Annotated in this window: 43 protein-coding genes (2 of these 43 cut by a window edge); 26 read left to right on the top strand and 17 right to left on the bottom strand. The window is 55.6% G+C overall.

Going from position 1 to position 57,671, the window contains the following annotated elements; all coding sequences use genetic code 11:
* A protein-coding gene (locus FD744_RS13050) for a Na+/H+ antiporter (RefSeq protein WP_160868425.1) crosses the window boundary here: on the top strand, positions 1–945 show its 3' portion. Its footprint begins 705 nt before the window's first position; only the last 945 of its 1,650 coding nucleotides appear in the window; its start codon lies beyond the left edge, outside the window; it ends in the stop codon at positions 943–945.
* Positions 946–975: 30 nt separating this feature from the next.
* Here FD744_RS13050 and FD744_RS13055 read toward each other — a convergent pair whose 3' ends face one another.
* On the bottom strand, positions 976–1,878 hold the full coding sequence (locus tag FD744_RS13055; protein WP_058960088.1) for a LysR family transcriptional regulator: 903 nt from the start codon (positions 1,876–1,878) through the stop codon (positions 976–978).
* Between the two features lie 104 nt (positions 1,879–1,982).
* On the opposite strand from FD744_RS13055, the gene FD744_RS13060 reads away from it, so the two are divergent.
* From FD744_RS13060 to FD744_RS13070, 3 genes are all read left to right on the top strand, one after another.
* Entirely contained in the window at positions 1,983–2,408 is a 426-nt protein-coding gene (locus FD744_RS13060) for a CidA/LrgA family protein (protein ID WP_034826883.1), read from the top strand.
* Positions 2,401–3,096 (top strand): LrgB family protein, encoded by a 696-nt coding sequence (locus FD744_RS13065; protein WP_034826881.1) that lies wholly within the window; start codon positions 2,401–2,403, stop codon positions 3,094–3,096. Before FD744_RS13060 ends, FD744_RS13065 begins: the two co-directional genes overlap by 8 nt.
* Before the next feature lie 120 nt (positions 3,097–3,216).
* The gene (locus FD744_RS13070) at positions 3,217–3,762 is read left to right on the top strand and encodes a YfaZ family outer membrane protein (protein ID WP_100704310.1); all 546 of its coding nucleotides are present in this window, start codon (positions 3,217–3,219) and stop codon (positions 3,760–3,762) included.
* Positions 3,763–3,845: 83 nt separating this feature from the next.
* Here FD744_RS13070 and FD744_RS13075 read toward each other — a convergent pair whose 3' ends face one another.
* From FD744_RS13075 to acs, 3 genes are all read right to left on the bottom strand, one after another.
* On the bottom strand, positions 3,846–5,498 hold the full coding sequence (locus FD744_RS13075) for a cation acetate symporter (RefSeq protein ID WP_160868426.1): 1,653 nt from the start codon (positions 5,496–5,498) through the stop codon (positions 3,846–3,848).
* Positions 5,495–5,824, bottom strand: a complete 330-nt coding sequence (locus FD744_RS13080) for a DUF485 domain-containing protein (RefSeq protein ID WP_058960089.1) — start codon at positions 5,822–5,824, stop codon at positions 5,495–5,497. The genes FD744_RS13075 and FD744_RS13080 overlap by 4 nt, the downstream gene beginning before the upstream one ends.
* Positions 5,825–5,997: 173 nt before the next feature.
* Positions 5,998–7,953, bottom strand: a complete 1,956-nt coding sequence (acs, locus tag FD744_RS13085) for an acetate--CoA ligase (RefSeq protein WP_097118965.1) — start codon at positions 7,951–7,953, stop codon at positions 5,998–6,000.
* Positions 7,954–8,534: 581 nt separating this feature from the next.
* On the opposite strand from acs, the gene gltP reads away from it, so the two are divergent.
* The 5 genes from gltP to FD744_RS13110 all read left to right on the top strand — a co-directional run bounded on the left by gltP (position 8,535) and on the right by FD744_RS13110 (position 20,955).
* Positions 8,535–9,836, top strand: coding sequence for a glutamate/aspartate:proton symporter GltP (gene gltP, locus FD744_RS13090; RefSeq protein WP_058960091.1), 1,302 nt, complete (start codon positions 8,535–8,537; stop codon positions 9,834–9,836).
* A gap of 196 nt (positions 9,837–10,032) precedes the next feature.
* Positions 10,033–10,944 (top strand): N-acetylmuramic acid 6-phosphate etherase, encoded by a 912-nt coding sequence (gene murQ / locus FD744_RS13095; RefSeq protein WP_160868427.1) that lies wholly within the window; start codon positions 10,033–10,035, stop codon positions 10,942–10,944.
* Positions 10,944–12,383: a PTS N-acetylmuramic acid transporter subunit IIBC gene (murP, locus tag FD744_RS13100; RefSeq protein ID WP_160868428.1), complete on the top strand. Its 1,440-nt coding sequence runs from the start codon at positions 10,944–10,946 to the stop codon at positions 12,381–12,383. The genes murQ and murP overlap by 1 nt, the downstream gene beginning before the upstream one ends.
* A 567-nt stretch (positions 12,384–12,950) precedes the next feature.
* The gene (locus tag FD744_RS13105; protein ID WP_160868429.1) at positions 12,951–19,040 is read left to right on the top strand and encodes an autotransporter outer membrane beta-barrel domain-containing protein; all 6,090 of its coding nucleotides are present in this window, start codon (positions 12,951–12,953) and stop codon (positions 19,038–19,040) included.
* A 370-nt stretch (positions 19,041–19,410) separates the two neighbouring features.
* The gene (locus tag FD744_RS13110; protein ID WP_160868430.1) at positions 19,411–20,955 is read left to right on the top strand and encodes a PAS domain-containing methyl-accepting chemotaxis protein; all 1,545 of its coding nucleotides are present in this window, start codon (positions 19,411–19,413) and stop codon (positions 20,953–20,955) included.
* 74 nt (positions 20,956–21,029) lie between these two features.
* On the opposite strand, the gene FD744_RS13115 is transcribed toward FD744_RS13110, so the two are convergent.
* Complete coding sequence (locus FD744_RS13115; protein ID WP_097118970.1) at positions 21,030–21,980, bottom strand: AraC family transcriptional regulator; 951 nt, start codon at positions 21,978–21,980, stop codon at positions 21,030–21,032.
* Between the two features lie 103 nt (positions 21,981–22,083).
* Here FD744_RS13115 and FD744_RS13120 point away from each other — a divergent pair, with 103 nt between their 5' ends.
* The 4 genes from FD744_RS13120 (at position 22,084) to FD744_RS13135 (ending at position 26,816) form a co-directional block, all read left to right on the top strand.
* Entirely contained in the window at positions 22,084–23,271 is a 1,188-nt protein-coding gene (locus FD744_RS13120; RefSeq protein ID WP_160868431.1) for an MFS transporter, read from the top strand.
* 306 nt (positions 23,272–23,577) lie between these two features.
* On the top strand, positions 23,578–23,787 hold the full coding sequence (locus FD744_RS13125; RefSeq protein ID WP_034826853.1) for a DUF1471 domain-containing protein: 210 nt from the start codon (positions 23,578–23,580) through the stop codon (positions 23,785–23,787).
* A 215-nt stretch (positions 23,788–24,002) separates the two neighbouring features.
* Positions 24,003–25,052 carry a YncE family protein gene (locus tag FD744_RS13130; protein ID WP_160868432.1) on the top strand — a complete coding sequence of 350 codons (1,050 nt, stop codon included), beginning with the start codon at positions 24,003–24,005 and terminating at the stop codon, positions 25,050–25,052.
* 123 nt (positions 25,053–25,175) lie between these two features.
* The gene (locus tag FD744_RS13135; protein ID WP_160868433.1) at positions 25,176–26,816 is read left to right on the top strand and encodes a dihydroxyacetone kinase subunit DhaK; all 1,641 of its coding nucleotides are present in this window, start codon (positions 25,176–25,178) and stop codon (positions 26,814–26,816) included.
* A 103-nt stretch (positions 26,817–26,919) separates the two neighbouring features.
* Here the strand turns inward: FD744_RS13135 and sbmA are convergent, their stop codons facing one another.
* Complete coding sequence (sbmA, locus tag FD744_RS13140) at positions 26,920–28,155, bottom strand: peptide antibiotic transporter SbmA (protein ID WP_034826847.1); 1,236 nt, start codon at positions 28,153–28,155, stop codon at positions 26,920–26,922.
* 295 nt (positions 28,156–28,450) lie between these two features.
* On the opposite strand from sbmA, the gene FD744_RS13145 reads away from it, so the two are divergent.
* The 5 genes from FD744_RS13145 to FD744_RS13165 all read left to right on the top strand — a co-directional run bounded on the left by FD744_RS13145 (position 28,451) and on the right by FD744_RS13165 (position 34,191).
* Positions 28,451–29,185 (top strand): gluconate 2-dehydrogenase subunit 3 family protein, encoded by a 735-nt coding sequence (locus FD744_RS13145; RefSeq protein WP_058962216.1) that lies wholly within the window; start codon positions 28,451–28,453, stop codon positions 29,183–29,185.
* Between the two features lie 2 nt (positions 29,186–29,187).
* Complete coding sequence (locus FD744_RS13150; RefSeq protein ID WP_058962217.1) at positions 29,188–30,972, top strand: GMC family oxidoreductase; 1,785 nt, start codon at positions 29,188–29,190, stop codon at positions 30,970–30,972.
* A gap of 11 nt (positions 30,973–30,983) precedes the next feature.
* Complete coding sequence (locus tag FD744_RS13155; RefSeq protein WP_160868434.1) at positions 30,984–32,303, top strand: cytochrome c; 1,320 nt, start codon at positions 30,984–30,986, stop codon at positions 32,301–32,303.
* A 354-nt stretch (positions 32,304–32,657) separates the two neighbouring features.
* On the top strand, positions 32,658–33,725 hold the full coding sequence (locus FD744_RS13160) for an XRE family transcriptional regulator (RefSeq protein WP_160868435.1): 1,068 nt from the start codon (positions 32,658–32,660) through the stop codon (positions 33,723–33,725).
* Positions 33,706–34,191 (top strand): PIN domain-containing protein, encoded by a 486-nt coding sequence (locus tag FD744_RS13165; protein ID WP_160868436.1) that lies wholly within the window; start codon positions 33,706–33,708, stop codon positions 34,189–34,191. Before FD744_RS13160 ends, FD744_RS13165 begins: the two co-directional genes overlap by 20 nt.
* Positions 34,192–34,228: 37 nt before the next feature.
* Here the strand turns inward: FD744_RS13165 and FD744_RS13170 are convergent, their stop codons facing one another.
* From FD744_RS13170 to FD744_RS13185, 4 genes are all read right to left on the bottom strand, one after another.
* The gene (locus FD744_RS13170; protein ID WP_034826822.1) at positions 34,229–35,638 is read right to left on the bottom strand and encodes an MFS transporter; all 1,410 of its coding nucleotides are present in this window, start codon (positions 35,636–35,638) and stop codon (positions 34,229–34,231) included.
* Between the two features lie 189 nt (positions 35,639–35,827).
* On the bottom strand, positions 35,828–37,348 hold the full coding sequence (gene abgT, locus FD744_RS13175; protein ID WP_160868437.1) for a p-aminobenzoyl-glutamate transporter: 1,521 nt from the start codon (positions 37,346–37,348) through the stop codon (positions 35,828–35,830).
* A 223-nt stretch (positions 37,349–37,571) separates the two neighbouring features.
* A complete protein-coding gene (locus FD744_RS13180; protein WP_160868438.1) occupies positions 37,572–39,011 on the bottom strand; it encodes a M20 family metallopeptidase in 1,440 nt (479 codons plus the stop codon).
* A complete protein-coding gene (locus tag FD744_RS13185; RefSeq protein WP_160868439.1) occupies positions 39,008–40,321 on the bottom strand; it encodes an amidohydrolase in 1,314 nt (437 codons plus the stop codon). The genes FD744_RS13180 and FD744_RS13185 overlap by 4 nt, the downstream gene beginning before the upstream one ends.
* 114 nt (positions 40,322–40,435) lie before the next feature.
* On the opposite strand from FD744_RS13185, the gene FD744_RS13190 reads away from it, so the two are divergent.
* Complete coding sequence (locus FD744_RS13190; protein WP_160868440.1) at positions 40,436–41,338, top strand: LysR family transcriptional regulator; 903 nt, start codon at positions 40,436–40,438, stop codon at positions 41,336–41,338.
* Between the two features lie 108 nt (positions 41,339–41,446).
* Positions 41,447–41,878 (top strand): VOC family metalloprotein YjdN, encoded by a 432-nt coding sequence (gene yjdN, locus FD744_RS13195; RefSeq protein WP_160868441.1) that lies wholly within the window; start codon positions 41,447–41,449, stop codon positions 41,876–41,878.
* An 83-nt stretch (positions 41,879–41,961) separates the two neighbouring features.
* On the opposite strand, the gene FD744_RS13200 is transcribed toward yjdN, so the two are convergent.
* The 3 genes from FD744_RS13200 to FD744_RS13210 all read right to left on the bottom strand — a co-directional run bounded on the left by FD744_RS13200 (position 41,962) and on the right by FD744_RS13210 (position 45,286).
* Positions 41,962–42,828, bottom strand: coding sequence for a nucleoside-specific channel-forming protein Tsx (locus tag FD744_RS13200; protein WP_160868442.1), 867 nt, complete (start codon positions 42,826–42,828; stop codon positions 41,962–41,964).
* A 443-nt stretch (positions 42,829–43,271) separates the two neighbouring features.
* Positions 43,272–44,630 (bottom strand): HAMP domain-containing sensor histidine kinase, encoded by a 1,359-nt coding sequence (locus FD744_RS13205; protein ID WP_097118982.1) that lies wholly within the window; start codon positions 44,628–44,630, stop codon positions 43,272–43,274.
* Complete coding sequence (locus FD744_RS13210; protein ID WP_034826805.1) at positions 44,627–45,286, bottom strand: response regulator; 660 nt, start codon at positions 45,284–45,286, stop codon at positions 44,627–44,629. Before FD744_RS13210 ends, FD744_RS13205 begins: the two co-directional genes overlap by 4 nt.
* Positions 45,287–45,577: 291 nt before the next feature.
* Here FD744_RS13210 and FD744_RS13215 point away from each other — a divergent pair, with 291 nt between their 5' ends.
* From FD744_RS13215 to FD744_RS13225, 3 genes are all read left to right on the top strand, one after another.
* A complete protein-coding gene (locus FD744_RS13215) occupies positions 45,578–45,946 on the top strand; it encodes a helix-turn-helix domain-containing protein (RefSeq protein ID WP_034826803.1) in 369 nt (122 codons plus the stop codon).
* A gap of 179 nt (positions 45,947–46,125) precedes the next feature.
* The gene (locus FD744_RS13220; protein ID WP_034826801.1) at positions 46,126–47,016 is read left to right on the top strand and encodes a LysR family transcriptional regulator; all 891 of its coding nucleotides are present in this window, start codon (positions 46,126–46,128) and stop codon (positions 47,014–47,016) included.
* Between the two features lie 110 nt (positions 47,017–47,126).
* Positions 47,127–48,338, top strand: a complete 1,212-nt coding sequence (locus tag FD744_RS13225; RefSeq protein ID WP_160868443.1) for an MFS transporter — start codon at positions 47,127–47,129, stop codon at positions 48,336–48,338.
* 131 nt (positions 48,339–48,469) lie between these two features.
* On the opposite strand, the gene FD744_RS13230 is transcribed toward FD744_RS13225, so the two are convergent.
* Positions 48,470–50,860 (bottom strand): glucose/quinate/shikimate family membrane-bound PQQ-dependent dehydrogenase, encoded by a 2,391-nt coding sequence (locus FD744_RS13230; RefSeq protein WP_160868444.1) that lies wholly within the window; start codon positions 50,858–50,860, stop codon positions 48,470–48,472.
* Positions 50,861–51,143: 283 nt separating this feature from the next.
* Positions 51,144–51,743, bottom strand: a complete 600-nt coding sequence (locus FD744_RS13235) for a hypothetical protein (RefSeq protein ID WP_160868445.1) — start codon at positions 51,741–51,743, stop codon at positions 51,144–51,146.
* A 417-nt stretch (positions 51,744–52,160) separates the two neighbouring features.
* Between FD744_RS13235 and FD744_RS13240 the strand changes: the two genes are divergently transcribed.
* The gene (locus tag FD744_RS13240; RefSeq protein ID WP_160868446.1) at positions 52,161–53,399 is read left to right on the top strand and encodes an MFS transporter; all 1,239 of its coding nucleotides are present in this window, start codon (positions 52,161–52,163) and stop codon (positions 53,397–53,399) included.
* Positions 53,400–53,500: 101 nt separating this feature from the next.
* Here FD744_RS13240 and FD744_RS13245 read toward each other — a convergent pair whose 3' ends face one another.
* Positions 53,501–54,661: a Gfo/Idh/MocA family protein gene (locus FD744_RS13245; protein WP_160868447.1), complete on the bottom strand. Its 1,161-nt coding sequence runs from the start codon at positions 54,659–54,661 to the stop codon at positions 53,501–53,503.
* 267 nt (positions 54,662–54,928) lie between these two features.
* Between FD744_RS13245 and FD744_RS13250 the strand changes: the two genes are divergently transcribed.
* Positions 54,929–55,804, top strand: a complete 876-nt coding sequence (locus FD744_RS13250; protein WP_373424398.1) for a BadF/BadG/BcrA/BcrD ATPase family protein — start codon at positions 54,929–54,931, stop codon at positions 55,802–55,804.
* A gap of 26 nt (positions 55,805–55,830) precedes the next feature.
* A complete protein-coding gene (locus FD744_RS13255) occupies positions 55,831–56,952 on the top strand; it encodes an ROK family transcriptional regulator (protein ID WP_058961835.1) in 1,122 nt (373 codons plus the stop codon).
* A 99-nt stretch (positions 56,953–57,051) separates the two neighbouring features.
* Here the strand turns inward: FD744_RS13255 and FD744_RS13260 are convergent, their stop codons facing one another.
* Positions 57,052–57,671: the 3' portion of an ABC transporter ATP-binding protein gene (locus FD744_RS13260; RefSeq protein WP_160868449.1), read on the bottom strand. It continues 472 nt past the right edge of the window; 620 of the gene's 1,092 nt are visible here — the last part of the coding sequence; the start codon falls outside the window, past its right edge; its stop codon occupies positions 57,052–57,054.

Below are 57,671 nucleotides of genomic sequence, written 5' to 3' on the forward strand. Positions count from 1 at the left end.
GCTGAGCATCTGGGCGTGTCAGGTATCCTCGCGGCAGTTGCGGCGGGTATGACCATCACGCGCTCTGGCATTATCCGCCAGGCACCGCTGGCGATGCGTTTACGTGCGAATAGCGTATGGCAGATGCTGGAGTTTGTGTTTAACGGCATGGTGTTCCTGATGCTGGGCCTGCAACTGCCGGGCATTCTGGAAACTTCCGTCGCGCAAGCCAATGCCGATCCGAACGTCGAGCTGTGGATGCTGTTCACCGATGTTGCCCTGGTGTATGTCGCCTTGATGATTGTGCGCTTTGGCTGGTTGTGGATGATGCAACGTGCCAGTTTGCGTTTCCTGAAGAAGAAGCCGCTGGAATTCTCTAACTACTCTTTCCGCGAGCTGCTCATCGCCTCTTTTGCCGGTGTGCGTGGTGCCATTACGCTGGCCGGTGTGCTGTCGATTCCGCTGTTCCTTAGCAATGGCGAACCGTTCCCAGCGCGCTATGAGCTGGTGTTCATTGCCACCGGCGTGATTCTGTTCTCGCTGTTTGTCGGGGTGATTCTGCTGCCGATATTGTTACGCGGTATGGAAAGCACCGATAAATCGGGACATCGCCGTGAAATCCAGCATGCGCGTGCGGCAATGGCCAATGTGGCGATTGAGAGCCTGCACAAAATGGAGCAGCGGCTGGAAAACGATGCGGAAGAGAATATCGATCCGGAGCTGTTAAAAGAGGTCAGTTTACGCGTGATTGGCAATTTGCGCCGCCGCGTGGTGGGCAAAGATGAGGTGGATCAGGCGTTGTTTGCCGAAAACCTGGAGCGTCGTTTCCGCCTCAATGCCCTGCGTGCCGAGCGCGCCGAGGTTTACCATCTGCGCGCGACGCAGGAGATCTCCAACGAGACGATGCAGAAACTGTTGCGCGATCTCGACCTGCTGGAAGCGTTGCTGATTGAGAAAGAGGAGTAAGCACAGCTCAACAGCTGGCATATAGCGCCGCTACACCGATAACCGTGGCGGCGCGTCCGGCCAGTGCTCGCGGCAGCAATCGATCCACGCCTGCGCACTGCGCGACAGATAGCTGCCTTCGCGCCAGATCAAACCCAGACTCCACTGCAACTCCGATTCCAGTGGCAACCACAGCAGCGATTGCTTATCCAGCCGCTGGCAAATCGGCTCGGGTAAAATTGCCAGCCCCATTTCGGCTTGTACCATTGCTGCCAGGAAATCCCACTGCGCACTGCGCACCGCAATCTCCGGCGTCAGTCCCTGACGCTGAAATGCCTTCATCAACTGACGATTAAGCGAGAACTCTTCATTCAGGATCAGCAGTGGATGAGCCGCCAGTTCCTTGAGACCCAGGCTGCTGCGATTGAGCCACTGCGCGCTGCGCGGCAGCAGCACGCACAAAGGATGACGCATCAGTTCCAGCGTATTGAGCGGCAAATCCGCATCGACCGGCAGCGCAGTGAGGGCGATATCCAGCCCGCCGTTCAGCACGGCCTGCTGCACCGTTAAGCCGCCGGATTCGACAATCTTCAATTGCACACCCGGATAGCGGCGGCGAAACGCGGAGATCGAACCGGCGATCTGCATCCCGACCATCGGCGGGATGCCCAGCCGCAGTTCACCGGTTTTCAATTCATTGATATCGCCAATCTGCGCTTCCAGTTGATGAAACTCCTGCAGAATCGCCAGCCCGCGTTGATACACCGCCTGACCGCTGTCGGTGAGATGCAGCTTGCGGCCCTCACGCAGTAGCAGCGTGCAGCCGAGTTCTTCCTCTAACTGGCGCAGCATTTTGCTGATGGTCGGCTGCGTGACAAACAGCTTCTCAGCGGCACGGGTGAAACTTTGCTGGCGTACCACCTCGGTGAAATAGCGTAGGGCGCGGACGTCCATAAAGCATTCCTTTTTGGCATAGTTTGAATAATTTTAATTCATTTCTTTCACAGTTTGACGCGGATTTATACTAAGCCCAACGTTTAATTCTGGGGAGAAGGAAAATGGCGCTTGCATTGAGTCCGCGCAGAACGGACATCCTGCAACGTGTTTTTGTGCCATTGCAGTTGGTGCTGTATATCGGCCTGTTTATGGCCAGCGACAAACTGGTGAGCTGGCTGCATTTGCCGCTGCCTGCCAATGTGGTGGGAATGGTACTGCTGTTGCTATTGATCATGACACGCGTGGTGCCGCTGCGTTGGGTGAAAGCCGGGGCCAACTGGCTGCTGGCGGAAATGCTGCTGTTCTTTATTCCTGCGGTGGTGGCGGTGGTCAATTATAGCGATCTGCTGCGCAGCGAGGGCTGGCGTATCTGTGTGGTGATTGCGGTGAGTACTTTGTTAGTGCTGGCGGCGACCTCGCTGGTGGTGGATCGTCTGTACCGTTTTGAACTGGCGCGTGCGGCGCGTAAGCAGGCGCATCATGGCTGATTTCATCATTAGCCTGCTGTGTCTGGCGCTGACGCTGCTGGTCTATTACGTCAACAAACGTCTCTATCGCCGCAAACAGACATTGCTGCTGATGCCGCTGGTAATGACGCCGGTGGTACTGGTGGCGCTGCTACTGCTGACACACGTCAGTTGGAAAGATTACATCGCGGAAAGCCACTGGCTTATCTGGCTGCTGGGCCCGGCAACGCTGGCGTTTGCCGTGCCAGTTTATGAAAACCTGGAGATCATCAAGCGCCACTGGTTATCGCTGAGTGTCGGCGTGTTAACCGCCACGCTAGTGGCGGTGTGCAGTTCGGTATGGCTGGCGCGACTGCTGATGCTGCCGGAAACCATCCAGCGCAGCCTCGCGGTGCGCTCGATTACTACGCCATTTGCACTGGCGGCTGCACTGCCGATTGGCGGCCAGCCGGATTTGGTGGCGCTGTTTGTGGTGATAACCGGGGTGTTTGGCATGGCAGTAGGCGATGTGCTGTTTCTGCGTATTGCCATCAAGCAGGGCGTGGCAAAAGGCGCGGGTTTTGGTGCCGCGTCGCACGGTGCGGGAACGGCTCGCGCTTATCAATTAGGTCAGCAAGAGGGCGTGGTATCGAGCCTGGTAATGATGCTGTCAGGCGTGGTGACGGTGATTCTGGCACCGCTGTTGAGCCACTTGTTATGGGCGGCCTGATGGTCGCTTTTTGCGCACTGTCATCGATTTTTACGTAAAGGTTTCCAAATAAAGTTGTCTCCTACTGCCAGGCTGTTACCCTTTGCGCCGACTTATTTGTCCTTCATGGAGTGGAATCATATGTTTAAGCAACTTGTTACTGGAAGCGTATTGGGTCTGGCACTGCTGAGCAGCGGCGCGCAGGCAATTGAGGGCAGTGTTGACGTGGGTGAGCATAGCACCAACCTGAACCTTGGCCTCGGCACAACTTCTCCTGGCCTGTTCCTGAAAGGCAACTGGCTGCGCAGCGATCACGATGGCAGCACCTACGGTTTAGGCGCGGGTTATAACATCGATCTGGGTGATTTCCGCATTGCTCCTACCGCTAAAGCACTGTTCACCCACCCGGAAGATGGTCGTGATGGCTTCACCGTGGCTGTAGGTGCCGGTGCACAGTACAACTTCAACAGCATGTGGGGCCTGTACGGCGAATACTACTACGCGCCGGAAGCGTTCTCCGATCGTCTGGATAGCTACACCGAAGCGTCTGGTGGTCTGAGCTTCACCCCGATTTCACTGCTGAACCTGCGTGTGGGTTATCAGTACATCGAGCTGAACAACAAAGGCGATCGCAAAGACAACGTGCTGGTCGATGGCCCATACGTGGGCGCGTCACTGCGTTTTTAATGATGAAACCCGATGCACCTGATGGCGCGTCGGATTCATCATCGCACAAATTGAATGCCGCCCATTTGGGCGGCATTTTTTGTTTAGTGCGCTTTGCCCTGCGAAATGCCTACGCCCGTTTGTGAACGAATAAACTGACCACGGAATTTAGCCCGCTCTTCAGCACCCTGTCTGGAGTGATCGGTAATCGAGAACAGCCAGGTACCGATAAACGCTGCCGCCATTGAGAACAGCGCCGGATACTCATACGGATAGACCGGCGTAGCATGCCCCAGCACCTGCACCCAGATGGTCGGCCCGAGGATCATCAACACAACCGCCGTAATCAATCCCAGCCAACCGCCAATCATCGCGCCGCGCGTGGTCAGCTTCGACCAGTACATTGAGAGCAAAATAATCGGGAAGTTACAGCTGGCCGCAATCGAGAACGCCAGTCCGACCATAAAGGCGATGTTCTGTTTCTCAAACGCGATACCCAACACAATCGCCACCACGCCAAGAATCAGCACGGTAATTTTCGACACCCGCAGCTCATCACGCTCAGTCGCCTGACCTTTGCGAATCACGCTGGCATACAGGTCATGAGAAACCGCAGAAGCACCGGCCAGCGTCAGCCCGGCAACAACGGCCAGGATCGTGGCGAAAGCCACCGCCGAGATAAAGCCAAGGAACAGGCTGCCGCCCACCGCATTCGCCAGATGCACCGCCGCCATATTGGTGCCACCAATCAGCGCGCCAGAAGCATCTTTGAAGGCTGGATTTGCGCCGACCAGCAGAATCGCGCCAAAACCAATGATAAAGGTGAGGAAGTAGAAATAGCCCATAAAGCCGGTGGCCCAGAACACGCTCTTACGCGCTTCACGTGCATCCGCCACGGTAAAGAAGCGCATCAGAATATGCGGTAAGCCAGCGGTGCCGAACATCAATCCAAGACCAAGAGACAGTGCCGATATCGGATCTTTCACCAGACCGCCCGGTTGCATAATCGCGGCACCTTTCGGATGGACCGCCATCGCTTCGGTAAACAGCGTGTTGAAGCTGAAGCCGATGGCTTTCATTACCATAATCGCCATAAAGCTGGCCCCAAACAGCAGCAGCACGGCTTTGATAATCTGTACCCATGTCGTGGCCAGCATGCCGCCAAACAGCACATACATCACCATCAAAATCCCCACCAGTACCACGGCGATATGATAATCGAGGCCAAACAGTAACTGGATGAGTTTGCCCGCACCCACCATTTGCGCTATCAAATACAGCGCCACGACGACCAGCGAGCCACAGGCCGACAGGGTACGAATCGGTTTTTGCTGCAGGCGATATGACGCCACATCGGCAAAGGTATAGCGCCCGAGGTTACGTAAGCGCTCCGCAATGAGGAACAAAATCATCGGCCAGCCGACCAGGAAGCCGAGCGAGTAGATCAACCCATCGTAGCCCGAGGTGTAAACCAGCGCCGATATCCCGAGGAACGAGGCCGCAGACATAAAGTCACCCGCCATCGCCAGACCATTCTGGAAGCCGGTAATATTGCCGCCCGCCGTGTAGTAATCGCTACGTGAACGGGTGCGTTTGGAGGCCCAATAGGTGATGCCGAGCGTCGCCGCCACAAACACCACAAACATGATGATGGCTTCGTAGTTGGTGGCCTGTTTTTGCACTGCGCCGGTAATGGCATCGGCGGCAAACACGCTGGCAGGCACTATCGCTAACAAGGCTGAGAACAGGCGCTTCATGATTTCACCTCGCTCAGGATCTGTTTGGTCAGGCGATCAAACTCGCCGTTAGCGCGCCAGACATAGACGCCAGTGAGCAGAAACGACACCACAATGAGGCCAACGCCGATGGGGATGCCGCGTGTGACATTGGTGCCTTCATGTAGCGGCGTACCGAGCCAGCCAGGGGCAAAGGCAATCAGCAAAATAAAGCCGACGTACAACACCAGCATGATGATACTGAGCAACAGCGCAAAGGACTGGCGCTTGTGCACCAGTTCCTGAAAACGCGGATTACTCTCGATTTGTTGCCAGACTGCTTCCGGTTGATTTAGGGCTTCGTTCATCACAGTTTCTCCAGAGGAAAGGCAGGCAGATATCTCACGGTTAAATGATTTAAACTGCTGAATATTCTAGTTATATAGGTTGTGCGATGGTGAAAAGCGTACGGCGTAAGGTAGGGATGACGGAGAGTAGCCTGCCGTGAACAGGCTGACACTCTCCGTCGCGTCGATGCCGGTTACGGCATGGTGATGGACTGCTTCTCCTCCAGCAATTTCTCTACCACGCCCGGATCGGCCAGGGTTGAGGTATCGCCGAGATTACTGGTATCGCCCGCCGCGATTTTGCGCAGAATACGACGCATAATCTTGCCGGAGCGGGTTTTCGGCAGTGAGTCGGTCCAGTGCAGCACATCCGGCGTGGCAATCGGGCCGATCTCTTTACGCACCCAGTTACGCACTTCGGTATACAACTCTGGCGAGGGCTCTTCGCCGTGGTTCAGCGTGATATAAGCATAGATCGCCTGGCCTTTAATGCTGTGAGGAATACCCACAACTGCCGCTTCCGCAATCTTCGGATGTGACACCAGCGCCGATTCAATCTCTGCAGTGCCGAGACGATGGCCTGAGACGTTCAGCACGTCATCGACGCGGCCGGTGATCCAGTAGTAACCATCTTCGTCACGGCGTGCGCCGTCTCCGCTGAAGTAGCGGTTTTTGAAGGTGGAGAAGTAGGTTTGTTCGAAGCGATCGTGATCGCCAAACAACGTACGCGCCTGTCCCGGCCACGAATCGTTGATCACCAGGTTGCCTTCGGTTGCGCCTTCCAACGCGTTGCCTTCGTTATCTACCAGCGCGGGCTGCACGCCAAAGAACGGCTTGGTGGCCGATCCGGCTTTTAGCTCAATCGCGCCTGGCAGCGGGGTAATCATGAAGCCACCGGTTTCGGTTTGCCACCAGGTATCCACAATCGGACAGCGGCTGTCGCCAATCTTCTTGTAATACCACTCCCAGGCTTCCGGGTTGATCGGCTCGCCGACGGAACCCATGATGCGCAGGCTGCTGCGGCTGGTGCCTTCAATGGCCTTGTCGCCTTCGGCCATCAGGGCGCGGATGGCGGTTGGCGCGGTATATAACAGCGTCACCTTATGCTTATCGACGACTTCAGCCATACGGCTCGGCTTCGGCCAGTTCGGCACACCTTCGAACATCAGGGTAGTGGCGCCGCAGGCCAGTGGGCCGTAAATCAGATAGCTGTGTCCGGTGATCCAGCCGACATCGGCGGTGCACCAGTAGACATCATCTGGATGGTAATCAAACACATATTTGAAGGTGCTGGCGGCATACACCAGATAACCGCCGGTGGTGTGCAGCACGCCTTTCGGTTTGCCGGTGGAACCGGAGGTATAAAGGATAAACAGTGGATGCTCGGCTTCGACCGCGACCGGTTCGTGCTGATCGCTGGCCTTCGCCACCAACTCGTGCCACCAAAGATCGCGGCCTTCGCGCCAGCCAGTGTCTTTGCCGGTGCGCTTGAACACCACCACGTTTTTCACGCTGGTGACGCTCGGGTTGTTCAGTGCATCATCGACGTTTTTCTTCAGCGGAATGCTGCGTCCGGCGCGTACGCCTTCATCTGCGGTGATCACCAGTTTAGCGTTGGAATCCACTACGCGACCGGCCACCGCCTCCGGTGAGAAACCGCCGAAAATGACGGAGTGCACTGCGCCAATACGCGCACAGGCCAGCATCGCCACGGCCGCTTCCGGTACCATCGGCATATAGATGGCGACGACATCGCCTTTCTTGACGCCGAGGCTCAGCAACACGTTGGCAAAACGGCACACGTCGCCGTGCAGTTCACGGAACGTGATGGTTTTGCTTTCGCTGGCGTCATCGCCTTCCCAGATAATCGCCGGGTGATCGCCACGCGTTTGCAAATGGCGGTCGAGGCAGTTGGCGGCGAGATTCAGCGCGCCATCTTCATACCAGCGAATAGAAATATTGCCCGGTGCAAAAGAGGTATTTTTCACCTTGCTGTAAGGTTTGATCCAGTCGAGGATTTTACCTTGTTCACCCCAAAAGGCGTCGGGATCGTCAACCGATTGTTGATACAGCGCCGCATACTGGTCGGCATTAATCAGGGCATTCGCTGCAACGGCAGCGGGTACAGGATGCTTATGTATTTGGCTCATGGCTGACCTCCTTGAAGATGTTAATCATATGTCAATCAAAGGTTAATTGAAGAGCGTGGCTGGGCTTTGTTTCTGTTTTGTAGTCTGGATCACGACCTTTTGTATGCCTGAAAAGCGCCCGAATTCATACTGTTCATCACGGAAACCAATGAGACCCAGTCTGGGGTTTTTCGCGGAATCAGACGTTGTCTCTGGTTAAATAATCAGCAAACGCGCCAGGCGGTTTTTTGCCCGAAATTGAATAGCTATGCGGAAAATTATCGAATTAACACTTTTCATAACAGCGAGTTATGACTAAAAGTTAATGTCAGCATTTTATGCTACTCAGTTGCGCAGGATTTACGCTAACCCCCCAGGGGTTGCAATTACCGTAGTGAAAATGGTACTTATCTCGGCCCTGTTCAGCAGGTATCCACTCAGGCTGCATCATCGCGCAGGCGCAAAATGCTTACGCAGCAGTGTCTGATGCAGTCCACTATAACCCTCTATTTTATCGGGCTTTTGCTCACTTCCCTGTGCGTCATGTCTTCTGCAGCTTCGCAGAGGAGCAAAGGGGTTTTTACTGAGGAAAGTAACGCGTTATGAAAGGTTTTAAGCTCACCCTTGCCTGGCAAATTTTGATTGCCTTGATTCTCGGCGTTATCGTCGGAACCGTGCTGCATAATCAGCCAGACGATCGTGAATGGTTAATCACTAACATTCTCACCCCTGCAGGCGACATCTTCATTCATCTGATCAAGATGATTGTGGTGCCGATTGTGATTTCCTCCCTGATTGTCGGCATTGCTGGCGTTGGCGATGCGAAAAAACTGGGGCGTATTGGTGTCAAAACCATCGTCTATTTTGAAGTGATCACCACCATTGCCATTGTGGTCGGCATTACGCTGGCCAACGTATTCCAGCCAGGTAGCGGCATTGATATGTCTACGCTGGTAACGGTGGACATCTCTAAATACGAAGCCACAACGGAAGCGGTACAGGGAGCGCCTCACGGCCTGGTGACCACCATTCTGTCGCTGATCCCGCAGAACATTTTCGCCTCGCTGGTGAAGGGCGACATGCTGCCGATTATCTTCTTCTCGGTGCTGTTTGGTATGGGCTTGTCAGCGCTGCCTTCAGAACATCGTGATCCGCTGGTGACCGTGTTCCGTTCAGTGTCTGAAACCATGTTTAAAGTGACGCACATGATTATGCGTTATGCACCAGTCGGTGTGTTTGCGCTGATTGCGGTCACTATCGCCAACTTTGGTTTTGCCTCGCTCTATCCGCTGGCCAAGCTGGTGTTGCTGGTGTACGTGGCGATTCTGTTCTTTGCTTTCGTGGTGTTGGGTACGGTCGCGCGCATGTGCAAATTGCGTATTACCACGCTGATGCGCATCCTGAAAGATGAGCTGATTCTGGCCTATTCCACCTCCAGCTCAGAAACCGTGCTGCCACGCATCATGCAGAAGATGGAAGCCTACGGTGCGCCGAAAGCCATCACCAGCTTCGTGGTGCCGACCGGTTACTCATTTAACCTCGATGGTTCAACGCTGTATCAGAGTATCGCGGCGATCTTTATCGCGCAGCTGTACGGTATCGACCTGTCGCTAACCGATGAAATCATTCTGGTGCTGACGCTGATGGTGACCTCGAAAGGGATTGCTGGCGTGCCGGGCGTCTCCTTCGTGGTGCTGCTGGCGACTCTGGGCAGCGTGGGTATTCCACTGGAAGGCCTGGCGTTTATCGCCGGTGTGGACCGCATCATGGACATGGCGCGTACTGCGCTGAATGTGATCGGTAATGCGCTGGCGGTGCTGGTGATTGCGCGCTGGGAAAACCAGTTCGACACCAGGCAGGCCGAAGCCTACGAGCTGGAACTGCGCACACAGAAAGCCAGTTAAGGCCATCAGCCTTAACGAAATGACGACTTCAGCTGCGTAATGCACCTTGATGCGTAGTTAACGAAACCCGCCATCCGGCGGGTTTTTTTATGCCAGCCTCTGCAAAAAGTACAAAAACATGACAACCGATCAGGAATTAACAATTCAAAATAGTATATAGTTTTTTGAATAAATTATTCTTTCACAGGAGTGCGTGATGCAGATCGACCTGAGCCAGATGATCACCGAAGGGCGTAACCCAGCGAGCCAAAACATTGACGAGCTATCCACTGAAGCGATGCTGCGCGTCATTAATGATGAAGACAAAAAAGTGGCACTGGCTGTGGAAGCGATTGTGCCGCAGATTGCGCAGGTGGTGGATGCGATTACTGCAGCCTTCAGTAAAGGCGGGCGCCTCATTTATTGCGGAGCGGGCACGTCGGGCCGCCTTGGTATTCTCGATGCCAGCGAGTGCCCACCGACTTTTGGCACGCCGCGCTCGCAGGTCGTCGGTTTAATTGCTGGCGGCCACACCGCGATTTTGCAGGCGGTGGAGAACGCGGAAGATAACGTAGAACAGGGCGCACAGGATTTAAAGGACATCGATTTCAACGCTAATGATGTACTGGTGGGGATTGCCGCCAGTGGCCGTACACCCTATGTATTGGGCGCGTTAGCCTATGCAAAACAGCAGGGTGCATTTAGCGCGGCGTTAACCTGCAATCCTAACAGCCCGATGTCACAGGCTGCGGATGTGGCACTCACCCCGGTAGTGGGGCCAGAAGTGGTCACCGGTTCTTCGCGTATGAAAGCCGGTACGGCACAAAAGCTGGTGCTCAATATGCTGACCACCGGCGCGATGATCCGCAGTGGCAAGGTGTACGGCAACCTGATGGTGGATGTCGAAGCCACTAACCAAAAACTGGTGCAGCGCCAAATTAACATCGTCAAACAGGCCACTGACTGCGACGATGCCACCGCGCAGCAGGCGCTGAACGCGTGTCACGGTCACTGCAAAACGGCGATTGTGATGGTGCTGGCAGGATTGGATGCCAGCGAGGCCCAGGCGCTGCTGAAGCAAAACAGCGGCTTTATCCGTAACGCGTTGCGTGACGCAGGAGCGCAATAATGGCTGCCATCACCGAAGGATTACTGCGCGATATCCTGCAAGCGGTGGGAGGCGCACATAACATTGTGCAGTGCGGCAATTGCATGACGCGTCTGCGCCTGACGCTCGCGGATGCCACATTAGTCGATCATGCCCAACTGAAAACGCTGCCCGGCGTATTGGGTGTGATCGACAGTGATGCGCAGTTGCAAATCGTACTGGGGCCCGGCAAAGCGCAAACCGCCGCTGAGAAAATGCAGGGATTACTGGATAGCGATGAAACGGAAAAACCGCAGGATCTCAGCACTATTGCTGCCGCCCAAAAGCAGCAGATGAAAGCGAAGCAAACCAGCGCGCTGCACCGTTTTCTCTCCTGCTTCGCCACCATCTTCACGCCATTGATTCCCGGCTTTATTGGTGCGGGTTTGCTGTTGGGATTTGCCACGCTGATTGAGCAGATTTTCCACCTCAACCAGCCCGGTGAACATGCGCAGTGGCTGCTGAATACCGTGGCCTACATGAAAGTGTTCGGCAAGGGGCTGTTCACCTTCCTGAGCATCCTCATTGGTTATAACGCGCAGAAAGCCTTTGGTGGCACCGGCGTGAACGGTGCCATTATCGCGTCACTGTTTGTGCTCGGTTATATGCCAAAAGCCACCGTGGGTTATTACAGCGGAATGTCAGATTTCTTTGGCATGGCGATTGACCCGCGCGGCAATATTATCGGCGTATTATTGGCGGCGATATTCGGTGCGTGGATTGAGAAACAACTGCGTAAAATTATCCCCGATAATCTCGACATGATTTTGACATCGTTACTCACGTTATTAATTACCGGCGCCATCACCTTTATGGTGATTATGCCGATTGGCGGTGAGTTATTTAAAGGCATGTCATGGTTGTTTATTCATCTCAATAACAATCCCTTTGGCTGCGCTATTTTGGCCGGTCTATTTTTAATTGCAGTGATGTTCGGGATTCATCAGGGTTTCATTCCGGTCTATTTTGCGCTGATGGAAACCCAGGGCTTTAACTCATTATTCCCGATTCTGGCGATGGCGGGTGCGGGTCAGGTTGGGGCTTCTCTCGCGCTGTGGTGCAAGGCCGATAAGCACTCGCTGCTGCGTACGCAAATCAAGGGCGCAATAGTGCCGGGCCTGTTGGGCGTGGGCGAACCGTTGATTTATGGCGTTACGCTGCCGCGCCTGAAGCCATTTATTACTGCCTGTTGTGGCGGTGCGCTGGGTGGATTCTTCATTGGTCTGGTAGCCTGGCTTGGTCTGCCGGTGGGGATGAATACGGTATTTGGGCCTTCCGGATTGGTTACGTTGCCGCTGATGACCTCTTCACAGGGGATCTTTGCCGGTATGGCGGTGTATCTCGCCGGATTAATCGTGGCGTGGGTCGGTGGATTTGCCTTTACCTGGTGGGGCGGAACCAAAGGCGTCGATCTCAGCTAATGCCATGGCTATTCACCGTAGCAGCACACGACATCATGCCGCTACGGTGAAGCTGGAATGAAGCCTGAGATGGCGTGCCGCTACGGGGGATACGCCGGCAAAACCTTGAAGATTGAATGAATTTAGATGTGATCTACGTCACGTTTTTGCAATTCGCCGTATCGCTTAGCCTGGCGCTGATATCGCCGGACATGCCGTGCCATTCGTAAGTAAACTGCTAAGAAAAAATAAAGAAACTATTAGTAAGATAGCAGGCTAATTATTGGAAACTTCTGGACTCAATTATTGCCAATAATTTCTCCCGCCTCACAAATATTTCGCTATTATGACAACGGGTTACCTTCATTTACCTTTTGCGTCCGATGGCAGAAAAGTCTATACCTAAAGCCAATTAATCTATAAAAACAGTTTAACCTCTTATTCGCTGCACCAGACTTTCTTCACACAGTGGCTCTCAGAAATTAATTGCTCATCGGGGTTGGTGTTATTCCTGCCGTTGTATCCCTCGCGATGAATTTAACGCTGTTGCAATAACAGCGTGGACGCTGCACGCCCACTGGAGGAAGTATGAAGTTTAAATTAAACCCGATTGCGTTCGGAATATTAGCCGCGCAGGCGCTGTTTTATCCGGCGATAAGCGCGCAAGCCATTACGTTGGGAAGCTATTCACCGCAGGTTAATGACAACCTCTTTGGCGAGCAGCGTATTGACGTTAATGGCAGTAACGAAACGCTGGACGGCAATCCTGATTTTGCACCGGGAACGGATGGATCAGTGAACTCCAGCCTTGGACAGGTCAACATCACATCGGGCGCGCAGTTTCTTAATCAGACCCGTCTCGATCCCGGCCCGCAGAACTTCGCCATCACCGTGCCCGATCCTACCACGGGCGGTAACACCACCTTCCAGGTCTATAACTCCGCCAGCCTGGTCGCACAGACGCCAGTCACCTCCGATACCGTAGTGCCGGACGTGGTTAACGTTAACGGCGATCAATACATCAATACGCGTGTTGCGGATGTCTCGAACGGTGGCACGCTTGATGTGAATCTTGGGCAAGCGAATGCGGCCAGCAGTGCCAGCACCAACAGCTGGAGCATGGCGGCGAAGCAGACCACGCTGTTTCAGGTGGGCAGCGACAGCACCCTGAACTGGAATTCCAACAACCGCATCAGCTTCTTTGGCACTGCCGCCACACCGGATGGTGCCGGCGCGACGCAAACCTTTCAGGTGCAAAACCTCGCCACCTACAATGGCAGCGTGAGCGTACAGACGCTGGATGGCGCCACCAACACCTTCACCGTGACCAATGCCAGCGAACTGCAGACCTACAACAACTGGCTGATTGGTCAGTTGCAGGCGGGCAATCTGGATAAAGCCAACTACCTGACCGAGTTCAACAAAGCGGTGACCGTCACCAATGGCAATATTGTGTACGACGTCAGCGCCACACCGCCGGATGAAGTCACGCTGCAGATTGGCAACCGCATCGTGGTCAATGCCGATGGCCCAGACGCTCGCGTCAATCTCGCGGCGGGCAACACACTGGAAGTCGTGGGTTCGACAGGCGGGGCGATTAAAGCCTCCAACGGCGCGCAGGCGGTGATTGATGGCAAGCTTGCCAGCCGTGGCACCCTCGCGAATAACGGCACTGCACTGGTGCTTTCTGGTAACAGTAGCGGCAGTACCAGCACGACTGGGGTGATCAACGGCGGTTTCCTCAATCGCCAGGATGGCACCGGCGTCGGCTCCACCGGCTATGGCGCTAACGGCGTGCTGGTGCAGAGCGGCAGTGCGTTCAACAACAACGGCATCGTCAACCTGGCCACCACCGGCAGCAATTCGCAGTACGGCGTAGCCGGTGTTCGGCTGGAGGATGACGCCACATCCAGCAACAGCGGCAATATCAACGTGGGCGTGAACGGTTCCAGCGCGCGCGGTACAGCATCGGGCGTACTGCTGACATCGCCGACCTCCACCTTCACCAACAATGCTGATGGGCAGATTTATATTGGTCGTGGTCCACAGAACAGCCTGACCGACAACGTGGCGGATACCGCCATGAATCAGAGCGGCCTGACCAGCGGGATCGCGCTGGTGGCTAACGGCTCTGCCACCAACAACGGCAACATCGTGATTGGCTCAAAGGTGCAGAACGCGGCGGGCATGTCGGCGACCGGTGCCAGCGGGGTCACGATGGTCAATAACGGCACCATTGATGTGAATGGTGCTGCCGCGACCGTGCCGCGTGAAAACGTCGGGATGTCGGTGACCAACAGCAGCGGCACCATCGATAACAGTGGCACCATTAACCTTAACGGCGTCAATGGCACGGGCGTGAAGGTGGTGGCGACCAGTGGCAATAACGCTTCTGCAAGTTCAACGGGGACCATTAACGTTGCCGGGGGGGCCGATCCCGCCAGCGGTACACGCAACTTTGGCGTGTGGGTGGAGGGCCAGGGCACCGGTCAGGCCAGCGCAGACGTCAACGGTCCGGTGAATCTGAGCGGCACGGGCGCGATTGGCGTGCACGCACGCGGCAATGCCACGGTGGAAGTAGCGGCTAACGCAATACCGACGTTCAGTAACGGCAGTAATCAAATCGCTTTCTTCGCCTATGGCCCCAATGCGCGGATTAACATAGCAGGCAACAATCCGTTCAATGTCACCACCACCAACTCGACACTGTTCCGCGTTGAGCAGGGCGCGGATTTTGACGGCACCGATCTGTCACTCACCGCATCGGGCGCGGGTTCTGTGGCGGTGAACGGCACCGGCACCGGCACCGGCGGTACCGAAGTGAACACCCGCAATGCCACGCTCAACGTCAGTGGTGCAGGCGCCACTGGAGTGAATATTGAAGGCGGGGCAACGGGCACCATCGACAATGACACTACCATCAACCTCACCGGCAACAACGCGATTGGCGCGATTGTCGATGGGCAAAAGCATACGCTGGCAGGCAGTAATAGCGGTGCGCCGGTGACCAGCACGACGTTAAGTTCTGCTGCGGCACTCAATTCATCGCAAAGTGGATTAATTGGCTATCTGGCGCGCAATCGCGCACAGCTCAATAACACTGGCAACATTGCTTTCAGCGGCGCTAACGCCATTGGCATTCGCGTGGAGAGCGGTGCGACCGGTACTAACAGCGGTAACATCAGCATCAACGATGGCGGCACCGGCATTGCGGTGAACAGCAGCGGCAGCACGGCCAATACCACGGCCAACAACAGCGGCAACATCGACGTTAATGGCGGCAGCACCACCAGCCGCAGCCGGGGCGTGAGCGCCAGCGGTAGCCGGGCGATTGCTAACCTCAACAGTGGCAGCTTGAATCTTAACGGCACAGGTGCGATAGGCGCGGAAGCGCTCAACGGCGCATTGGTGAATATCGCGACTGGCTCGACGCCTAACTTCAACAGCAGCGATCAGATTGCTTATCACGCGGCGAGCAGTGGTTCACGTATCAACTCTGCCGCCAACGCGCTGGACGTGAATACGCTGAATTCCACCGGATACCGTATTGATGATGGCGCTGGGCTGAGCTTCAGCAACCCAGCGACGCTCACCGCCAGTGCTGCCAACAGCACTGGCGTGATCGTTTCTGGCCGTGGCAGCACGCTGAACACGGCGAATGCCAGTTTAACCGCCAGTGGTCAGGGCAGCACGGCGATCCGCACTGAAGGCGGGGCCGCGACCACGCTTGATAGCGGCAGCAACATTAATGTCAGTGGCAGTAACGCAGTCGGCGTGCTGGTCAATAATCTGCGCACCGATCTGAGCAACGCGCTGGATGGCACCTCAGCGGCCACCACCGTCACCAGTAATGGCAATCTCAACGGCGCAGGCAGCAACGCCATCGGCTTTGATGTCACCAACGGCGCCACGCTGGTCAACAACGGCACGGTAGACCTCACCGGCAGCGACAATATCGGTATCCGCTCACGCGCGGGCAGTACGCTGACCAATAACGGTACGGTCAATGTGGCGAACGGCACCGGGTTGGATGTGTCTGGCAGCGGCAGCACGCTGGCCAAAGGCGGCGTGATCAATGTCGATAACGGTGTGGCAGGCGTGCGCATCAGTGACGGCGCACAGCTGGCGTTAACCGGCAGCGATACCGTGATCACCACGCGTGGCACTGCGCACGGCATCCTGCTCGATAACGGTGCCAGCGCGCTTAGCGCCAGCGACGCCATGGTCAACGTACTGGGCAGCGGCAATGGCATCGAAAACCGGGCAGAACTTAGCAATGTTAGCCTGAGCAACCTGACGCTCAACGTGGCGAATGGCAACGGGATCCGCACTGCGGTGCCGTTTGATCCGGCCTCAACGGTGACCACCAATGTGACCGGCAGCGGTACGGGTCTGAACATCGCTAATGCGGATGGATCGACCACCAGCGGCGATTTAACACTGGGCTCCGGCTATCAATTTAATGTCACCGGCGCGGGCGGCAGCGGCATCCGCGCCAACACCACCGGCAATGTCACTACCGCCGCAGATGTCACGATCGATAATCCAGCAGGCGGATCGGCACTGATCTCCAGCACGGCGGGCACTATCGTCAACACCGGGACGTTCACCTCCAACAGCCTGACGGCGCCGGTGGTGGATTTGCGCGGCGGTAAAACCCTCTTCGAAAACTTCGGTAACATCATCACCGTCAATCCACAAACCGTGGCGGTGGCAGGCAGCAATGCTAATGATGAAATCCTGCTGACCGAAGGGGAGGTGCGCGGCGATATCAACCCCGGCGGCGGGGCCGATGTGTTCCGCTGGACGGGCGGATCGCTTAACGGCAGCCTGACCATGGGCAATGACAATAACAATAATGCGGAGGTCAGTAAGGTGGATCTCGGCACCACCTACCACCTCACCAGCGGCAGCGGAACCGGAAACACGCTGACGTTTAATCAGATCGATTCACGTGGCGGCAGCCTGGGCGCTGACGATCTCAATAAAGGGGTAAACCTCGGCAGCGGTTGGAGCACCATCAATTTTACCGATACGCAGTGGACGCTCACTGACAACCTCAAACTGGCGCACAGCACCATTAATATCGATGAGAATTCAACGCTGTATGCGGGCAACAATGTGCATCCGACGTTAGCGGGGGGCACGGCGGATTCACTCACGGTGAACAACGCCGGTATTCTCGACCTGACTAACGGCGCGGGATCGCCGGGCAACACCTTGAATATCAATGGTTCGCTGGCTTCCAGTGGCGGCCAGCTTAATCTGATCACTGACCTTAACGCAGGTGGCGCGCTGAACAACCAGTTCACCGACCATCTCAATGTCACGGGTAATGCCACCGGCACCACGCTGGTGAATATCAAACTGACCGACAGCAGTACCGGCGCGCTAACGGACCTGAATCGCAATGGCGGCATTGAAGGCAACGAGGGGATTTCTCTGGCACAGGTCGCGGGTAGCGCTGGCCCTGAGAGTTTTGCGCTTAAAGACGGCTATCTCGGCGCGGGGCCGTGGCAATATCGGCTTTACACCTTCGCACCGGGCAGTACCGATCCCAGCCAGCGTTTAGTCAGCGGCAGTGGCAACAATTACTGGGATTACCGGCTGGCGAATTATTACGTGTGTGAAGATGGCGCCAGCTGCCCATCGACCTTTATTACCGATGCGTTCGGCAGCGGGCAAAGCTACGATGCGCGTCCCGCTGTGGTGCCGCAGGTGCCTTCCTATATCTCCGCCCCGGTTGGCCTTGCTTATTACACCTCGGCGATTATCGACGATTTGCATAAGCGTCTTGGTGAGTTGCGTCATGAGCAGACACGACCGGAAGGCGATGGCGGCGAAATGTTCCTGCGCTACATCGGTTCCAACCTGAAATACAAAAGTGACCAGCGCTTCCGTGATTACGGCTATGACTTCGATCTGGATTACAGCGCGGTGCAGGTGGGGGGTAACGTGCTGCGCCTCGACGGTGAGAAAGACAGCCTGCGCGGTGGCTTAGCCTATACCCGAGGTAACACGCGCATCCGTCCGGATGCCGCCGACGGTTACAGCAGCACCACCTTCGATAGCGATAGCCTGGCCTTTTACGGCACCTGGCAGCGTCAGAACGGGTTTTATCTGGATGGCGTGCTGTCATTCGACTGGCATCGTGGTGAAACCGATATCGCACGGCAAAAACAGGAAGCGAAGCTGAAGGGCCATGGCTGGACGGCCTCACTCGAGAGCGGTTATCCGTTTGCTCTCGGCGATGGCTACAAACTGGAACCGCAGGCGCAGTTGATGTACATGAAGCTGAATATGAACGATTTTACCGATGAAGATGGCAACAAGGTGCGTTACGGCGATTACAACCAGACCATCGTACGTTTGGGCGCACGACTCGATCGCACCTGGACGGATGACAGCAACCGCCAGTACACCCCTTACCTGCGCGCCAATTACTACAAAGGTTGGGGCGGCACGGCGGACACCAACGTCTCCTCGGTGGAAAACCCGGCATTGAGCGCCACTTTCACCAGCGGCCACTTTGGTCAGATGTGGGAAGTGGGCGCAGGCGGCACCGCCACGTTGCAGAAAGATGTGTCACTGTATGCGGAGGCGGATTACCGCAAAGAGATCAGCGGCAACGGTGCCAAAGGTTGGCGCTATAACGTGGGCGTGAGGTGGCAGTTTTAAATGAGGACATTTCAAGCGTTGCCTTTAATGTCGTCATTAAAGGGCTGCGGTATTTGGACAAGTCGCGTTATATGGCGTTGTTAAACGGATACGGGATTTGGCCAGGTCGCCATTAATTGCGGGTTGGTTCAGGTGCACATGGATGTGCACCTTGCCCATCTTGCGCCTCAGCAAAACCTTGATTTCATATACTCTAAATAAAATTTTATCGATCAATTTCTGCCACAAAAAACAAGGGTATTATTCCTCATGGCTTTAATTCAGGATAAAAATTAATTCTTCGTGCTAAAGCCTGCCTGCTCTGCTGCCGAAAAGGTAAAAAAGTGTAATCGATTTTTCCTTTAGCCTGCATTTTGCAAGGACAACACACATGCGGAACAACCAGCCTATCACTCAGCGTGAATTTATCTTTGATGATGACGCCACGCTGATGTCGACCACCGATCTCAGCAGCCACATAACCTATGCCAACGACGCCTTTATTGAGGTTAGCGGTTTCGAGCCGGAGGAGGTCAATGGGCAACCGCATAACATGGTGCGTCACCCGGATATGCCGCCGGAAGCGTTTGCCGACATGTGGACCACCCTGAAACAGGGCGAACCCTGGACCGCGCTGGTGAAAAATCGTCGTAAGAACGGTGATCACTATTGGGTGCGAGCCAATGCGATTCCGGTGGTGCGCGAAGGTAAGGTGCAGGGTTACATGTCGGTACGCACCAAACCTTCCGCCGAAGAGATCCGTCAGACCGAAGCGCTGTACCGTGATTTCCGCGAAGGGCGGGCCAAAGGCCGCCGTTTCCATAAAGGGTTGCTGGTCGGCACCGGCTTGCGTCGTCTCGGATCACTGTTAAAAATTATGCCGCTGCGCTGGCGTATTCGCTCTACTTTGCTGGCCGTACTGCCGCTGTCTGTTATCGGCGTCTGGCTGCTGGGGATGGCACCGATGGCGCTGGGCGGCTTTGCCGCAGGCATGGCAGGTTTATTGCTGCTGGCGAGCCTATGGCTGGAGCAGCAGATTTCCCGTCCGATGGAGCGTATCTGCCGCCAGGCTTTAAGCGTCGCTACCGGTGCCAGTCATAAGGTGGAGCAGCTGGATCGCGTGGATGAAATCGGCATCACCCTGCGCGCCATCGGACAGCTCGGCCTGATGTTCCGCTGGCTGGTGGATGATGTGAGCGGCCAGGCGATCAATGTACTCAGTGCCAGCGGTGCGATAGCGCGCAGCAACGACGAATTGAGCCGTCGCACTGAGCAGGCGGCGGCCAACGTGCAGCAGACTGCCGCCACCATGAATGAAATGACCGCCACGGTGAAAAGCAACACCGATACGGCTAATGAAGTAAACAAGCTGTCAGAAAATACCAGCCACGCCGCGCTGAAAGGCGGTGAAGTGATGCAGGAGATGGTGGGGATGATGGCGGAGATCGCCGACAGCTCGAAACGCATCGCCAATATTACCAGCGTGATTGACGGCATCGCTTTCCAGACCAACATTCTGGCGTTAAACGCCGCGGTGGAAGCGGCGCGTGCCGGTGAGCAGGGCAAAGGGTTTGCGGTGGTCGCGGGCGAGGTGCGCAGCCTGGCGCAGCGTAGCGCCAAAGCCGCCAGTGAAATCAAAACGTTGGTGGAAACCAGCGCGGGTCGCGTGCAGTCGGGCAGTAATCACGCTGATGCGGCCGGGCGCACCATGCAGGATATTGTCGACCAGGTGCAAAATGTCACGGCATTGATTGCCCAGATCAGTTCTGCCACGGCGGAACAGTCCATCGCGTTAAGTGAAGTGAGTACTGCAGTGGAAGATCTCGACGATATCACGCACCAGAATGCCGCTCGCGTGGCGGAAAGCGCCGAAGCGTCCGGGCGCATGACGCGTCAGGCGAATCGCCTGGTGGAAGCGATCAGCGTGTTCCGTTAAAGGATCTTGCACGCGGCGCGAAATGCACCGAAGCGTCAGGAGAATCGCTTGGTGGAAGCGATCGGCGTGTTGCGTTAAAGCGTCTCGCGCGCTGCCCTTAATGCGCCGGGTGGTGAGCCAACAATGCGTTTAAACGCCCGGCTAAACGCCGCCAGCGAGCCGTATCCGAGGTGGAAGGCGACGCTTTCCACCGCTTCGCCCTCATTGACGATACGTTCCACCGCCAGCCGCATGCGCAGTTCAGTGAGGTAGCGCAGCGGCGTCATGCCGGTAGCCGTTTGAAAACGGGCGGCAAACACTGAGCGTGAACTGCCCGATTCGCGTGCCAAACGCTCCACCGTCCAGTTTTCGCCCGGCTCACGATGCATGGCTGCCATCGCCAGGCTAAGACGCGGATCGCGCAGTGCCTGCACTAATCCACTGCCTTTGCCGCAGCCGTTTTCCACCCAGCCGCGCACAATCTGTGCCGCCACCACATCCGCCAGTCGGGACAGAATCCCGGCGAAACCGGCTTTGCGCTCGCGGGTTTCACGCTCCATCGCATCGAGAATCGGCTGGATTTCCGGGTACTGCGCCAGCAAGGTACTCACCAGCATGACATCCGGCATGGTGTGTACCAGCGGCTGCATGCCGCCGAGTTCAAACGCCATGCAGGCGCTAAATAAAATGACATCGCTGTCGTCCGGGCAACCTTCGCTGCTGTCAGCGATGTCACAAACGCTGCCACAGATCGGTTTGCTGTTGAAGGTGCCAATCGGTTCACAAATGGCGTCTTCGCTGGAGATCAACGCGTGCGCTTTGCCGTGCGGGATCAGCATCGCATCGCCTGCCTGCAACGGATAGATCACGCCAGACGCTGAGCGGATCATTAACGATCCACGTCCAACAAAGTGCAATTGTGCTTTGCCCGGCGCGTCATCGTATTGCAAACCAAAAGGGTTATGTAAGGCGATACGCTGATATTTCACGCCGTACAGGCGCATGCCCATTAGCAGTTCACTGGTCAGATCTTCATAGCGGCTCATACGAATCCAGACGAATTATCAAAAAACAAAGTTTTTGTATCATAGATCGTCTTGCGTCATCTCACTATGCTTACAACCTGAATTTTTGTGATGGGGATCGCAAATGAGTCTGGATACTGAAGTAGTCGAAACAAGTATAGCGGTGGATAAACCTGCATGGGGCGCGGTGTTTGCCATGGCATTTGGCGTGTTCGGCCTGATTACTGCCGAATTTCTGCCGGTGAGCTTGCTGACACCGATTGCCGACTCGCTGCAGGTGAGCGAAGGGCAAGCGGGCCAAACGGTGACCGTGACTGCGCTGGTGGCATTGCTCACCAGTCTGGTGGTCGGCAACCTTACGCGTCGTCTCGATCGTCGCGTCGTGATGCTGGCCTTTACGCTGCTGCTGATTGCCTCGGCGCTGTTGGTGGCCTTTGCAGAAAATCTGCCAATGATCCTGCTGGCGCGTGTGCTGCTCGGCATGGCGATTGGCGGCTTCTGGACGCTTTCCACTGCCATCACTATGCGACTGGTGCCCAGCGATCAAGTGCCAAAGGCGCTGTCGATAGTGTTTAGCGGCATTTCGCTGGCCACCATCATTGCCGCACCGTTGGGCAGTTATCTCGGCGGCATTATTGGCTGGCGTAATATCTTCCTGCTGACCGGTGCATTGGGCGTGCTGGCGCTGTTCTGGCAGTTCTTCACACTGCCTGCGATGCCACCAGAGAATAAAGCGCGCAGCGGCGGCGTGCTGGATCTGCTGCGTAACAGCCTGATGCGCTGGGGCATGCTGGCAGTGATCATGATGTTCACCGGTCACTTTGCCTTCTTTACTTATCTGCGTCCGTTCCTGGAAAGCAGCGCGCAGCTCAATATCAATCAGCTATCGCTGGTGCTGCTGGCGTTTGGCGTGGCGAACTTCTTCGGCACCTCACTGGCGGGTTACCTGGTAACGCGCAGCGTGTCGCTGACGCTGACCGGCATGGCGCTGGTAATGAGTGTGACGGCGGTGGTGCTGGTGAGTTTTGGCAATCTGCCGTGGCTGGTCGGTGCCGGCGTGGCGGTGTGGGGCCTGGCATTCGGTTCGATGCCGACCGGCTGGTCAACGTGGATCTCCCGGGCGGTGCCGGATGATGCGGAATCCGGCGGCGGTTTGCTGGTGGCGACCATTCAGTTGGCGATCACCGCAGGTGCTGCGGCCGGTGGCTGGATGTTTGATCTCAATGGCGCGGGCGGTGTGTTCCTCGCCAGCGGCGTGCTGATGCTACTGGCGGCTATCACTATTTTCACCCGCGTTCGTCATCACGGTTAAATAGCTTGCTGTGTCAGGGTCGCCATCAGCGTCGATCCTATAAAAAGCTCACATACCTGTAGGTCGCCATTGATGGCGACCTTTCTTTTTTCTGGCAAACCACGCAGACATAAATCCTGCACCACTCTAAAAACCCAGTTTTTTAACCCTTTGCACATAGGTTAATCCAAATGTGCTTTTTATATTCAAATTAATCGAATAACTACGGCAAATCTCTCTGCTTTTTTGTGATCGAATTCACGCCTATTATTTATCTCAACAAGGCGATGACGCCTTATCCGATAAAAAATCATTGAGGAATTGACCATGAAATCTATCAAAACTTTTGCTGCTGTTATCGCTCTCTCTGCTCTGCCATTCGCTAGCTTTGCGCAAAGCGTCACCGCATGTGCTTCAACGCTGGATGGTGCAGAAGCGCAAATCGCTGCTCAGGCGCACAAAGCTGGTGCTTCCTATAAAGTGACTGAAGCCAATTTCAACAACGGCGTGCACATGACTGCTGAGTTGATCAAATAAATCTGCATTAACGATCTGTGCTGACAGGGTGCCTTAGGGCGCCCTGGCGGCGTTGGTAACTGCATAAAATTCTGTTACTTTCCTACCTAAATGATTACTATTCTCAAAAACTAACATCCTTCGTCGGCTCGCCTCGGGCTGTCATTCTGAAATTGGTTGCATTGTCGGGCTTTCACTTCACTGCCATGAGGCGGTGGATTTGCTATGGAGAAGTTATGAAAGCGATTAAAACAACATGGGCGTTGCGTCCATTGCTGCTGGCAACGGCGCTGTTATCTTCCTCTGCGGTGCTGGCAGCGGAGTCTCAGCCGCTGAACCAGGTGATTTCCAAAGGGGCTTACGAACTGGCGTTCAGCAACAGCGATAACGCGCTGTTCCTCGCCACGGCGCAAAACGCCAGCACCAAAGGCGGCACCGTTTATCGTCTCGATCCGCAGGATCTGTCAGTGAAGCAGACCATCAACACCGATCTGCCGACCTTTGGCGCCGCCATCAACCAGAAAACCAACACGCTGTTCTTCGGCAATACCCGTGATGCGGCGCTGACCTCGGTCGATGCCAGCAGCGGTAAAGTGCTGAACTCGCTGGTGCTGGATGCACGTCAGCGCAGCGAAACTGTCCGTCCACTGCAGCCGCGTGAAGTGGTTGCGGATGCGGCCACCGACCGCGTGTATGTTACCGGCCTCGGTGAGCAGAGCGTGGTGTGGGTTGTGGATGGCAAAACCCTGAAGCTGGTTAGCACCGTACCAAACACCGGTAAAATGGGCACCGGCCTGGCCATCGATTCTGCGGCACAGAAGTTGTACGTAACCAACGCCGATGGCGAACTGGTGACCATCAATACGCGCCTGAACGCGATTGAAAAACGTCAGAAAATCGATGGCGACAAAGACCACTTCTTCCTGAATATCGCGCTGGATACCCAGGGCCATCGCATCTTCCTGAGCGACTCTAAACAGCCTCAGGTGCTGGTGCTGGATTCCCGCACTCAGCAGGTGATTCATAAGATTGATGTGCCAGAATCGCTGGCGGTGCTGTTCAATGCCGACCGCAACGAGCTGTATGTGACGCACCGTAAAGCCGGCGAGATCAGCATCATCGACGCCAGCTCTTATAAAGTGAAGCGCACGGTGAAAGCACCGGGCCTGCCAAACAGCCTGGCGCTGTCAGCAGACGGTAAAGCGCTGTTTGTTAGCATCAAGCAGCCAGGCACCCGTAAAGAGCCACCAAAAAACCCGGATAGCGTCCTGCGCATCGCGCTGTAAGCGGCAGTTATCTGAAACTCAAGGGCGGCGTGTGCCGCCCTTTGCATTTCCGCACTTTCCTTCCCCGCTCGCCCCGCGATATACGCTACCTTTTACCTCGACAACACCAATGGAGAGGAAGCAATGAGCCAGTTTTTTATGCATGAGAAAAACGATCTGGTGAACGAAGCCATCGAAGGGGTTTTGCTGAGCACGCCCTGGCATAACCTGAGCCGTCTCGATCTCGGAGATGAGATCCGCGTGGTGGTGCGCACAGATTGGGATAAGAGCAAAGTGGCGCTGATCTCCGGCGGCGGATCGGGCCATGAACCGGCGCACGCCGGTTTTGTCGGCAAAGGCATGCTCACGGCGGCGGTATGCGGCGATATCTTTGCCTCACCGAGCGTCGATGCGGTGCTCAATGCCATCATCAATGTCACGGGCGATGCAGGTTGTCTGCTGATTGTGAAGAACTACACCGGCGACCGGTTGAACTTCGGGCTGGCGGCGGAGAAAGCGAAAAATCTCGGCTACAACGTCGAGTTGGTGATGGTGCAGGACGATATTGCACTGCCCGAAAATCCTCAGCCGCGCGGCATCGCTGGAACCGTGCTGGTGCATAAGATCGCCGGTTTTGCCGCCGAGCAGGGGCAATCGCTGGATGAAGTCAAAGCGCTGGCGCAGCGTGCCATCGACGCCACCTCATCGATTGGGCTGGCGTTTGCTACCTGCCATATCCCGGGCGAAAAGCGTGATGAACGTGTCGAAGCGGGCCACAGCGAGCTGGGCATGGGCATCCACGGCGAACCGGGCGTGGTGACACTTGATACCCAAAACAGTCGAAAGATCAGCAGCATTATGACCGATAAGCTGGCGCAGTCGCTGCCAGACGGCAAACAGGCGCTGCTGTTGATCAATAATCTCGGCGGCTTCTCCCAGCTGGAGCTGGCGGTGTTGACGCGCGAAGTATTGCAATCGCCACTGGCGGCGCGGGTTACCCACCTTATCGGTCCGGCAACCCTGGTCAGCGCCCTGGATATGAAAGGCTTCTCGCTGTCATTGCTGGCGCTGGAAGAACCCTTCCTTGAGGCACTCAATGCGCCGGTGCAGGTGCTGGGCTGGGTACCGGTCTATGACTTCGCACCGATCAGTTTGCAGAGCGCGGAAAAAGTTGGCAGCGTGCTGGATTTCGATCCGTCCGACAACGCTGAAGTGGCAAAACATGTCGAGCGCGTGACGCAGACGTTGATCGATCTGGAAAGCGAACTCAATGCGCTGGATGCCAAAGTCGGCGACGGCGATACCGGCTCAACCTTTGCTGCGGGTGCGAAGAAGATTCAACGCGGCCTGCGTGACAAGCAGTTGCCGCTGGATGAGTTGCCGACCTTAATGGCGCTGATCGGTGAGCAACTGGCGACGGTGATGGGCGGTTCAAGCGGCGTACTGATGTCGATTCTGTTCACCAGCGCCGGGCAAAAACTGGAAGAGGGCAGCGCACTGCCGCAGGCATTAATGCATGGTCTGGAGCGCATGAAGCACTACGGTGGCGCGCAGCCGGGGCATCGTACGTTAGTGGATGCGCTGCAACCGGCGCTGGAGGCGTTAGTGGCGGGTGAGTCACTGGCCGCTGCGGCGAAAGCCGCTCAGCAAGGCGCGGATGCCACAGCAAAAATGCAGAGTGCCAAAGCGGGACGTTCGGCTTATCTGAACCAACAAAGTCTGGATGGAGTGAAAGATCCGGGTGCGTATGCGGTTGAGAAGGTGTTTACGTTGTTAGCAGACTGATGGCAGCTGATTGATGAGAAGGGTAGCGGCGCGATTTATCGCGCGCACCTGAAGCGATATAACCGCTGACAGATGCGCAATAAATAACGCCGCTACAACAACCTTACTCCGCCGACTCGCGCATCATCTCTTGATGCGGGATATCCGACAGAATCTGCTCGAAACTGCGCAGACGTTTGTAGATCGACATCAGTTCGACCAGTGTTGACCAGGAGGAGATCAGATACTGGAACGATGAGCGCACCTGGTCAAACACGTTAGTAATCTGGTTGAGCAAACCGAGTGTGATGGTCCCGGCAACAATCGACGGAAACAGCAGGAACAGCCCAAACACGTTATCGACCTGCAGATAGAGAATGCGGGTGATGTTGAAATAGAGATAGTGGAAATAGAGTCGGAAATAGTTAAAGCGCACGCGGCTAAACAGCTCATTCACCGTCGGCGGTGACGCGCGATCGGCGTTGTCTTCGCCATACACCAGCTCTTTACGATAGGCCGCTTCCACACGTTGATTGCGGAACTCCAGCCCTGGCAGCTTAATCCCGACGATTGCCAGCAGTCCGGTACCAAACACCGACCACAGCACCGCCGCAATCACCAACGCATACGGGATATTGCCCAACAGCGGGATATCTTTCACGTGATGTGACAGGGTGATCAACACCGGCAGGAACGCTACCAGCGTCATGATCGCCTGAATAAAACTCACGCCCCAATCTTCCAACGTGCTGGCAAATCGCATGGTGTCTTCCTGCACACGCTGAGCGGCACCTTCCACATGGCGCAGGCGCTGCCAGTTGTGCATGTAGTAATTGTTCATCGCGGTGCGCCAGCGGAACACCCAGTGGCTGATAAAGAATGAGTTCATCACGCCAATCACCACCGCAATCAATGCGATACCTAAAAAGGCAAGAACCTGCTGGTAAAATTCAGCAATCTGCACCGATCCGGCTTTGGTTAAGGCTTTTTGAATCAAGTCATAGAATGGACCATACCAGGCATTGACCGCTACGCCGACCTGCACACCAAACCAGGTGACAAAGATGATCAATGCTGCCCCCCACACTGACCAGCGCTGCCACGGATGGTTATCGATCACCTTCCATGCAAGGGCGAAAATCGCTGCGACGATCCAGTAATAGGCATAAAACCACAGTTGGCTCGCATGAATAAAGCGGCTGGCATTGGTTGGCAATGGCTGCTGCATTGCGGCCTGTAGCGCAGGCCAGCGTGCTGGAAAATCATTGAAAAAGCCAAACCAGGCAAAAATCGCAATCAAACTCCAAATCGCGGCCGAGCTGAAAAACAGCGCTGGCCGCGGAAAATAGGACTTAAACATAGGCACTCCGCTGTTGTGTGTACTCTTTTATACCGCGTCAGACAGTGCTTTGTCTGTTGTGGGTTGTATCTGACGATGACAGCATCGCTGCTGCGATGTAAAGCGACACCATGACTTGTTAAGTATTTTGTGCGCATTTGTTTCGAGAAACTAAATTAATAACAGTTGTGGTGTTACACTATGCGCACTGTTACCGGTAACAGTGACGCTGTATCCCTTAAGCCACAACTAAAAAAACAATACAACGCAACGAGTCAACTTTCATACCGCATTCATGTGGTAATGAGGCAATGTCATGTCAGAACAAAAAAATGGTCACAGTCGCAGGGATTTTCTGCTGAGAACCATCACCCTGGCGCCAGCCATGGCCGTTGGCGGTTCGGCAATGGGCGCGTTAGTGGTGCCGATGGCCGCAGGAGCAGCAGAGCAACCCGTCGCACCTCAACAAGCACGCGCTTATCAGCCAAGCTGGTTTACGGCGGAAGAGTTCGCCTTTATCACTGCGGCAGTGGCGCGCCTGATCCCCAATGATGAACGCGGGCCTGGCGCACTGGAAGCCGGTGTACCGGAGTTTATCGATCGTCAGATGAACACGCCGTATGCCACCGGCAGCAACTGGTATATGCAGGGGCCGTTCAATCCCGATCTGCCTAAAGAGCTGGGTTATCAGTCTCCGCTGGTGCCGCAGCAGATTTATCGTCTGGGTCTGGCCGATGCCGATGGCTGGAGCAAAAAGCAGCACGGCAAAGTGTTCGCTGAGCTAACCGGCGAACAGCAGGACGCACTGCTGACCACGTTTGAGAGCGGTGAGGCACAGTTCCCGCAGCTCAATAGCAAAACCTTCTTCTCCTTCCTGCTGCAGAACACCCGCGAGGGTTACTTCAGCGATCCGATCCACGGTGGAAATCAGGGCATGGTGGGCTGGAAGCTGATTGGCTTCCCTGGCGCACGTGCCGACTTTATGGATTGGGTGGAGCGCGGTGAACGTTATCCGTTCCCGTCAGTGGATATTCGCGGGGAGAGGGCGTAACCGTGGCAAATGAATTGAAAAAAGTAGACGCGGTGGTGGTGGGTTTCGGCTGGGCCGGAGCCATCATGGCGAAAGAGCTGACCGAAGCCGGTCTGACGGTGGTGGCGCTGGAGCGCGGTCCACATCGTGATACCTATCCTGATGGATCCTATCCGCAGTCGATTGATGAACTGACCTATAACATCCGTAAAAAGTTGTTCCAGGATCTGTCGAAAAGCACCGTGACCATCCGTCACGATGCCTCGCAAACTGCGGTGCCGTATCGTCAGCTGGCGGCGTTTTTGCCGGGCACCGGCACCGGCGGTGCAGGTCTGCACTGGTCAGGCGTGCATTTCCGTGTCGATCCGGTGGAGCTGAACCTGCGCAGCCACTACGAGCAGCGCTACGGCAAAAACTTCATCCCGGAAGGCATGACCATCCAGGATTTCGGCGTCAGCTATGATGAGCTGGAGCCGTTCTTTGATCAGGCTGAGAAAGTATTTGGTACATCCGGCAGCGCCTGGTCGATCAAAGGCCAGCTGCAAGGCAAAGAGAAAGGCGGGAACCCTTACGCGCCGGATCGTTCCAGTGCTTTCCCACTGCCTGCGCAGAAGCGTACTTACTCGGCACAGCTGTTTGCCCAGGCCGCTGAATCAGTGGGTTATCACCCGTATGATATGCCGTCTGCCAACACCTCTGGCCCGTACACCAACACCTACGGTGCGCAGATGGGGCCGTGCAACTTCTGCGGTTACTGCAGCGGTTATGCCTGCTACATGTACTCCAAAGCTTCGCCGAACGTGAATATTCTGCCCGCGCTGCGTCAGGAGCCGAAGTTCGAACTGCGTAACAACTCCTACGTGCTGCGCGTCAATCTGACCGATGACAAGAAGCGCGCCACCGGCGTGACCTATCTGGATGGTCAGGGGCGTGAAGTGGTGCAGCCAGCGGATCTGGTGATTCTGTCTGCGTTCCAGTTCCACAACGTGCATCTGATGCTGCTGTCAGGCATCGGCAAACCGTACAACCCGATCAGCAACGAAGGTGTGGTGGGCCGTAACTTCGCCTATCAGAACATCTCGACCCTGAAAGCGCTGTTCGACAAGAACACCACCACCAACCCGTTTATTGGTGCGGGCGGTGCGGGCGTGGCAGTGGATGACTTCAACGCAGACAACTTCGACCACGGCCCACATGGTTTTGTTGGCGGCTCCCCGTTCTGGGTGAACCAGGCGGGTACCAAACCGATCTCCGGTTTGCCGACGCCGAAAGGCACGCCAAACTGGGGCAGCCAGTGGAAAGCCGCTGTGGCTGATACCTATAACCATCATATTTCGATGGATGCGCACGGCGCGCACCAGTCGTATCGCGCCAACTATCTCGATCTTGATCCGAACTACAAAGATGTCTATGGCCAGCCGCTGCTGCGCATGACCTTTGACTGGCAGGACAACGACATCAAGATGGCGCAGTTTATGGTCGGCAAGATGCGCAAGATCACCGAAGCGATGAACCCGAAAATGATCATCGGCGGCGCCAAAGGACCAGGCTCTCACTTCGATACCACCGTGTACCAGACCACGCATATGAGCGGCGGTGCGATCATGGGTGAAGATCCGAAAACCAGTGCGGTGAACCGTTATCTGCAGAGCTGGGATGTGCCTAACGTGTTTGTGCCAGGTGCCTCTGCGTTCCCGCAGGGCCTCGGCTATAACCCAACCGGCATGGTGGCGGCGCTGAGCTATTGGTCAGCTAAAGCTATCCGCGAACAGTATCTGAAGAACCCCGGCCCCCTGGTTCAGGCATAAGGAACACGGCGATGATCAAAAGCATTTTGGCCCTGTTTCTGGGCACGATGACGTTCGCCGCAGTGGCGGACGAAGCAGGTTCGGACGCTCTGGTGAAGCGCGGTGAGTATCTGGCACGCGCGGGTGACTGCGTAGCCTGCCATAGCACCGAGGGCGGCAAGCCGTTTGCCGGTGGCTTACCGATGGCGACGCCAATTGGCACCATTTACTCCACTAACATCACCCCGGATAAAACCACCGGTATTGGTGACTACAGCTACGACGATTTCCAGAAAGCGGTGCGTCATGGCGTGGCGAAAAATGGCGAGACGCTCTATCCGGCGATGCCATATCCGTCCTACGCGGTAGTCAGCGATGAAGACATGCAGGCGCTGTATGCCTACTTTATGCATGGCGTACAGCCGGTGGCGCAGGCCAACAAAGACAGCAACATTCCCTGGCCGCTGTCGATGCGCTGGCCGCTCTCCATCTGGCGTGGCATCTTCGCGCCAGACGTGAAAGCGTTCCAGCCAGCCGCGCAGGAAGATCCGGCGCTAGCGCGTGGTCGCTATCTGGTGGAAGGTCTGGGTCACTGCGGTGCCTGCCATACACCGCGTAGCATCACCATGCAGGAAAAAGCGCTGACCAACGGCGAAGGCAATGATTACCTTTCAGGCAGTAGCGCACCGATTGATGGCTGGACCGCCAGCAATCTGCGCGGTGACAACCGTGATGGTTTAGGCCGCTGGAGCGAAGACGATCTGAAGCAGTTCCTGCGCTTTGGCCGCAACGATCACAACGCCGTATTTGGTGGCATGACCGATGTGGTGCAGCACAGCCTGCAGTATCTCAACGATGAAGATATCAGCGCGATTGCTAAATATCTGAAGTCGCTGGGTGCGAAGGATGCCAGCCAGACGGTGTTCACGCAGGATGATGCGGTCGCCAAAGCGTTGTGGAAGGGCGATGACAGCCAGCCAGGTGCTTCGGTGTATGTCGATAGCTGTGCGGCCTGTCATAAGACCGACGGCAGCGGTTATCAACGTTTCTACCCGGCACTGCGCGGCAATCCGGTCGTCATGGCGGAGGACCCGACCTCGCTGATACACATCGTATTGGTGGGCGGCACCTTGCCTGGCGTGCAGGGCGCTCCGTCAGCCATCACCATGCCGGCATTCGGTTGGCGTCTGAACGACAACCAGGTGGCAGATGTGGTGAACTTTATCCGTGGCAGCTGGGGTAATGGCGTGAAGTCGTCGGTGACGGCGAAGGATGTGGCGAAGCTGCGCAAGGATGAAGCGGTCGAGTCGAAGCAGGGCAGCGCGGACATTAAGGTGCTGGAAGGGCAGTAAGCCAACACTGCGTTTTAAAGCACGATAAATCGCGCCGCACCAGATCGTACTGATCTGGTCGCGGCGCAATTTATTGCGCAGTATTCAGATATTCTCCAAATCTAAACCTGAAAAACCGCCCCCAATCCCTGTAGGGTGCGCATTCATGCGTATCGTTTCACTGAATTTACTGACCCCATGAAGCATTTATGCATACCGTTGCAATCATTGTGTTCCACACCCCCTCAAATTTAAATCCCTACAAGCCTTGTCTCATTTTTCATCCCTCTTGTTGCAAGGCCATCGTTAAGCGCACATAATTCCGGTTTATGAAATTATAAAATTTATCTATTTTATAAACCAACGGAGGTCAGTGTGTTTGGAGAACGTTTATTGCGCGCGCGTTCCGCTGCGGGCTTATCCATGAAGCAGCTGGCTGAGAAAGCGGGCGTCAGCGCTAACATGATCAAGAAATACGAGCATAACGAAAGTATGCCGGGATCTGCCGTGCTGGTGAAAATGTCGCGTGCGCTAGGTGTGCGTAACGAATATTTCTTCCGCCCGACGACGGTTGCACTGAAAAATATTGAGTACCGTAAACGCCAAACGCTATCAGCCAAAATGTTGGCGCAGATCCATGCGGATGTGATTGATCAGGCAGAACGGTGGCTTGAACTTGCCAATCTGTGGCCTAATTTTCCCGTTGCCACTTTTGCTCAACCTGATCTTCCCGCTGAGTTTGTTGAAAACTATCCGCAGCTTGAAACGATTGCGGATGACGTCCGGCTACAGTGGGGGCTCGGTCAGCAACCCATCACGCATTTGATAGATGTGCTGGAAAGCCATGGAATTCTGGTGATCGTCACGGATGTCGATCATTCTGACAAGTTTGATGGCTGTCAGACGATGATTGACGCTATACCCGTCATCGTTATCTCCGCAAAATGGCCGGGCGATCGCCAGCGTTTTACCTTAGCGCATGAGCTTGGCCATTTGATTTTACATGGTCGTCTTGCATCTTCTCTGGATGAGGAGAAAGCGTGCAATCGCTTTGCGGGGGCTTTGCTTTTCCCAGCTAATGCTGTGTTTCAGCATTTTGGCCACCGCCGTGTTCGTATTGAGGAGCAAGAGCTCTATTTACAGAAAATGGATTATGGGTTGAGCATGATGGCCTGTGTGTATCGCGCTGCCGATCTGGCTGTGATAACAGAGGGAAAACGCAAAGATCTGATCATGATGTTCTCTGCGCGAAAATGGCGTAAACAGGAGCCTGGTGAGCAGGTTGCGCGTGAGAGCACTCTGCTTTTTCCACAGTTAATTTATCGCGCATTAGGCGAAGGGATCATCAGTGAAGGTAAAGCGGCTGAGCTGATGGGCGTCTCATTAATCGCCTTTCACCGCGAGCGGCAGTTGGGGTGGTCGGATGATCATTCTCATCAGTGATGCCAATATTTTAATTGATATGGAAGAGGGCGATTTGTTAGATGCGCTCTTCGAATTGCCCTACCAATTTACCGTGCCAGATTTACTCTATTTTGATGAGCTTGAAACCCACCATGCCGACTTGCTTGATAAAGGATTGGTGCTTGGCGAATTAAGCTCAATCACTATGACTTACGCCATAAAACTCATTGAGCGTGTGCGTGGGCCCAGCCGAAATGATTGTTTTGCGTTAGCCCTGGCTAAACAGGAAATCTGTCCGCTATTAACCGGTGACAGAGCGCTTAATCGAGTTGCCAGAGAAGAGGGTATAGACGTTCGTGGAACGCTTTGGGTTGTGGAAGAAATGATTGAACACCAGATCATTACAGTAGATGGCGCACGCCGGGCTTATTGTCAGATGCGAGACAGTGGCAGGCGCTTGCCATGGGATATTGCCTTCGCGCAGTTAGACAAATTCGCGAAATAGTGGGCGGCTTATTTTCCGCCCACGACCGATAGATGACTCAAATATTCTCCAAATCCAGCCCGCGCGTTTTCGGACCGTAAATCCCCACTGAGAGCATCACCATCAGCATGCTCAGGACGATAAAGGCGATCACGCCCTGACTGCCGGCGTACTGCAAAATAATGCCGATCAAAATGCTGCTGAACACCGTGGACAGGCGGCTAAAGGAGTAGCAGAAGCCGACCGCACGCGCGCGAATATGCGTCGGGAAAATCTCGGTCTGATAGGCGTGGTAGCTAAAGGTCAGCCACGCGTTGCTGTAGGTGATCAGGAAGCCACAGATGATCATCAGCACCGGATTGGTTGCCAGTGCGAACAGCGTGCCGAACACCACGGTCATCAGGGAGGAGAAAACGATCTGCCATTTGTTCTCGAGCTTATCGGCGTAGCGGCTGCAAATCAGTGAACCCAGCGGATAAGCCAGGGTGATAAAGAACGCATACAGCAGGCTGTGGGTCACCGTTGCGCCTTTGCCGGACAGCAGCGCGGGCAGCCAGTTACCAAAGCCGAAGAAGCCAATCGCCTGGAAGAAGTTCATCACTACCAGCATCAGCGTACGCTTGCGGTAAGCCGGGGACCAAATCTCGCTAAAGCGACCTTTTTTTGGCAACGCTGCTGCGGCATCGCTGTCAGAGAAATCTTCGCCCGGCGCAATCCCGCAGCGTTTTTCCATCTCACTCAGCACCTTATGCGCTTCCTGATGACGGCCCTGCTGCGCCAGCCAGCGCGCTGATTCCGGCAGGTTTTTACGAATCAGCCAGATCACCAGCGAGCAAACCGCACCGGCGATCACCACCCAGCGCCAGCCTTCAAGGCTGAGAATAGTTTGCGGTACCAGCCACCATGACATCAGCGCCACCGCGGGTACCGACAGGAACTGGATAAAGAAAGAGTAGGCAAAAGCGCGGCTGCGCAGATGAGCAGGCACCCATTCGGACAGATAGGTATCAATGGTCACCAGCTCAACACCGAGGCCGATACCGACCAGGAAGCGGAACAGGATGATCATTTCAGCGCTCTGCTGGAAGGCCATCAACAGTGAGAACACGCCGTACCACGCCAGTGCGCACATAAACGTCAGACGACGACCAAAGCGATCGGCATAGGGAGCCAGCAGGCTGGCGCCGACGAACAGGCCGAGGAAAGTCGCCGAGGCGAAGGCGGCCTGGTCAGCAATGCCGAACACCCCTTCCGAGCCGGTATGAAACACGCCAGCAGCCAGTAGACCAGAACTGATATAGCCGGTTTCAAAGAGATCGTAGAGCTCAAAAAAACCGCCTAGCGCCAGTAGCGTAATAAAACGCCATAAGCCTGCGGATGAGGGCAGTGCATCGATGCGCCCGGCTAAGGTGCGGCGATCCGCTGCGATGTGATCGTTCGCCATCCCTGTCGAAGTGATTGTTGTCATTATTGGGTAAACCTCGGTGTTTGCAGAACTCGCACGGTTGTAATTGGTTTTAAAAATAATTAACCGTTAGCAAGCGAAGGAATAGCAGGATAATCAATTCATCGCGGGTTGCCGAGAGGGGCAACGGTGACATTTTCGCAATCTACGTTGCAGTTCACAGAAGTGTGATCGCCGTCCATGGCGATGCGATTAGTGCAGGCTGGGGTAAACGCCTGGTCCAATCGGTAAACCCAGTGCGTACCATGCCAGCAGCAGGATGATCCAGCTGATAAAGAACACCACCGGATACGGGAAGATCAGCACATAATAGGTGCCAAGTTGCGCATCTTTTTGGTATCGCTGCAGGAATCCGAGGAACAGCGGCAGGAACGGTGACATCGGCGCGAGGGGCAATACGGCAGAATCCGCGATACGGAAAATCATCTGCGCAAAGGCCGGATGGAAGCCGAGCAGCATAAACATCGGCACGAACACTGGCGCCAGAATCGACCAGATGGCTGAGCCGCTGGCAATAAACATGCACAAGAATGCCGACAAGAACATCAAACCGAGGAACGCGGGCGCGCCACTGATGCCGGCACTTTCCAGCATATCGGTCAGACCGATTGCCATGAATTTGCCCATATTGCTCCAGTTAAAGAAGGCGACAAACTGCGACAGCGGGAACACCATCACAATAAAGCCCGCCATGCTCTTCATTGGATCCACCAGCAGCTGCGGGATGTCATCGGCCCGACGGATTTGCTTTGTCACGGCGCCGTAAGCAATCGCCACCACAAAGAAGAACAGGATGATGATCGGCACAATGCCCTGAATAAACGGCGAAGGAATGATGCCGCCGGTTTTCGGGTTACGCAGGGGGGCATGTTCTGGCACCACCAGCAGGCCCATCAGGGCGATAAACACCAGCGCGGCAATGCCCGCAGCCCGCAGGCCCCGGTTCTCCAGCGCGGTCAGCGGCGGCAGGCGATCGTTGTTGCCGCCGTTCCACGCAGGAAGACGCGGCTCGACAAACTTATCAGTAAGGATGGCACCGGCAATCGTCAGCACAATCACCGAGCTGGCCATAAAGAACCAGTTATCGATCACACTCACGTGCACGGTATCGCTCACCGCTTTCGCCGCTTCGGTACTGATGCCGGAGAGCAGCACGTCGGTGGTAACGATCAGCAGGTTGGCGGTAAAGCCGGAAGCGACACCCGCGATAGCCGCCAGTAAACCCGCCACCGGATGACGACCCACGGCGAGGAAGATCAGCGCGCCCAGCGGTGGCATCACCACCAGCGCGGCATCCGATGAGATATGGCTGAAGAAGGCGATAAACAGCACCATATAGCTGGCGTAGCGGCGGCTCACGCGTGAGGCCATCTTCACCATCAGCGATTGCAGCAGGCCGACTTTCTCTGCTAAACCCGCACCAATCACCAGCGCCAGAATTGACCCCAGTGGCGTGAAGCCGCTGAAGTTTTTGATGATGTTAGGCAGAATCCATTGAATCCCGGCCACGCTCAGCAGGTTGTTGACCCGCACCAGTTCGCCATTGGTGGGATTTTTCACTGCCAGATCGAAGTAGCTGATAATCGCGGTGGCGACCATCAATACCACGATCAAATAGACAAACAGTAAGAACGGGTTGGGCACTTTGTTGCCGACCCGCTCAATCCAGCTAAACAGCTTCCCTGGGCTGCGGTTCTCCGTGGTCACTTCCATCGGTTATTCCTCGTCATGTCTGTTGTATTTGCGCCCGTCATACTTCAAGCCGCAGATGCGTTGTCTGCGTGCGGGCACCCCCGTCACTGACTGATGTCAGCTCCTGGAGCTGCCCGCACTTGCCGCCTTACTGCGACTCGAATTATTTGGGGCTTTAGTTTTTATTTTTGGGTTACTGCATCCGGGTTTGCGCCGGATTGAATCTTTTATGCCGCTAAGGCTTTTATAATTTTGATGGCGTCACATCTGCCGGAATCGGGCAGCTGTAGGGCTGTTCGCGGCGCACGCGCTGGAACTCTTCGCGGCAGCGCGCCAGTGCTTCTTCATCCTGCAACAAGGTCAGCGCGGTGGCGGCCATCACTTTGGCGGCCAGACACATGCCTTTGTGGCCCAGCGAAGTGCGGCCCTGCGCCACCAGTTGCCAGGTGTGCAGCGGAGTACCAAAGGCGAAGCAAGGCGCAAAGCACTGCGCGGTTGGCGTCACCCAACTCACATCGCCGACATCGGTTGAGCCATACAGCAGCTCGCGCGTTATGGCATACGGTGCCACTTCATTCATCAAAATCTTGTCGCCCAGCGCCTCGGTCCATGCCACGCCTGCCTCGCCGCCGGTGCGCGCTGCGTTCAAACGCGCATTGCGCAGATCGTCCTTCGTTAGCGTGGCACGAATCTCGGCGGCGAACTGCTGCTCCTCCGCGCTGTACTCGGGCAAGCCAAACTGATGCAAGTTGCGCTCCATCACCGCTTCCAGCGCGCGATTCGGCACATAGTTGGAGCAGGCTTTATCGAAGCGCACCGTCATGGTGGTGTCGGTCATCAGGGCCGCGCCCTTGGCGATATTGATCACCCGCTGATAAATATCCTGTGCCTGATCGAGTTCTGGCGCGCGGATCAGATACAGCACTTCGGCATCGGCTTGCACCACATTGGGGGAAACACCGCCGGTGTTGGTCACGGCGTAGTGCACACGCGCTTCCTGCACGATGTGCTCGCGCAGGAAGTTGGCACCGGTGTTCATCAGGGTGACGGCATCCAGCGCGCTGCGTCCCAGATGCGGCGAGTTAGCGGCGTGCGCGGCCACGCCTTTGAAGTGAAATGCGGCCTGGATATTGGCCAGCGTGCTGAGGTTGAACATGCCGCTGAAGCCTTCAGGATGCCAGGTGACAGCGGCATCCACGTCATCAAACAGCCCTTCGCGCACCATAAAGGTTTTGCCAGAACCGCCTTCCTCGCCTGGGCAACCGTAAAAGCGTAGCGTGCCGCGCTGGCCGTTTTCTGCCCACCATGCCTTGATGGCAAAGGCCGCGGCCAGTCCGGCGGTGCCCAGCAGGTTGTGGCCGCAGCCGTGCCCGTTGCCGTTTTCCACCAGTGGTTGTGGTGTGGCGCAGCCTGATTGCTGGCTCAAACCGGCCAGCGCATCAAACTCACCGAGGATAGCAATCACCGGTTTTCCACTGCCGATGCTGGCGATAAAGGCGGTGTCGATATTGCCGACGCCACGCTCGACGGCAAAGCCTTCCTGCTCCAGCGCATCGGCCAGAATGGCGGCGGATTGCGTCTCTTCAAAGCGGGTTTCCGGTACATCCCAGATGGCATCGCTAAGGGCGGTGAAGCGCGGCTGGTTTTCGTTGATGTAACGATCGATAAAATCGTGATGGCTCATCGCTGACCTCCAAACTGTGCCTGATTCAGCGCCAGCGTCGCAAGGGTTTGCACCGCCGTAGCCATGATCGATTCGTCAAAATCGAACTTCGCGTTGTGGTGGCCTGCCGCCAGATCGCAGCCGAAGATCACATAAGATGACTGACCGCCACGCTGCTGCACGCGCTCCAGCATGTATGTGGCATCTTCCGAACCCGCCGCCTGCTTTTTGGTATCCACTACCGAGGTGAAAATCCCCATGGCATCGGCCTGCTGGTGGATAAAATCGACCCACGGCTGGCTTGGGGTACAGCTGCGTGCGCCACCCATTAGTTTGATGTCGTACTCAACGCCATACATCGCCGCTGCGCCGGAAATCACGCGCAGGGCTTGCTGATAGATGTCATCGTTAACCTGATTGCTGACGCCACGGGTTTCCACTTTCATCAGGGCATAATCGGGTACCACGTTGCGTCCGGAGCCTGCCTGCAGCACACCTACGTTGACGCGTGCGACACCGCCGCTGTGTTGTGGCAGGTTGTGCAGCGCCAGTGTAGCTTGCGCGGCGGCCAGCAAGGCGTTACGCCCCTCTTCTGGTTTACCGCCCGCATGCGCGCCGACGCCAGTGAAATTGACGTCCAGTTTGGTGGTGGCCAGGAAGCTGTCGCTGCCGCAAACGATTTCGCCAGCAGGTACGCCTGTGCCGAGATGGATAGCGGTAAACAGATCCACATCATCCACCACGCCTGCGGCCACCATCGCTTTAGCGCCACGCACGCCCTCTTCGGCAGGCTGGAAGATGATCTTAATGGTGCCGCTGAGCTGATCTTTCATCTCCATCAACACGCCCGCCAGCGCCAGGCCGATAGTAGTATGGCCGTCGTGGCCGCAGGCGTGCATCATGCCGGAGTTGCAGGAGGCAAATCCTTCACGGGTAGGGATGTGGTCGGCATCACGGCTTTCGTTCTGGTCCAGCGCATCCATATCGACACGGAAGCCCATCACCGGGCCGGGACGACCGGTCTCCAGCGTGGCGACTACGCCGCAGAAGCCGCCTGAGAAATGCGAGATCCACTGTGGCAGTGCGCCTTGCTCCAGTGCACGGGCTTCCTGTTGTGCCAGTACCTCGTCAGAAGGTAAGCCCATGCGCGCATCGGCATCGATCACGTCGCGGCCGAGCTTGAGCTGATAACCAAGACGATGCAGCTCTTCGGCCACTATCGTTGCAGTACGGAACTCCAGCCAGCCCGATTCGGCAAAATGGTGCAGGTCGCGACGCCAGCTTTGCATCTGCGGAATCCGCGCGTTGACGAGGTCGGAGAGGGTTTTCATCGGCATATCCTTTGTGTTGGTTTTTTATGCATTATCCCGAATCTACACAATGGTATTGGTGCGCATAAGATGCGAATATCTTGTCACTGATAAACAACGGTTATCACAAAAATCATGCCTGCCAACCTCAAATTTCATCAACTGCGCGCCTTTGTCGATGTGGCCCGCCAGGGAAGTATTCGCGCTGCCAGCCGCTTATCGGGACTTTCACAGCCTGCGCTGACCAAAGCGATTCAGGAACTGGAGCTGGCGCTTGGCGCACGTTTGTTCGAACGTCGTCAGCAAGGCGTCACGCTAACGGATATCGGTGATAACTTTTTTCGTCATGCCAGTCTGGTGCTGGAAGAATTGCGCGTGGCGCAGGAGGATATTCAGCAGCGATTGGGATTGGCAGGGGGGCGGGTGAATATCGGCGTGGGCGGCAGTATTGCGCGCACTATCATGCCGCAGGTGATCACCCACTTTCATCGTGAATACCCGCTGGTGAAGGTGCGTATCGTTGAGGGGCAACTGGTGTCGATGGTGCATGAACTGCGTCAGGGCGCGCTGGATTTCACCATTAATACCTACGATCAACATCATCTGGATCAGGAGCTGATTTTTGAGCGGCTAATGGAGCGTGACTATCAGGTGGTGATGCGTAAAGGCCACCCGATGGCGCATGCCCGCTCACTGAATGAGTTGCAGCACTGCGACTGGACCATGCCGACCCCGCAGGGCAGTTATTACCGCTTGCTGCACGATCTGTTTGGCGAGCGCGGTATGGCACCGAAGATCGTGGTGACCTGCGAAACCTTTATGGCCTGCACCAGCCTGGTCGCCAAAAGTGATTTTGTCAGCATCATCTCGCGCGATGTGATCGAAGATCCTACGCACGGTGGGCAGCTCATTGCCCTCGATCTTGACGATCCGTTACCGAAAGCCACCTTCTATTTGATCCAGCGGAAAGACACGGCACTGACCCCAATGAGCGCGTATATGGCTCAGCTGTTCCGCCGCTATTGTCAACAAAGGTAAGGGTGTGTCCTGGATTGTCAGCAAAGTTAAGAGTGCGGTTTGGCTCGCAGCTTTTTAAAAATTGCGCATTACACTTGCTCCGTACGTTTACGTTAAGGAAAACCGACCATGCAAATTACACCTTATTTGTTTTACAACGGCCGCTGTGAAGAGGCGATCGCCTTTTATCTTGCGGCCACTGACGGCGAACTACTGTTTAAAATGACCTTCGGTGACATGCCGGATGAAACCCCTGTTGAGGATGAGGGCTGCCCCTCTGGCGTGACCTTCTCGCCAGAACAAATCATGCATGCCCAGCTGCGCATCGGTCAGGGTGAATTGATGATGAGCGATGGCGCACAGCAGGCAAACTACGCCGGCTTTTCCGTATGTTTATCGACACTCGATGAAGCGCAAGGAAAACGTTGGTTTGATGCTTTATCCGCAGGCGGAGAGGTGACGAAAGCGTGGGAGCCGACATTCTGGGCGCACGGTTTCGGCATGTTCACCGATAAGTTTGGCGTGCCCTGGATAGTGAGTGCGGACATGCCGCAGAGTTAAACCGGAACAGTTTGTGACCAGGTACGCATTTATGCGTACCTTACAAGGGTCGCCAGTGATGGCGACCCTTGTATTCATACGAATTAGAAGTTGTAACCCACGACCAGATAGTAACCCCAGCCCGTCGATTTCACTTCAAACGGACCGTTGCCGAAGTTCAGCTCCTGCCCATCGGCCCACTGTCCGCCATTGTGGAAATAGCGTGCCACGGTAGAAACGTGCCAGTGATCGTAGTTCAGCGACAGAATGTGGCTGGACGCGATCGAGTTGCTGGTGCGTGACGGGCCAGTCTCATCGCGCAGGTCTGAACCCCAATCGAAGTTGGTGAAGCCGATGTAGCTCAGCTTGCCGCCCCACAGATCGGTAATCGGCACAAAGTATTTCACTTTGAAGCGATAACCATCCCAGCTGTTTTCGTTCGCTGCGCCGTAGTTCTGCCACTGGTATTTGGCATACACGTTCAATGACAGGCCGATATCGCTGTGCGTATCGATGTCGGTACCCAGACCCATGTACCAGGTGTTCTGACGCTGTGAAGCGTTACGACCCATGTCATAGATGTAGTTGTTGGCGAAGTACCACTCTTTAAACGGACCAAATGCCAGGCTGGTGCCGGTCAGTTTATCGATAGAGAAACGCGGTTCAATTTCCATGAACAGCGGCGAACCGTGGTCGAAAATGCCGTTAGCGTTGCTATTGCCCACGCCGAAGAAGTTGGTCAAATCCGCATAGCCGTAGAAATCGAACCAGTCTTTTTTAGCAAAGGCTTCGTATTCGAGATACACGTCATTGTTGAACTGCGGTCCGAAGCGGGTGTGATAGCTGCCCACCACGTTAACGCTCTGGTGCCACCAGTCTGAAAGATACTGCGGATCGCTGTCTGCCGCTTGTGCCGCGCCGGTCCAGCTGCTGGCCAGTAAGGCCCCTGCTATCAATGCTTTAAATTTCATTATTGTATTAACCACTTGCTAGTGATCGCCGCGAATGCGCCGCGATCGGGTGAAATCGATCCCAGGGGATGGGCAGTGTGTTGTTTTAACCGGTCTAAATCGCCGAATTTTCAAGTGTGCGTAATGTGCCTGTAACAGAGCGATAGGAAATAGATTTTGATCACGTTTGTCAAAATGTGTTGCATTTTGATTCACTGAATATGTGATAATGATCACATAAATGCCGTGTGGCGAATGGAACCCCGCAACCGTTTACGTTGTCGCGTTCAGTCACAAAGATCTCAGATGCGGAAAAACGTGTAGCGGCACGATTGAACGTGCGCCTTTGGAATTTGGTGGCGGAAAATACGTGGTTCATCGTGTAGGGCGATTTAGATGGGGAAAAGACGCAATACGTTATGCCGCTACCGTGCGTGCTATTCAACACGGTAGCGACACGTCGGTTATGGCAAGGTAACACGCACCTGCAGGCCGGAGATTTGTCCCTGGGCGTTATGGCAGTTCGACAGCGCGACTTGCATCTGATGCTTCTGCGCTACGCTGCGCACAATCGACAGACCCAAACCGCTGCCTTGCGCCTGTACATCTGGCGAACGGGTGAAGCGATCAAAGGCGCGTTCGATAAAGGACTCCGGCATGCCCGGCCCGTTATCGACGATATCCACCACGGTGTGATTGCCCACGCGATGCAGCAGCACATCTACCAGGCTGCCTTCCGGCGTGTGCAGCATCGCGTTGCCGATGAGGTTATCAAACAGGCTGCGCAAATCGGAACGGCTGGCGTGCAGGCGATAGTGCGTGGTGCCATTAAAACCGATATCAATACCGCGCTTATCGGCGACCACCATCAACTGCTCGATGCTCTCTTTCAGCAAATCATCGAGCTGGATGGTTTCCACCGTTGCCACCACCGACTGATCTTCCTGGCGCGAGATATTCAGCAACTGCGTCACCAGATGGCGCGTCCGCGTGACACCTGCTTCCAGCTGATCAAACTGGCGACTGGCTTCACCGGGCTGAATATGCTGGCGCAGATTCTCCAGCTGCAAGGTGACGGCGGTAACCGGCGTGCGCAGTTCATGTGCCGCATCTTCAAGGAACTGTCGCTGCGATGACCAGGCTGCCCGTAGCTTATCGAGCAGAGAGTTATAAGCAGCCACCAGCGGTAGCACTTCATCCGGTAAGCCATCCGGCGATACCGAGTGCGGATGCAATGTTTCTTGTGCGGCAATCTGTCGCGAGGCAACGCGCAAATCTCGCGTGATGGCACGTACTACCAGCCAGATCACCAGCAGTGACAGCGGCATCATCAGCATTAAAGGAATGATGGCGGACAGCACCCGCTTCACCATCAAACTTTTCATGTAGCCGATGTTGTGTAAAACCTGAATATTACCGATTTCACTGCCCAGTTCGCCGGGACGGGTATACACACGCCAGTCACAGTCATCGCCACAGTCGCCGACTTTTAAATCGGACCAGCCTTTTTTCGCCTGCAGCGGCGCCTGTAAAGCAGGCCATGAGCTGGCACGCAGATGATTGTTGGTGTCCCACAGCTGAACGATGTAGGTGCTCTTCAGCTTCTCTTGCTGCATCACCATAGGCATCAGCGCGGGCATGCGCTGGCTGGAGGACCAGGCATCAGCAATCTTGGCGAGCTGATCGTCCTTCATGGTGCCCATCATGTCGCCATAACAATGGTAGAAATACCAGGTGACGCCGCCGATCATCGCCAGGTGCAGCAGCACCAGCGTGGCGAGCAGTTTGTTACGCAGGGAGCGCATAAAAGTGAAAGGTTTCATATTGCCGGTACTCGCCAGCCCAAACCGCGCACGTTGCGAATCACTTCGTTATCGAGCTTGCGGCGCATGCCGTGGATCAGCACATCAACGGCGTTGCTGGTGACTTCTTCACCCCAGCCGTAAATGCGGTTCTCTAATTGTTCGCGTGACAGGATGGCACCAGGGCGCTCCAGCAGAGCGTAGAGCAGGGCATATTCGCGGGCGGTTAGCTGTTCGCGTTGGCCTTTGTACAGCACTTCGCGCGTCATCATATCCAGCTGCACATCGCCACTGCCTAACAGGGAATCCGCCGCTCCGTGACGACGTCGGGTGATTGCACGCATGCGCGCCAGTACCTCTTGCAGATCAAAGGGTTTAAGCAAATAGTCATCGGCGCCGCTGTCGAGTCCCTGAATGCGTTGTTGCACCGTGTCACGCGCAGTCAGCACCAGCACGGGCGTCATATCGCCACGCGTACGCGCACGCTTCAATACGTGAATACCGTCTTCCCGCGGTAAACCGAGATCGAGCAGTACGCAGGTATAACCGCCTTCGGCCCAGGCGTTGGTGGCAAATACGCCATCGCGCACCCAGTCCACCGACCAGCCCGCCGCTTCCAGCGCCTGCTGCAAGTTAGCGCCAATCATTTCATCATCTTCTACCAGCAGCACACGCATAGAGTTCTCCCAAACTGATGGACGCAGTGTAGCGCCAGATAATTAGGCCAGAATTACCCTCCGTCATACTTCCTGCTGCAGAGGCGTGAGCTGCGAGCGTTCACCCCCGTCACTGACTTATGTAAGCCTCTGAGGATTCACGCTCTTGCTGCCTTTCTGCCGCTGAACTTATTTAGGCGGAGCACCCACTTTCCCCCTTGCTAATTCTGCGCTAATTTTCTGCTAATTAAGGGATAAATTTAACGCGCTACAGTGACTGCACTGGACATATTGTCGAAGCAGGAGGTTCCCATGAATCAGCGCGAATTTATCCGTAGTTTGCTGGACTGGATTGAAGACAACTTAGGGCACGATTTGCATCTGGATGAAGTAGCACGCCGCTCGGGATACTCCCGCTGGCATCTGCAACGTCTGTTCCGTCAGCACACTGGTTTTTCTCTGGCAGAGTACATCCGTCAGCGCCGGTTGACTGAGTCCGCGCTCACGCTGATCAACAGCGATGAAGCGATTCTGCAGGTGGCGATGAGCTACGGGTTTGATACGCAGCAGGCGTATACCCGCACCTTTAAGAACTACTTCAGCGTCACGCCGGGTCAATTGCGTCGTCAGCGCCGCGTTGAACAGGAACGTTTGTTGTTCCCGCTGGCGGTGGCCAGTTGATTGATGACGCTGATAGTGATCTGCAAAGTAGACGTAGCGGCGCAATTTATTGCGCAGTAAATCGCGAAGGGATTGCGCGATAAATTACGCCGCTCCACCCCGTTCGCTGATTAAATTCGGTGCTTATTGCGGCTTTTACTTTTAAGCTGCTGTTCTCCGTTTGTTACCCACCAGAGAACATGGACAACAGCGATAATCTCACCGCCATGATGCTGTTTGCGCGCGTCGTTGAGCGGCAAAGCTTTAGCGAAGCCGCGCGAACCTTAGGCGTCTCTAAATCGCATGTCAGTCGCGAAATCGCGCGGCTGGAAGTGCGACTCGGCATCAAACTGCTGCAGCGTACTACGCGAAAAGTGGCGTTGACCGAGTTGGGTCAGGCTTACTATCCGTTTTGTACCCGCATGCTGGAAGAGATGCACCGCGCCGATGCGTTTGTGCAGCAGGTTCATCAACTGCCCGCGGGTAATGTGCGCTTACAGGCGCCAATCACCTATGGCTGCCAGTGCGTCGTCCCCACTCTGAATGACTTTATCCGCCGTCATATTCATATCAATGTCGATCTCGACCTCACCACCAGTGACGATCCGCAGCCCAGCGCGGATGTGGCGATAGTGATTCGTGCGCGCGCGCCGGAAGTCGCTAATTATCGCGAACTGAGCACCATCGAGTGGGGACTCTATGCCACGCCGGATTATCTGGCAGCGCATCCCGCTATCGACCATCCAGAGCGCCTGACACGTCACGATTTGTTGCTGTTCCACGGACCCGCGCATACGGCCGCACTGCCGTTTCGCCGCGATAAACAGCGGCTGGCGCTGGATGTGCATAGCCGTTTCCGCGCCAATAACAGCATGGCGCTGCTGAATGCGGCGCTGGCCGGCACCGGCATCGCTTATTTGCCAGCGTATATGACGCAAGAGGCGCTGGGGCGCGGCGAGATCCAACAGGTGTTGCCTGAGTGGCAAATGGATCGTTTACACAGTTATCTGCTGCTCAAAGAGCAGCCGCAACCTTCATCCCCCGTGACGTTGCTGTGTGATGCGTTAATTAATGCCTTGAGCGGCAGTTAATTGTTGTTGCCTGACAACAATATTACGCTGGTTGGCAAATATCTCTCTCTCCCTGTTTTATGTCGTGCTCCGCTGTTAGCCTGCTAAAAAAGCAAAAACAGGGAATGACTATGTCGCAATCATCAACAGTGTTAGCGCCTGAGCAGCAACACTGGAAACGTAATTTGTTTGTCTGCGTGCTGGGTTCGTTCAGCACCATTGTGGCGATGACGTTGCTGCTGCCGTTTCTGCCACTTTATGTGCAGCAGCTTGGCGTGCAGGAACCTGCCGCGATTGCACGCTGGTCGGGGGCTGCGTATGGTGCCACTTTCCTCAGCGCCGCGTTAACCGCGCCGTTGTGGGGAAAACTGGCGGATCGCTATGGCCGCAAACTGATGTTGATTCGTGCCAGCCTCGGAATGGCGATTGCCATGTCGCTGATTGGCATGGCGACGGCGCCGTGGCAACTGGTTGCCTTGCGTTTGCTGGCGGGATTATTGGGGGGCTACGCATCGGGTTCAACCATCATGGTCGCGGCGCAAACGCCAAAAGAGCAGACGGGTTGGGCGCTGGGTGTGTTGTCTTCCGGCATTATGGCGGGCAACGTGTTGGGGCCACTGCTGGGCGGGGTGTTACCACCGCTGATTGGCATTCGCCATACCTTCTGGCTGACCGGCGCCGTGATTTTCCTCGCCTTCCTTGCCACCACCTTTTTATTAAAAGAAGCGCCGCGTCAGCCGGGTAAAAAGACGGTGCAAACTCACGATGAGAGTGAGAAGCCGGTCAATCTGCCACTGGTGCGACTGATGTGGCTGTCCGGCATGCTGCTGATTTTTGCCAATATGTCGATTGAACCGATCATCACGCTGTATATCGGTCAGTTCGTGCAGGGCGATCATGCGATTACGGTGACGGCGGGCGTGGTGATGGCGGCGGCTGCACTGGGCAGTATTCTCTCTGCGCCGCGTTTGGGGCGCCTGGCGGATCGGGTAGGGCATGGCCGCGTGCTGGTTTACGGCCTGGTCGTTTGTGCCCTGTTGTTGATCCCGCAGGCGTTTATCACCCAAGCCTGGCAACTGGTGCTGCTGCGTTTCCTGATGGGCATGGCGCTGGGCGGTTTGATGCCGTGTGTGACGGCGCTGATTCGCCACAATGTGCCGCAAGGGCAGGTGGGGAAAATGTTGGGGTATTCGACCTCGGCCCAGTATGTCGGTCAGGTCTCAGGTCCGTTATTTGGCGGATTTGTTGGCGGTGCTTTCGGCATGCGGCCAGTGTTTCTGGCGACCTGTGTGATCATGGCGCTGTGCGCGCTGTTAAATGCGCGAGTGTTAAAGAAGCCGTAACGGCGACAGGTATGGCGCTTCGAACAACCATTAGCTTCTTCATAACGACGCGATACACCAGAGTGCAGGCAGTGAGACAACAAAAAAAAGGCGGGCTTCGCAGCCCGCCTTTGTCACATCAAACCAGAAGCTTACTTCGCATCTGGCAGTGCGTAGGCAATGACGTAATCGCCCAGCTTAGTACCAAACGAACCGTGACCACCCGCAGCAATGACAACGTACTGCTTGCCATCCACTTCATAGGTCATCGGCGTTGCCTGGCCACCGGCTGGCAGACGTGCCTGCCACAGCATTTCCCCGGTGTTGGTGTCGAACGCGCGCAGATAGTTATCGGCAGTCGCACCAATGAAGAACACGTTACCGGCCGTGGTAATTGGGCCGCCCAGCATTGGCATACCCATTTTGAACGGAACCGGAACCGGCGCGCTGTCGCGAACGGTACCAATACGTTTTTTCCACACGGTTTCGTTGGTTTTCAGGTCAACCGCTGAGACATAGCCCCAGGCCGGTTGTTTACATGGCAGACCCAACGGAGACAGGAACGGATTCAGCTCAACGCCGTACGGTACACCGTACTGTGGCTGGATACCGGTTTCAGTACCTGAACCGCCTTTGTCATCGGCTGGTGGCTCGATCGGGTTGCCCGGACCGCGTGGCACCAGTTTAGAGACAAACGGCAGCGCCATTGGGTTAGCAATCGCGATCTGACGATGTGGATCCACCGCGATGCCGCCCCACTCGAACATACCGAGGTTACCTGGGAACACCAGCGTACCTTGCTCAGACGGCGGCGTGAACGGACCTTCGTAGCGCAGACGCTTGAAGATCACGCGGCACACCAGTTGGTCGAACATGGTCGCGCCCCACATGTCCTTGTCCGTCAGATTGTTCTTCGGACGGAAGGTCAGTTCGGAGTACGGCTGAGTCGGAGAAACGTGGTCACCTTTCGCGGCACCCTGTGGCACTGGGGTTTCCGGTGCTGGGACAACCGGCTTACCGGTACGACGATCCAGGACAAAGATGTTACCGGTTTTGGCCGGGGCATAAATCACCGGAACGGTGTTGCCATCTTTGTCAGTGATATCGGCCAGCGTCGGTTGTGACGGCAGGTCCATATCCCACAGATCGTGATGCACGGTCTGATACGACCACACCAGCTTGCCGGTGGTGGCGTTCAGTGCCAGTACGCTGCTCGCGAAACGTTCCTGGTCAGGCGTACGGTTACCACCCCAGATGTCTGGTGTGGTCACGCCCATTGGCAGGAATACGGTATCCAGTTTTGGATCGTATACTGCCGGTGCCCAGGAGTTCGGCGAGTTCATGGTGAAGGTATGTTCATCATCTGGAATCGCGTTGGGATCTTTCGCGCCCGGATCAAACACCCACAGCAGTTTACCGGTGTTCACATCAAAGCCACGAATAGCGCCTGACGGTTCACGGGTTGAGTAGTTATCGGTGACCGCACCGGCGATCACGATAGTGGTATCCGTGATGATCGGTGGTGAAGTCGGCTCATACTGGCCTGGGGTCAGTACCGGCTGTTTGTGCTGCAGATCCAGCTCACCGTTGTTACCAAACGCGGCACAACGTTCACCGGTTTCGGCATCCAGCGCGAACAGACGACCGTCGTTCACTGGCAGATAAATGCGACGTGAACACAGCGCAGGCTGGGTGTTAGACGCATCCGCTGCTGCTGGCATTTCATGGTAAGAGACACCACGACAGGTCACATGCTGGAAGGTTGGATTCGGTTTTAAGCCCGGATCAAATTTCCACTTCTGCTTACCGGTTTTTGCATCCAGCGCAAACAGAATCTGGTGCGGTGAGCAGAGATACAAGGTGTCGCGGATTTTAATCGGCGTCACTTCGTCGGTGATTTCACCTGGGTCGTTCGGGGTTTTCAGATCGCCCGTCTGGAACTGCCAGGCTACCTGCAACTCTTTCACATTACCGGTGTTGATTTGCTTCAGTGGAGAGAAGCGCGTGCCTTGCTGGTCACGCGCGTACGCAGGCCAGTCAGCATCCTTGATGTTGCTCAGCGGCTGCGCTTGCGGGGCATTATCTGCCGCCGCTGGGATTTCACCGTTCAGCTCCTGCGGATCGTGGAACACTGCCCACGCCAGCACCAGCACGCTGGCAATCAGCGCAACGGCCATCAGACTCAGTGCGCCTTTACCTGCATGATTCAGACCGCGATACACAAACGGCAGAATCAGCCAGATGCCGAAGATCACCAGCACATCGGTACGTGGTGCCAGCGCCCAGAAGTCGAAACCAACTTCCCAAACGCCCCACACCAGCGTTGCCAACAGCAACAGTGCATACAGCATGATCGCTGCACCGCTACGGCGCCACAGCAGGACAGCGGTGATCAACATAATCACACCGCCAATAACGTAGTACCAGGAACCACCAATTGCGGCTAGCCATACACCGCCTACAAGCATAAATGCGCCTGTGAGCAGTGCGAACAGCACCGTCAAAAAGCGAATCACGCCAAAAGATGAGGAAGCTTTCCCCATAATATTAACCTCTTTCTTTGCCATAAACTTAATAGGAAACAACGCATTAGGTTGTTTCCCGACATAGAGTACGAAGTGACTTAAAATGTTCAATCGCAGCGCTTCCGTTACGCCAGATGATCCCTTTGCGTTAAATTTTATCTTAAAAACGTTAACGGGTTTGATTTTTTTAGTGCTTTGCGCTTGTGGAATGGTAGTAGTGCGACATTTTATGAGGAGATTCTAACGTTATGCCCGAAGAGATCGGGACATAACGGCAAGAGGCGGCATTTCGTGTAAGCGTTTACACTTCAAACAGGGTGTTGCTGGTGCGTTGTTCCTGCCAGCCAGAAAGTTGCAGGTCTTCATAGACAGACAACGGCAGAGTTAATTGCGGAGTGCGTAATATCACCTCTGCTTCTCTTTCCCGGCAGGATCCGAGCAAAAAGGGAAAGCTGAACTTGAGATAATTATCATTGAAGAAATCATCGTTCAGGACAATTCCACTGAAGGGAAAAGAGGCAATATTCTTCCAGCACGTTCCTGGCGGAGCCAAATCATAAAGCCAGAATGCGTGATGCTGTGCGGCTTCTCGTAATGCCGCTTCATGCTTAACTAAACTGGCATAATTGATAGCAAGGGACACATTTTCCATTTGCAGGCTGGGATATTTTTCTGGCGCCTTTAAAAAGCGCGCAAGAGTATTTCCCACTAAAGGGATAATTATTCGTTCGGGCGCATCGGGCAACTGATTGTGCAGTGAAATTATGTTGCTTCCGTTAAGTAATACTGTGCTTTCCTGTTCACAATGCATAAAGGGTGCTGAATAACACACGCCCATCAGTGCCCCGTCGAGGCGACGGATACGCTCAGTAACATAAGGATTGTATGAACTGTTTTCCATTTATCTCTATGAATAAATTAATTAACTGGAACGTCTTAATTATTATAAGGACGGCAAGGTTGCTGTGATCTTTACGCTTCCAATATAGATCGAATTGTTTGTTAAGGTCACCTTTTTTAGCTGTCTCTGATAGAGAGATATGGCGGCTAAAAGATGTATTTAATATTGAGTTATTGGAATTTCTGGAATGATTCAGATATTTTCAGGTGAAAACAATCAGCCTGCTAATATTCAGAACTCTATGCTTAGTTAAATTCCAGATAAGCAACTGTTTTTAAAGCGCACGGCTAGCCATTGCTTGCCAGCGTCAGATGCCGCACTCTGTGGCCGGAAAATGATAATGAGAGCCGGTTAACGGCTTTTCACCAGGCTGGTGCAATGACGCTGGCCGGATGTTGATTTAGGATGGGATAAAATATGGGTTCACAGTTATCCGCAGCAGAAGATTCTCTGTTGCGGCACAGGTCGTTTGTCGCCTTCTGGCTGGCGCGCACCTGTTCATCGTTTGGTTTCCAGATGTTTTCCGTGGCGGTCAGCTGGCAGATCTATGCCATCACCCATAGCGCCATGGCGCTGGGGATGATTGGGCTGATGCAGTTCCTGCCTTCAGTGTTGCTGGCCCTGCCGGCCGGCCATCTTGCCGACCAGTTTGATCGCCGCCGCATTGTGCTGGTCGGGCAATTGATTGAATGGCTAGCTCTGCTTGGCCTGGTGGCACTGACGCTGATGCACTGGGCGGATAAAATTGAAATTTGGGGACTGGTGTTTCTGATCTCCGTGGCCAAAGCGCTGGAGTGGCCGTCGATCACGTCGATGCTCCCTGCGCTGGTACCTCCACCGATTCTCGCGCGTGCCATGGCGGCGAGTTCCGTGGGCGGTCAGGCAGCGGTGATCGTCGGCCCAACCTTGGGTGGCCTGCTGTATGTGGCCGGTCCCGAGGTGGTTTACGGCGTCTCCGCCCTGTTTTATCTCTTCTCTCTGGTGTTGGTCAGCCGCCTTCGCTATGAACGTCCGCCCCAAACGCGGATGCCGATGAATCTCACCACCATGTTTGCGGGCGTGCGCTTTATTCGTGAGCGCAAAGATGTGTTGGGTGTGATCTCTCTCGATCTGTTCGCCGTGCTGCTGGGAGGTGCCACCGCGCTGTTGCCTATCTTCGCGCAGGATATTCTGCATACCGGTCCCTGGGGATTGGGCATGCTGCGCGGTGCGCCCTCTGTGGGGGCGCTCATTGTTGGCGTGTGGCTGAGCCGTCACAAGCTGGAAAAACACGTCGGCATGATTATGTTTGGTTCGGTGGCAGGCTTTGGGGTCGCCACGCTGGTGTTCGCGCTCTCTACGCAATTGTGGCTCTCTCTGCTGGCGCTGGCCGCGCTGGGCGGGTTCGATATGGTGAGCATGGTGATTCGCGGTGCGCTGGTACAGCTGGATACGCCGGATGATATGCGCGGTCGCGTGAATGCGGTCAACGCCATCTTTATTAACACCTCAAATCAGCTGGGCGAGTTTGAGTCAGGCTTGCTGGCGGCGTGGATGGGGGCGGTGCCTGCCGCAGCACTTGGCGGTATCGGCACGCTGGTGGTGGTAGCGGTCTGGATGACGATTTTCCCGCATCTGCGCAAACGGCAGAAGCTGGAGAATGAAAACGCAGGTTAAGTGCCAACAAAAACCGGCTCGCGGGCCGGTTAATGATGTCACCACTCTGCACTGCCATGAAAAGCCCCGCGCAAAGGGGGATCTGAGCGGGGAGGTTGACCTTATACGGTCGCGGTTTTCCCCAGGCTGGCGTCAAATTGTTTCCAGCTGTCTGTCATATCCACCACGGTTTTCGATTTTCGTGCTTCATCGATTTTGATCGCGGTCAGACCCGCTTCCAGTGCATCCACCACGGACACTTTCAGTGGCGTTCCCTGTTTAATGTGTTTGACGATCTCTTCAGCCATCAACGCATCGGCACCATAGTGACCGTCATAAGCATTGCCGCTGTAGGTGGTATCGACTTCGCGCTCGCCGGTACGGGCGTTGTGTACGCGGAAGTAGTTACGCACAAAGTCGCCCTCGGCCATGCCGTCGGTGCCCATCACGCAGAAACGACGAAATTCATCCGGCACGTTGAGGTTGGCGTGGAAGGCGAGAGTTGCGCCATTGGCGTATTCGATCAGCGCCGTCTGGTAATCGACGATATCGGCGTCGCCGTCAAACACCGCATCCGTGCTCGACCAGCCGCTGGGCTTCACGTGATACACCTCTGATTGCGGCGTGACAGCCCCGGTGGGTGCATGCTGCGGGGTGAAGTTCTTACGTCCACCAAAGCTGGCTACGCGCACCGGGCGTTCACCGACCAATCCCTGATAGAGATCGATGTCGTGGCAGCATTTTTCCAGAATATAAGGACCGGCGTATTTTTCCAGACGTCGCCAGTCGCGCTGGAAGAAGGCGCCGTGATAAGGCTTGATGTGTTCAGTGGCTTCGATTGAGGTGATTTCACCGAGACGATTTTCATCGCGTGCGTTCAAAAGATCGTGATACAGCGGTGAGTAACGCAGCACCAGGCCGACCAGAATGCGCTCATGCCCATATTGTTGTACCAGTTGCGCCATCGCCATGGTTTGTTCTTCATTGATCACCACCGGTTTCTCGGTAAACACGGTGTAACCGGCTGCCAGCCCCTGCCGAATATGCTCAAGGTGCATAAAGTTGGGTGACCCTACCAGCAGCAGATCGAAACCACCGTGCTGGAGTAGCGCATCCACGTTGTCAAACGCCTTCCCGGCATCAATGCCGAAGGTGTGGAGATTCGGCAAGCCAGCGGGAGCCGGATCGACGTAACCCACCACGGAGAACTCTGCGTCAGCTTTGTTGAACTCTTTCACCACATGAGAAAGACGAAAGCCCAGACCAATAATGCCCACTTTCATGTTGTACCCCTGAAGCCCGTTGCTTGTTAGCTGCCCGACCCATCAGGCTGCTGATAATCTGACCGTTAACTTATTACGACAGAAAAACTAATGTCAATCCGTAACGCCGATCTCAAATCGGTGTTTTAAGTTATATTGATGTTTTTATTCAAAATTAATTAACTATACGGAATGCGTATTTATTTATGATTGCGATTTAAGTTTTTTTCCCCTATCTTTCGCACATCTATAAGTATCATGCCGTTCGTGGCAGGCAGGAGGAAGCGCGTGCAATCACTTTTGCTGGGAATTGATGGTGGTGGTACGCACTGTCGCGGACGCCTGACGGACAGCACTGGCCGTGTGCTGGCGGAAGCGACAGGCGGGCCCGCCAATGTCTGGTCGCAGTATGATGCCGCCATCAACGCCATTGAATCGGTCATCGACAAGCTCTTTCAACAAGCGGGGCTGGCTGCCGATGCGCGCGACCGCACCTTGCTGGTGGCAGGTTTAGCCGGCGCCAATGTGGCATCGGTGCACACGCGGCTGCAAAGCTGGCAGCCACGCTGTCAGGGACGCTATCTGTTTACCGATGTTGAGATCGCCTGTGCGGGTGCGCACGATGGCGCACCAGGCGCGGTGTTGATCGTTGGGACAGGCAGCCAGGGCGCAGCCTGGGACGGCGCGCAGTTTACCCTGCTGGGCGGCTGGGGTTTTGCCCTGTCCGATGCCGGTTCGGGCGCCATCCTTGGACGCCGTGCACGGCGCTTAGCGCTGCTCGCGCACGAAAGTATCGTGCCTGCCTCGGCGCTGACTGAACGTATTATGGCGTTGCATCAACACAGCCCGGAACAGATGTTACTCTGGTCACAGCAGGCAACACCCGCCGAGTGGGGCAGCGTGGTACCTGAAGTCTTTGCCGCTGCGCAGCAGGGCGATCCCCATGGTATTGCGTTGGTGCAGCAGGCCGCTGCCGATATCGTGCAGATGGTGCAACCCTTGCTGGCACGCAGTCACGGCAAACTGGCCCTGATGGGGGGGCTTGCGGTGCCGATTCAGCCCTGGTTACCGGCCGAGATTGCTGCACAGCTTGTGCCGCCGCAGGGCGATGCCTTAAGCGGCGCACTGCGCCTTGCCAGCCAGTTCAGCCAGCAACCGGCTTAGCCTCTTCTAACTTAAAAAAGAGATCCATGAGCGCTCCCAACGTAACTGCACGCATTTTGCGGCTGATTGTCGAAAATGCGCCAATCAGCCAGTCTGACCTCAAAGTCCGTAGCGGCCTGAGTATGTCCACGGTTTCGCAGGCCACCAACCGCTTGCTCTCCGGCGGTATTGTGCAGGAGCTGGGGTTGCGTCGTGTATCAATGGGACGACCGAAAACCCTGCTCGGCCTCAACCCGGATCACGCCAGTGTGGTGGGCATTCAGCTTAACGCCGAACGTAATTTGATCGTCTTAACCGATCTCAGCGGCAACATTATTGGCGAACAGCAGATCCCTTCAGGCGCGATGACCCCCAAGCAACTGGGTGATGCGCTGGCGAAGTTTTTGCGTGGCGTCGAAGGAAAGAAAGTCGGTGCCATTGGGCTGGCCCTCTCGGGGCTGGTGGATGCCAGTAACGGGGTATGCGTGCTGTCACGCGCGCTGGGCTGGAACAACGTGCCGATTGCACGCCTGCTGGAAGAACGTTTTTCACTGCCGGTCTTTATCGAAAATGATGCCAATGCCTTAGCCATGGCCGCGCTGGTATTTGGCCAGTTGGGCCATGCGCAGTCAGCGGTGATCGCCACCTTTGGCAAAGGGATTGGGGCGGGAATCTTGCTGGATCGCCAGCTCTATCGCGGCCGCCATGGCAAAGCCGGTGAGATTGGTGTGTCATTGCTCGGTGATGGCTCCGAACGTTTACTGGAAGACGTGGCCTCGTCACAGGCGATTTTGCAGCGTGTGGCAGTTTCACTGAAAGAGGCGCTGCCGCAGACGTTACGCGATCTGGATAGCCAGCCCACACCTGAAGTGCTTAGCGCGCTAGCGGAGGCCGGGCAGCATCTGGGCATGTCGCTGGCGAATCTGTCGGTGGCTTACGATCCTGACGTGGTGTATCTGGCGATGGAGCCGCAGATGGCCTCGCGCATCCTGCTCGACCACATCACCCAGAGCTTCCAGACCTATCGCCTGAAGATCACGCCGCAGATGACGCCGCTGCAGTTCCTCACTGAGTCGAATCGGATGTGGGCACAGGGTGCAGCAGGTTTTGCGGTGAATAAGCTGTTGGATTTACTGGCGGCGCAGGCCGATGAAGAGACGGTGTCTTAAAGCAGCACTAGCTGTAGTGGCGCGATCTGCATCGACGTTGTTCACTCGTTATCAAGAGAGCGCCGTAGCATAACTACGGCGCTTGCTTCGTTCAGGCGCTTAACGCAGGCGCAATCCCTGTTCATCAAACAACATTCCGCGCTCAGCATTGATCTGATAACTGACGCGGTCGCCAATCTCATGTTCTGCCGCGTTACGCTCTTCAATCACCAGTAACTTCTCCTCACCGATATCCAGGTAAAGATAGTTGGTGTGCCCCAGCATCTCGCTGAATGACAAATCAGCGCTAAAGCTCAGCACATCGGTATCCTGATTAGCCGGCGAGAAGTGTTCAGGTCGAATTCCCAACGTGACTTTTTGCCCTTCATGACAGGCTGCGTCGATCTTCATGGTCAGCGTGTGAATGCCCAATGCGGGCACTCGCAGCTGCACGGCACCTGGTGCGATCGTGGCAATTTCCGCCTGCAGGAAGTTCATCTTCGGAGAACCGATAAACCCGGCGACAAACAGATTGTCGGGATCGTGATACAACGCCATCGGAGCACCCACCTGCTCAATTTTGCCCTGACGAAGTACCACGATGCGATCGGCCAGCGTCATCGCTTCCAGCTGGTCGTGCGTGACATAAATCATGGTGTTGCCCAGTGAGGCGTGCAGGCGAGCGATCTCAATGCGCATCTGTAGCCGCAGCTCAGCATCCAGATTGGAGAGCGGCTCAT

Origin of the sequence: Pantoea sp. Taur (assembly GCF_009830025.1) — a bacterium.
Taxonomy (GTDB): Bacteria; Pseudomonadota; Gammaproteobacteria; order Enterobacterales; family Enterobacteriaceae; genus Pantoea; species Pantoea communis.

What these genes read in the sequence shown, in the direction of transcription:
- FD744_RS13135 (WP_160868433.1), top strand. Translation starts at nt 25,176, where the DNA reads ATGAGCCAGTTTTTTATGCATGAGAAAAACGATCTGGTGAACGAAGCC.
- murQ (WP_160868427.1), top strand. Translation starts at nt 10,033, where the DNA reads ATGCAGATCGACCTGAGCCAGATGATCACCGAAGGGCGTAACCCAGCG.
- FD744_RS13225 (WP_160868443.1), top strand. Translation starts at nt 47,127, where the DNA reads ATGTCGCAATCATCAACAGTGTTAGCGCCTGAGCAGCAACACTGGAAA.
- FD744_RS13060 (WP_034826883.1), top strand. Translation starts at nt 1,983, where the DNA reads ATGGCGCTTGCATTGAGTCCGCGCAGAACGGACATCCTGCAACGTGTT.
- FD744_RS13145 (WP_058962216.1), top strand. Translation starts at nt 28,451, where the DNA reads ATGTCAGAACAAAAAAATGGTCACAGTCGCAGGGATTTTCTGCTGAGA.
- murP (WP_160868428.1), top strand. Translation starts at nt 10,944, where the DNA reads ATGGCTGCCATCACCGAAGGATTACTGCGCGATATCCTGCAAGCGGTG.
- FD744_RS13075 (WP_160868426.1), bottom strand. Translation starts at nt 5,498, where the DNA reads ATGAAGCGCCTGTTCTCAGCCTTGTTAGCGATAGTGCCTGCCAGCGTG.
- abgT (WP_160868437.1), bottom strand. Translation starts at nt 37,348, where the DNA reads ATGGAAGTGACCACGGAGAACCGCAGCCCAGGGAAGCTGTTTAGCTGG.
- FD744_RS13080 (WP_058960089.1), bottom strand. Translation starts at nt 5,824, where the DNA reads ATGAACGAAGCCCTAAATCAACCGGAAGCAGTCTGGCAACAAATCGAG.
- FD744_RS13185 (WP_160868439.1), bottom strand. Translation starts at nt 40,321, where the DNA reads ATGAAAACCCTCTCCGACCTCGTCAACGCGCGGATTCCGCAGATGCAA.
- FD744_RS13210 (WP_034826805.1), bottom strand. Translation starts at nt 45,286, where the DNA reads ATGCGTGTGCTGCTGGTAGAAGATGATGAAATGATTGGCGCTAACTTG.
- FD744_RS13245 (WP_160868447.1), bottom strand. Translation starts at nt 54,661, where the DNA reads ATGAAAGTGGGCATTATTGGTCTGGGCTTTCGTCTTTCTCATGTGGTG.
- FD744_RS13170 (WP_034826822.1), bottom strand. Translation starts at nt 35,638, where the DNA reads ATGACAACAATCACTTCGACAGGGATGGCGAACGATCACATCGCAGCG.
- FD744_RS13165 (WP_160868436.1), top strand. Translation starts at nt 33,706, where the DNA reads ATGATCATTCTCATCAGTGATGCCAATATTTTAATTGATATGGAAGAG.
- FD744_RS13215 (WP_034826803.1), top strand. Translation starts at nt 45,578, where the DNA reads ATGAATCAGCGCGAATTTATCCGTAGTTTGCTGGACTGGATTGAAGAC.
- FD744_RS13220 (WP_034826801.1), top strand. Translation starts at nt 46,126, where the DNA reads ATGGACAACAGCGATAATCTCACCGCCATGATGCTGTTTGCGCGCGTC.
- FD744_RS13110 (WP_160868430.1), top strand. Translation starts at nt 19,411, where the DNA reads ATGCGGAACAACCAGCCTATCACTCAGCGTGAATTTATCTTTGATGAT.
- FD744_RS13070 (WP_100704310.1), top strand. Translation starts at nt 3,217, where the DNA reads ATGTTTAAGCAACTTGTTACTGGAAGCGTATTGGGTCTGGCACTGCTG.
- FD744_RS13130 (WP_160868432.1), top strand. Translation starts at nt 24,003, where the DNA reads ATGAAAGCGATTAAAACAACATGGGCGTTGCGTCCATTGCTGCTGGCA.
- FD744_RS13255 (WP_058961835.1), top strand. Translation starts at nt 55,831, where the DNA reads ATGAGCGCTCCCAACGTAACTGCACGCATTTTGCGGCTGATTGTCGAA.
- FD744_RS13105 (WP_160868429.1), top strand. Translation starts at nt 12,951, where the DNA reads ATGAAGTTTAAATTAAACCCGATTGCGTTCGGAATATTAGCCGCGCAG.
- FD744_RS13115 (WP_097118970.1), bottom strand. Translation starts at nt 21,980, where the DNA reads ATGAGCCGCTATGAAGATCTGACCAGTGAACTGCTAATGGGCATGCGC.
- FD744_RS13190 (WP_160868440.1), top strand. Translation starts at nt 40,436, where the DNA reads ATGCCTGCCAACCTCAAATTTCATCAACTGCGCGCCTTTGTCGATGTG.
- gltP (WP_058960091.1), top strand. Translation starts at nt 8,535, where the DNA reads ATGAAAGGTTTTAAGCTCACCCTTGCCTGGCAAATTTTGATTGCCTTG.
- FD744_RS13065 (WP_034826881.1), top strand. Translation starts at nt 2,401, where the DNA reads ATGGCTGATTTCATCATTAGCCTGCTGTGTCTGGCGCTGACGCTGCTG.
- FD744_RS13055 (WP_058960088.1), bottom strand. Translation starts at nt 1,878, where the DNA reads ATGGACGTCCGCGCCCTACGCTATTTCACCGAGGTGGTACGCCAGCAA.
- FD744_RS13230 (WP_160868444.1), bottom strand. Translation starts at nt 50,860, where the DNA reads ATGGGGAAAGCTTCCTCATCTTTTGGCGTGATTCGCTTTTTGACGGTG.
- FD744_RS13205 (WP_097118982.1), bottom strand. Translation starts at nt 44,630, where the DNA reads ATGAAACCTTTCACTTTTATGCGCTCCCTGCGTAACAAACTGCTCGCC.
- FD744_RS13180 (WP_160868438.1), bottom strand. Translation starts at nt 39,011, where the DNA reads ATGAGCCATCACGATTTTATCGATCGTTACATCAACGAAAACCAGCCG.
- FD744_RS13120 (WP_160868431.1), top strand. Translation starts at nt 22,084, where the DNA reads ATGAGTCTGGATACTGAAGTAGTCGAAACAAGTATAGCGGTGGATAAA.
- FD744_RS13155 (WP_160868434.1), top strand. Translation starts at nt 30,984, where the DNA reads ATGATCAAAAGCATTTTGGCCCTGTTTCTGGGCACGATGACGTTCGCC.
- acs (WP_097118965.1), bottom strand. Translation starts at nt 7,953, where the DNA reads ATGAGCCAAATACATAAGCATCCTGTACCCGCTGCCGTTGCAGCGAAT.
- FD744_RS13240 (WP_160868446.1), top strand. Translation starts at nt 52,161, where the DNA reads ATGGGTTCACAGTTATCCGCAGCAGAAGATTCTCTGTTGCGGCACAGG.
- yjdN (WP_160868441.1), top strand. Translation starts at nt 41,447, where the DNA reads ATGCAAATTACACCTTATTTGTTTTACAACGGCCGCTGTGAAGAGGCG.
- FD744_RS13125 (WP_034826853.1), top strand. Translation starts at nt 23,578, where the DNA reads ATGAAATCTATCAAAACTTTTGCTGCTGTTATCGCTCTCTCTGCTCTG.
- FD744_RS13235 (WP_160868445.1), bottom strand. Translation starts at nt 51,743, where the DNA reads ATGGAAAACAGTTCATACAATCCTTATGTTACTGAGCGTATCCGTCGC.
- FD744_RS13200 (WP_160868442.1), bottom strand. Translation starts at nt 42,828, where the DNA reads ATGAAATTTAAAGCATTGATAGCAGGGGCCTTACTGGCCAGCAGCTGG.
- sbmA (WP_034826847.1), bottom strand. Translation starts at nt 28,155, where the DNA reads ATGTTTAAGTCCTATTTTCCGCGGCCAGCGCTGTTTTTCAGCTCGGCC.